The organism is Curtobacterium sp. AC272, from assembly GCF_979258155.1.
In genome coordinates this window covers 1,992,930-2,048,291 of the sequence record NZ_OZ409838.1, presented here as the reverse complement: position 1 = coordinate 2,048,291, position 55,362 = coordinate 1,992,930, and the positions used below count along the sequence as shown (strand labels likewise).

The 55,362-nt window shown below is 70.5% G+C and carries 49 protein-coding genes, 2 tRNA genes and 9 pseudogenes (2 of these 60 running past the window's edge); 39 read left to right on the top strand and 21 right to left on the bottom strand.

Annotation, left to right across the window (positions count from 1 at the left end; genetic code table 11):
* The 4 genes in view from ACZZ0J_RS10420 to rlmB are tightly spaced (at most 41 nt apart) and all read left to right on the top strand, a layout consistent with a single transcriptional unit that may run on beyond the window.
* Positions 1–208 carry the final stretch of a CarD family transcriptional regulator gene (locus ACZZ0J_RS10420; RefSeq protein ID WP_017888066.1) on the top strand. 275 nt of this gene lie to the left of the window's left edge, so only the last 208 of its 483 coding nucleotides appear in the window; its start codon lies off the left edge, out of view; the stop codon is at positions 206–208.
* A 41-nt stretch (positions 209–249) separates the two neighbouring features.
* Entirely contained in the window at positions 250–1,440 is a 1,191-nt protein-coding gene (gene ispD, locus ACZZ0J_RS10415; protein WP_463436713.1) for a 2-C-methyl-D-erythritol 4-phosphate cytidylyltransferase, read from the top strand.
* Positions 1,441–1,458: 18 nt separating this feature from the next.
* Positions 1,459–2,868: a cysteine--tRNA ligase gene (gene cysS, locus ACZZ0J_RS10410; protein ID WP_463436711.1), complete on the top strand. Its 1,410-nt coding sequence runs from the start codon at positions 1,459–1,461 to the stop codon at positions 2,866–2,868.
* Positions 2,869–2,896: 28 nt separating this feature from the next.
* A complete protein-coding gene (rlmB, locus tag ACZZ0J_RS10405) occupies positions 2,897–3,907 on the top strand; it encodes a 23S rRNA (guanosine(2251)-2'-O)-methyltransferase RlmB (RefSeq protein WP_194647526.1) in 1,011 nt (336 codons plus the stop codon).
* A 268-nt stretch (positions 3,908–4,175) separates the two neighbouring features.
* Here rlmB and ACZZ0J_RS10400 read toward each other — a convergent pair whose 3' ends face one another.
* The gene (locus ACZZ0J_RS10400; protein ID WP_123671506.1) at positions 4,176–5,486 is read right to left on the bottom strand and encodes a DUF4032 domain-containing protein; all 1,311 of its coding nucleotides are present in this window, start codon (positions 5,484–5,486) and stop codon (positions 4,176–4,178) included.
* An 88-nt stretch (positions 5,487–5,574) separates the two neighbouring features.
* Positions 5,575–6,674 (bottom strand): annotated as a pseudogene (locus ACZZ0J_RS10395) (ABC transporter ATP-binding protein).
* 264 nt (positions 6,675–6,938) lie between these two features.
* Between ACZZ0J_RS10395 and ACZZ0J_RS10390 the strand changes: the two are divergent.
* Positions 6,939–7,919: a DsbA family protein gene (locus ACZZ0J_RS10390; protein WP_463436708.1), complete on the top strand. Its 981-nt coding sequence runs from the start codon at positions 6,939–6,941 to the stop codon at positions 7,917–7,919.
* Here the strand turns inward: ACZZ0J_RS10390 and ypfJ are convergent.
* A complete protein-coding gene (gene ypfJ / locus ACZZ0J_RS10385; RefSeq protein WP_123936857.1) occupies positions 7,894–8,787 on the bottom strand; it encodes a KPN_02809 family neutral zinc metallopeptidase in 894 nt (297 codons plus the stop codon). The two genes, ACZZ0J_RS10390 and ypfJ, sit on opposite strands and share 26 nt — an antisense overlap.
* A 111-nt stretch (positions 8,788–8,898) precedes the next feature.
* Between ypfJ and ACZZ0J_RS10380 the strand changes: the two genes are divergently transcribed.
* Positions 8,899–10,041, top strand: a complete 1,143-nt coding sequence (locus tag ACZZ0J_RS10380; RefSeq protein WP_131921918.1) for a glycerol dehydrogenase — start codon at positions 8,899–8,901, stop codon at positions 10,039–10,041.
* A gap of 25 nt (positions 10,042–10,066) precedes the next feature.
* Here ACZZ0J_RS10380 and ACZZ0J_RS10375 read toward each other — a convergent pair whose 3' ends face one another.
* Both ACZZ0J_RS10375 and ACZZ0J_RS10370 read right to left on the bottom strand, forming a co-directional pair.
* On the bottom strand, positions 10,067–10,315 hold the full coding sequence (locus tag ACZZ0J_RS10375) for an NAD(P)H-hydrate epimerase (protein ID WP_463438174.1): 249 nt from the start codon (positions 10,313–10,315) through the stop codon (positions 10,067–10,069).
* A complete protein-coding gene (locus ACZZ0J_RS10370; protein WP_463436705.1) occupies positions 10,308–10,763 on the bottom strand; it encodes an NAD(P)H-hydrate epimerase in 456 nt (151 codons plus the stop codon). Before ACZZ0J_RS10370 ends, ACZZ0J_RS10375 begins: the two co-directional genes overlap by 8 nt.
* 34 nt (positions 10,764–10,797) lie before the next feature.
* On the opposite strand from ACZZ0J_RS10370, the gene ACZZ0J_RS10365 reads away from it, so the two are divergent.
* Both ACZZ0J_RS10365 and ACZZ0J_RS10360 read left to right on the top strand, forming a co-directional pair.
* Positions 10,798–11,577 carry an alpha/beta fold hydrolase gene (locus tag ACZZ0J_RS10365; protein ID WP_111085229.1) on the top strand — a complete coding sequence of 260 codons (780 nt, stop codon included), beginning with the start codon at positions 10,798–10,800 and terminating at the stop codon, positions 11,575–11,577.
* 81 nt (positions 11,578–11,658) lie between these two features.
* Positions 11,659–12,689 (top strand): annotated as a pseudogene (locus ACZZ0J_RS10360) (aldo/keto reductase).
* A 199-nt stretch (positions 12,690–12,888) separates the two neighbouring features.
* Here ACZZ0J_RS10360 and ACZZ0J_RS10355 read toward each other — a convergent pair.
* Positions 12,889–12,963: transfer RNA gene (locus tag ACZZ0J_RS10355), tRNA-Thr, on the bottom strand.
* Positions 12,964–13,000: 37 nt separating this feature from the next.
* Complete coding sequence (gene msrB / locus ACZZ0J_RS10350; RefSeq protein ID WP_123340893.1) at positions 13,001–13,408, bottom strand: peptide-methionine (R)-S-oxide reductase MsrB; 408 nt, start codon at positions 13,406–13,408, stop codon at positions 13,001–13,003.
* A 65-nt stretch (positions 13,409–13,473) separates the two neighbouring features.
* Between msrB and ACZZ0J_RS10345 the strand changes: the two genes are divergently transcribed.
* The 7 genes and pseudogenes from ACZZ0J_RS10345 to groL all read left to right on the top strand — a co-directional run bounded on the left by ACZZ0J_RS10345 (position 13,474) and on the right by groL (position 18,311).
* Entirely contained in the window at positions 13,474–13,947 is a 474-nt protein-coding gene (locus tag ACZZ0J_RS10345; RefSeq protein ID WP_194647532.1) for a GNAT family N-acetyltransferase, read from the top strand.
* Positions 13,947–14,369: pseudogene (locus ACZZ0J_RS10340) on the top strand (DUF2332 family protein); the annotation flags it as partial. The gene ACZZ0J_RS10345 and the pseudogene ACZZ0J_RS10340, both read left to right, overlap by 1 nt.
* Before the next feature lie 64 nt (positions 14,370–14,433).
* Positions 14,434–15,024: a DUF2332 family protein gene (locus ACZZ0J_RS10335; protein ID WP_463436701.1), complete on the top strand. Its 591-nt coding sequence runs from the start codon at positions 14,434–14,436 to the stop codon at positions 15,022–15,024.
* 97 nt (positions 15,025–15,121) lie between these two features.
* Entirely contained in the window at positions 15,122–15,448 is a 327-nt protein-coding gene (locus tag ACZZ0J_RS10330) for a DUF3263 domain-containing protein (protein ID WP_463436699.1), read from the top strand.
* Positions 15,445–16,044: a LytR C-terminal domain-containing protein gene (locus tag ACZZ0J_RS10325; protein WP_463436697.1), complete on the top strand. Its 600-nt coding sequence runs from the start codon at positions 15,445–15,447 to the stop codon at positions 16,042–16,044. The genes ACZZ0J_RS10330 and ACZZ0J_RS10325 overlap by 4 nt, the downstream gene beginning before the upstream one ends.
* A 181-nt stretch (positions 16,045–16,225) precedes the next feature.
* Positions 16,226–16,429, top strand: a complete 204-nt coding sequence (locus ACZZ0J_RS10320; protein WP_111085222.1) for a cold-shock protein — start codon at positions 16,226–16,228, stop codon at positions 16,427–16,429.
* A gap of 260 nt (positions 16,430–16,689) precedes the next feature.
* Positions 16,690–18,311, top strand: a pseudogene (gene groL, locus ACZZ0J_RS10315) (chaperonin GroEL).
* Between the two features lie 534 nt (positions 18,312–18,845).
* Here the strand turns inward: groL and ACZZ0J_RS10310 are convergent.
* The 5 genes from ACZZ0J_RS10310 to ACZZ0J_RS10290 all read right to left on the bottom strand — a co-directional run bounded on the left by ACZZ0J_RS10310 (position 18,846) and on the right by ACZZ0J_RS10290 (position 25,164).
* Positions 18,846–20,570: a sensor histidine kinase gene (locus ACZZ0J_RS10310; RefSeq protein ID WP_123671511.1), complete on the bottom strand. Its 1,725-nt coding sequence runs from the start codon at positions 20,568–20,570 to the stop codon at positions 18,846–18,848.
* Positions 20,571–20,633: 63 nt separating this feature from the next.
* On the bottom strand, positions 20,634–21,329 hold the full coding sequence (locus ACZZ0J_RS10305; protein WP_017888045.1) for a response regulator transcription factor: 696 nt from the start codon (positions 21,327–21,329) through the stop codon (positions 20,634–20,636).
* A 51-nt stretch (positions 21,330–21,380) separates the two neighbouring features.
* Positions 21,381–23,078 (bottom strand): DNA repair helicase XPB, encoded by a 1,698-nt coding sequence (locus tag ACZZ0J_RS10300; RefSeq protein ID WP_123293312.1) that lies wholly within the window; start codon positions 23,076–23,078, stop codon positions 21,381–21,383.
* A 48-nt stretch (positions 23,079–23,126) separates the two neighbouring features.
* Positions 23,127–24,890, bottom strand: a complete 1,764-nt coding sequence (locus ACZZ0J_RS10295; protein WP_463436679.1) for a helicase-associated domain-containing protein — start codon at positions 24,888–24,890, stop codon at positions 23,127–23,129.
* A 28-nt stretch (positions 24,891–24,918) separates the two neighbouring features.
* Complete coding sequence (locus ACZZ0J_RS10290) at positions 24,919–25,164, bottom strand: hypothetical protein (RefSeq protein ID WP_123340886.1); 246 nt, start codon at positions 25,162–25,164, stop codon at positions 24,919–24,921.
* A gap of 109 nt (positions 25,165–25,273) precedes the next feature.
* Between ACZZ0J_RS10290 and ACZZ0J_RS10285 the strand changes: the two genes are divergently transcribed.
* Together ACZZ0J_RS10285 and ACZZ0J_RS10280 are read left to right on the top strand one after the other, a co-directional pair.
* Positions 25,274–25,651 carry a cold-shock protein gene (locus ACZZ0J_RS10285; protein ID WP_111085215.1) on the top strand — a complete coding sequence of 126 codons (378 nt, stop codon included), beginning with the start codon at positions 25,274–25,276 and terminating at the stop codon, positions 25,649–25,651.
* Between the two features lie 4 nt (positions 25,652–25,655).
* A pseudogene (locus ACZZ0J_RS10280) lies at positions 25,656–26,048 on the top strand (DUF3027 domain-containing protein); the annotation flags it as partial.
* A 440-nt stretch (positions 26,049–26,488) separates the two neighbouring features.
* Here the strand turns inward: ACZZ0J_RS10280 and serC are convergent.
* A complete protein-coding gene (serC, locus tag ACZZ0J_RS10275; RefSeq protein WP_123340884.1) occupies positions 26,489–27,604 on the bottom strand; it encodes a phosphoserine transaminase in 1,116 nt (371 codons plus the stop codon).
* Between the two features lie 174 nt (positions 27,605–27,778).
* Here serC and ACZZ0J_RS10270 point away from each other — a divergent pair, with 174 nt between their 5' ends.
* The 8 genes and pseudogenes from ACZZ0J_RS10270 to argG all read left to right on the top strand — a co-directional run bounded on the left by ACZZ0J_RS10270 (position 27,779) and on the right by argG (position 34,643).
* A complete protein-coding gene (locus tag ACZZ0J_RS10270) occupies positions 27,779–28,474 on the top strand; it encodes a metal-dependent transcriptional regulator (protein WP_463436675.1) in 696 nt (231 codons plus the stop codon).
* A gap of 177 nt (positions 28,475–28,651) precedes the next feature.
* Positions 28,652–29,686, top strand: coding sequence for a C40 family peptidase (locus ACZZ0J_RS10265; protein WP_194647538.1), 1,035 nt, complete (start codon positions 28,652–28,654; stop codon positions 29,684–29,686).
* A gap of 364 nt (positions 29,687–30,050) precedes the next feature.
* Complete coding sequence (locus ACZZ0J_RS10260) at positions 30,051–30,545, top strand: HNH endonuclease (RefSeq protein ID WP_111085210.1); 495 nt, start codon at positions 30,051–30,053, stop codon at positions 30,543–30,545.
* A 146-nt stretch (positions 30,546–30,691) separates the two neighbouring features.
* Positions 30,692–31,045 carry a Cd(II)/Pb(II)-sensing metalloregulatory transcriptional regulator CmtR gene (gene cmtR / locus ACZZ0J_RS10255; RefSeq protein ID WP_463436672.1) on the top strand — a complete coding sequence of 118 codons (354 nt, stop codon included), beginning with the start codon at positions 30,692–30,694 and terminating at the stop codon, positions 31,043–31,045.
* Entirely contained in the window at positions 31,042–31,716 is a 675-nt protein-coding gene (locus tag ACZZ0J_RS10250; protein WP_463436670.1) for a cation diffusion facilitator family transporter, read from the top strand. The genes cmtR and ACZZ0J_RS10250 overlap by 4 nt, the downstream gene beginning before the upstream one ends.
* A gap of 61 nt (positions 31,717–31,777) precedes the next feature.
* Positions 31,778–32,881 (top strand): epoxide hydrolase family protein, encoded by a 1,104-nt coding sequence (locus ACZZ0J_RS10245; RefSeq protein WP_463436668.1) that lies wholly within the window; start codon positions 31,778–31,780, stop codon positions 32,879–32,881.
* Between the two features lie 13 nt (positions 32,882–32,894).
* Positions 32,895–32,969 (top strand) — tRNA-Arg (locus ACZZ0J_RS10240).
* Positions 32,970–33,199: 230 nt separating this feature from the next.
* Positions 33,200–34,643: pseudogene (argG, locus tag ACZZ0J_RS10235) on the top strand (argininosuccinate synthase).
* Between the two features lie 123 nt (positions 34,644–34,766).
* Here the strand turns inward: argG and ACZZ0J_RS10230 are convergent.
* A complete protein-coding gene (locus ACZZ0J_RS10230) occupies positions 34,767–35,498 on the bottom strand; it encodes an alpha/beta hydrolase (protein WP_463436666.1) in 732 nt (243 codons plus the stop codon).
* A gap of 213 nt (positions 35,499–35,711) precedes the next feature.
* Here ACZZ0J_RS10230 and ACZZ0J_RS10225 point away from each other — a divergent pair, with 213 nt between their 5' ends.
* Complete coding sequence (locus tag ACZZ0J_RS10225) at positions 35,712–35,879, top strand: hypothetical protein (RefSeq protein WP_159570266.1); 168 nt, start codon at positions 35,712–35,714, stop codon at positions 35,877–35,879.
* 41 nt (positions 35,880–35,920) lie between these two features.
* Positions 35,921–36,526, top strand: a complete 606-nt coding sequence (locus ACZZ0J_RS10220; RefSeq protein ID WP_463436663.1) for a copper resistance CopC family protein — start codon at positions 35,921–35,923, stop codon at positions 36,524–36,526.
* Positions 36,527–36,756: 230 nt separating this feature from the next.
* On the opposite strand, the gene ACZZ0J_RS10215 is transcribed toward ACZZ0J_RS10220, so the two are convergent.
* Both ACZZ0J_RS10215 and ACZZ0J_RS10210 read right to left on the bottom strand, forming a co-directional pair.
* Positions 36,757–38,196 (bottom strand): MATE family efflux transporter, encoded by a 1,440-nt coding sequence (locus ACZZ0J_RS10215; protein ID WP_463436661.1) that lies wholly within the window; start codon positions 38,194–38,196, stop codon positions 36,757–36,759.
* Between the two features lie 133 nt (positions 38,197–38,329).
* Positions 38,330–38,767 carry a MarR family winged helix-turn-helix transcriptional regulator gene (locus tag ACZZ0J_RS10210; RefSeq protein ID WP_123340836.1) on the bottom strand — a complete coding sequence of 146 codons (438 nt, stop codon included), beginning with the start codon at positions 38,765–38,767 and terminating at the stop codon, positions 38,330–38,332.
* Positions 38,768–39,184: 417 nt separating this feature from the next.
* Between ACZZ0J_RS10210 and ACZZ0J_RS10205 the strand changes: the two genes are divergently transcribed.
* The 3 genes and pseudogenes from ACZZ0J_RS10205 (at position 39,185) to ACZZ0J_RS10195 (ending at position 41,817) form a co-directional block, all read left to right on the top strand.
* On the top strand, positions 39,185–39,352 hold the full coding sequence (locus ACZZ0J_RS10205; RefSeq protein ID WP_165901387.1) for a hypothetical protein: 168 nt from the start codon (positions 39,185–39,187) through the stop codon (positions 39,350–39,352).
* Between the two features lie 40 nt (positions 39,353–39,392).
* Positions 39,393–40,219, top strand: a pseudogene (gene nadE, locus ACZZ0J_RS10200) (ammonia-dependent NAD(+) synthetase).
* Positions 40,220–40,359: 140 nt separating this feature from the next.
* Complete coding sequence (locus tag ACZZ0J_RS10195) at positions 40,360–41,817, top strand: SPFH domain-containing protein (protein ID WP_194647546.1); 1,458 nt, start codon at positions 40,360–40,362, stop codon at positions 41,815–41,817.
* 33 nt (positions 41,818–41,850) lie between these two features.
* On the opposite strand, the gene ACZZ0J_RS10190 is transcribed toward ACZZ0J_RS10195, so the two are convergent.
* Both ACZZ0J_RS10190 and ACZZ0J_RS10185 read right to left on the bottom strand, forming a co-directional pair.
* Positions 41,851–42,012: a hypothetical protein gene (locus tag ACZZ0J_RS10190; protein WP_463436656.1), complete on the bottom strand. Its 162-nt coding sequence runs from the start codon at positions 42,010–42,012 to the stop codon at positions 41,851–41,853.
* A 370-nt stretch (positions 42,013–42,382) separates the two neighbouring features.
* A complete protein-coding gene (locus tag ACZZ0J_RS10185; RefSeq protein ID WP_463436654.1) occupies positions 42,383–42,868 on the bottom strand; it encodes a hypothetical protein in 486 nt (161 codons plus the stop codon).
* Positions 42,869–43,529: 661 nt separating this feature from the next.
* On the opposite strand from ACZZ0J_RS10185, the gene ACZZ0J_RS10180 reads away from it, so the two are divergent.
* From ACZZ0J_RS10180 to ACZZ0J_RS10140, 9 genes and pseudogenes are all read left to right on the top strand, one after another.
* Complete coding sequence (locus ACZZ0J_RS10180) at positions 43,530–45,584, top strand: MDR family MFS transporter (protein ID WP_194647549.1); 2,055 nt, start codon at positions 43,530–43,532, stop codon at positions 45,582–45,584.
* Between the two features lie 61 nt (positions 45,585–45,645).
* Positions 45,646–46,230 (top strand): TetR/AcrR family transcriptional regulator, encoded by a 585-nt coding sequence (locus tag ACZZ0J_RS10175; protein ID WP_463436652.1) that lies wholly within the window; start codon positions 45,646–45,648, stop codon positions 46,228–46,230.
* 390 nt (positions 46,231–46,620) lie between these two features.
* Positions 46,621–47,959: pseudogene (locus ACZZ0J_RS10170) on the top strand (enolase C-terminal domain-like protein).
* A 47-nt stretch (positions 47,960–48,006) separates the two neighbouring features.
* Positions 48,007–49,245, top strand: coding sequence for an ABC transporter substrate-binding protein (locus ACZZ0J_RS10165; RefSeq protein ID WP_250900124.1), 1,239 nt, complete (start codon positions 48,007–48,009; stop codon positions 49,243–49,245).
* Positions 49,246–49,352: 107 nt separating this feature from the next.
* The gene (locus ACZZ0J_RS10160) at positions 49,353–50,330 is read left to right on the top strand and encodes a carbohydrate ABC transporter permease (RefSeq protein WP_071292242.1); all 978 of its coding nucleotides are present in this window, start codon (positions 49,353–49,355) and stop codon (positions 50,328–50,330) included.
* Positions 50,323–51,135, top strand: a complete 813-nt coding sequence (locus ACZZ0J_RS10155; protein WP_463436648.1) for a carbohydrate ABC transporter permease — start codon at positions 50,323–50,325, stop codon at positions 51,133–51,135. The genes ACZZ0J_RS10160 and ACZZ0J_RS10155 overlap by 8 nt, the downstream gene beginning before the upstream one ends.
* 135 nt (positions 51,136–51,270) lie before the next feature.
* Positions 51,271–52,595 (top strand): annotated as a pseudogene (locus ACZZ0J_RS10150) (alpha-L-fucosidase).
* Positions 52,595–52,921 carry an L-rhamnose mutarotase gene (locus ACZZ0J_RS10145; protein ID WP_111086326.1) on the top strand — a complete coding sequence of 109 codons (327 nt, stop codon included), beginning with the start codon at positions 52,595–52,597 and terminating at the stop codon, positions 52,919–52,921. Before ACZZ0J_RS10150 ends, ACZZ0J_RS10145 begins: the two are co-directional and overlap by 1 nt.
* On the top strand, positions 52,918–53,874 hold the full coding sequence (locus ACZZ0J_RS10140; RefSeq protein WP_463436645.1) for an aldo/keto reductase: 957 nt from the start codon (positions 52,918–52,920) through the stop codon (positions 53,872–53,874). Before ACZZ0J_RS10145 ends, ACZZ0J_RS10140 begins: the two co-directional genes overlap by 4 nt.
* A 112-nt stretch (positions 53,875–53,986) precedes the next feature.
* On the opposite strand, the gene ACZZ0J_RS10135 is transcribed toward ACZZ0J_RS10140, so the two are convergent.
* The 3 genes from ACZZ0J_RS10135 to ACZZ0J_RS10125 all read right to left on the bottom strand — a co-directional run.
* Positions 53,987–54,265 (bottom strand): GlsB/YeaQ/YmgE family stress response membrane protein, encoded by a 279-nt coding sequence (locus ACZZ0J_RS10135; protein ID WP_123312075.1) that lies wholly within the window; start codon positions 54,263–54,265, stop codon positions 53,987–53,989.
* 96 nt (positions 54,266–54,361) lie between these two features.
* Positions 54,362–55,039, bottom strand: coding sequence for a FadR/GntR family transcriptional regulator (locus ACZZ0J_RS10130; protein WP_111086323.1), 678 nt, complete (start codon positions 55,037–55,039; stop codon positions 54,362–54,364).
* A gap of 87 nt (positions 55,040–55,126) precedes the next feature.
* On the bottom strand, positions 55,127–55,362 hold the final stretch of the coding sequence (locus tag ACZZ0J_RS10125) for an SDR family NAD(P)-dependent oxidoreductase (protein WP_463436641.1). The gene runs 586 nt beyond the window's last position; the window shows 236 of its 822 coding nt (coding positions 587–822); its start codon lies beyond the right edge, outside the window — the gene reads right to left on this strand; it ends in the stop codon at positions 55,127–55,129.

Sequence of the window (55,362 nt, the reverse complement as noted above, 5' to 3'; positions counted from 1 at the left end):
CCTCGAGAAGCTCGCTTCCGGGGACGTCATCAAGGTCTCCGAGGTCGTCCGCGACCTCTGGCGACGCGATCAGGACCGCGGCCTGTCTGCGGGCGAGAAGCGGATGCTGGCCAAGGCGCGGCAGATCCTGATCTCCGAGCTGGCCCTGGCCGAGAAGACCGACGAGGACAAGGCATCGACCGTCCTCGACGAAGTCCTCGCGTCCTGAGCGCACTGCACACCACGACGACCGCACGGTTCCCCGAAGGGGTGGACCGGGCGGTCGTCGTCGTTGCAGCCGGGTCCGGAACCCGGCTCGGCATCGGCACCGCGAAGGCGTTCGTGCCCGTCGCGGGCCAGCTCATGCTCGCGCGGGCGCTCGAGCCGCTGTTCACGCTGTCGTCCCCGACGCTGGTCGTCGTGGTCGCGCCGTCGGCGCTGCTCGAGGACTGCCGTCAGGTGGTCGCCTCGGTCGCCGGCGCTGCGGTCGCGTACACGGCGGTCGTCGCCGGAGGCACGGATCGCCACGGCTCGGTCCAGGCCGGCCTTGGCGTGCTGCCGGACTCTGTCACCGCGGTGCTGGTGCACGACGCGGCGCGGTGCCTCACGCCGGCTGCGCAGTTCGACCGGGTGTTCGACGCGGTCGAGGGTTCGGTCGCGACCGGCACTGATGACGGCGTCGTCCCCGCGCTGCCCGTCACCGACACGGTCAAGCGGGTGTCCGGCGACGTGGTCGTCGAGACCGTCGACCGGTCCGCGCTCGTCGGGGTCCAGACGCCGCAGGGCTTCCCGCTCGACGCACTCCAACGGGCGTACGCGGTGTCGACGCAGTCCGAGACCGACGACGCGGGCGTGTTCCAGGCGGCCGGTGGAACGGTGCGCTTCGTCCCGGGCGACGCCGATGCCTTCAAGATCACGACGCCGTGGGACCTCGGACGAGCAGAGTCGATCGTCCGGTCACGCGCGACGGCCTCGGGTGTCCCGGATGCCTCGGCGGTCCGGCTCGGGCTCGGGGTCGACGTGCACGCGTTCGACGTCGAGTCGCCGTGCCGCGTCGGCCTGCTCGACTTCCCCGGCGAACCCGGCCTCTCGGGGCACAGTGACGGTGACGCCGTGGCACACGCGGTGTGCGACGCCCTGCTCTCTGCGGGTGGCCTCGGTGACATCGGTGGGACGTTCGGCACCGCCGACCCCGCCTACGCCGGTGCCGCGGGGGACGTCTTCATCCGCGGAGCCGTCGGGCTGCTCGCCGACGCCGGCCTCGTCCCCGTGTCGGTCACGGTGCAGGTCATCGGGAACCGGCCGCGCATCGAGGCCCGTCGCGCCGAGATGCAGGACGCCCTGTCCGCCGTCGTCGGCGCCCCCGTCGCGGTGTCCGGCACCACGACCGACGGCCTCGGCTTCACCGGCCGGGGCGAGGGGCTCGCCGCGATCGCCACGGCCGTCACCCGACCGGTCTGACGTCCTAGGCTTGGGATCGTGACCGTTCGCCTCTACGACTCCCGCGCCGCAGCCGTCGTCGACCTCGTCCCCCTGGTCGACGGACAGGTCAGCGTCTACGTCTGCGGTCCGACGGTGCAGTCGTCGCCGCACATCGGGCACCTGCGCTCGGCCCTGGTCTACGACATCTGGCGCCGCTGGCTGACGTACCGCGGTCTGCGCGTCACCCTCGTGCGGAACGTCACCGACATCGACGACAAGGTGCTCGACCTGGCCGCCGGCACCGACGAAGCGTGGTTCGCCCGCGCCTACCGCGTCGAGCTCGAGTTCACCGCCGCGTACAACGCCCTCGGCATCCTGCCCCCGACCTACGAGCCGCGGGCAACCGCGAGCGTGCCGCAGATGCACGACATCATCACGAAGCTCATCGACCTCGGTCACGCGTACGTCGCCGCCGACGAGTCGGGCGACGTCTACTTCGACACCGGCAGCTGGCCGTCCTACGGTGCCCTGACCCGGCAGCGCCGCGAGGACATGGTCGAAGCCGCCGACGCCGACCCCCGTGGCAAGCGCGACGCCCGCGACTTCGCGCTCTGGAAGGGTGCGAAGCCCGGCGAGCCGTCGACCGCGTCGTGGGACTCCCCGTGGGGTCCCGGTCGTCCGGGCTGGCACATCGAGTGCTCCGCCATGTCGCGGCGGTACCTCGGTCCGGCGTTCGACATCCACGGCGGCGGACTCGACCTGCGGTTCCCGCACCACGAGAACGAGCTCGCGCAGTCCACCGCCGCGGGCGACCCGTTCGCGTCGTACTGGTTGCACAACGGGCTCGTCACGGTCGAGGGCCAGAAGATGTCGAAGTCGCTCGGCAACTCGATCTTCGCCGCCGACTTCCTCGCCGCTGCCCGTCCGGCCGTGGTGCGGTACTTCCTCGGCGCTGCGCACTACCGCTCCTCGATCGACCACCACGACGGCTCGTTGGCCGAGGCCGAGGCCGCGTACGACCGCATCGACGGGTTCCTGCAGCGGGCCGAGGTGCGGCTCGAAGGCGTGCACCTCGCCGATGCCCCCACCGTGCCGGACGCCTTCGCCGCCGCGATGGACGACGACCTCGCGGTGCCCCAGGCGCTGGCCGTCCTGCACGAGACCGTGCGCACCGGCAATGCCGCCCTGGACGCCGACGATGCGGAAACGCTCGGGGTCGCGTACCATCAGGTGGCCGCCATGGTAGAGGTCCTCGGCATCGACCCGCGAGCCGCCCACTGGTCGGGGGGCGGTCAGGACACCTCGGCAGGCCCGCTCGCCGCTCTCGTCGAACGCCTCGTGCAGGAGCGCGCGGACGCCAGGGCAGCACGGGACTTCGCTGCGGCCGACCGCGTGCGCGACGACCTCGCCGCCGCGGGCATCACGATCGAGGACACGCCGTCCGGAACACGCTGGAGCATCGCCTGAACACGGCAGTGCCGAACAGGAGCTACGCATGAAGAACGTCTCGGGAAGCAAGAAGGGTCGGCCCGGCGCCGTCCGCACCGGTCGCAAGGGCAACAAGCAGGTCGGTTCCGGTGGTCAGGGTGCCCAGGCGCTCGAGGGTCGCAAGCCGACCCCGAAGGCCGAGGACCGGCCGTACCACCCCGCCGGCAAGCGCAAGGCAGCGAAGGACCGCTTCGAGGCAGCCAAGGGCCGTCACGGTTCCTCGAGCAGCCCGCAGGGCCGCACCGGTCGCCCGCCGGCCCGGAAGACCGATGACTCCGAGCTCGTGACCGGACGCAACTCCGTGCTCGAGGCGCTGCGCACGAAGACCCCGTCGACGACGCTCTACATCGCCTCGCGCATCGAGGTCGACGACCGCGTCAAGGAGATCCTGACGCTCGCGAACCACCGCAGCGTGCCGATCATCGAGCTCATGCGCCCCGAGCTCGACCGCATCACCGGCCACGACAGCGTGCACCAGGGCGTCGCGCTCAAGGTGCCGGCGTACGAGTACGCCGTGTCCGAGGACATCGTCGAGCAGGCCTTCTCGCGCGACCAGGTCCCGCTGCTCGTCGCGCTCGACGGCATCACCGATCCGCGCAACCTCGGTGCGATCATCCGATCGACCGCCGCGTTCGGCGGACACGGCGTCATCGTGCCGCAGCGTCGCTCGGTCGGCGTCACCGCGTCGGCGTGGAAGACCTCGGCCGGCGCCGCGGCCCGCACGCCCGTCGCGATGGCCCCGAACCTCACCCAGACGCTGAAGTCCCTCAAGTCGATGGGCCTGTTCGTCCTCGGTCTGGACGGCGACGGCGACGTGGAGCTCGACGGCCTCGCGCTCGCCGACCGCCCGATCGTGATCGTCGTCGGTTCCGAGGGCAAGGGCCTGTCGCGCCTGGTCACCGAGACCTGCGATGCGATCGTGTCGATCCCGATCTCGAGCGCGACCGAGTCCCTCAACGCCGGCATCGCCGCGAGCGTCACCCTGTGGGAGGTCGCCCGGCGCCGTCGCGCCGAGTAGCCGCACCGACGTCCGCCCGGCCGCTGCGGGCCGTCGACGGCACTGCCTGGAGGCCCGGTGCCGGTCCGCGAGACCGGCACCGGGCCTCCTGTGCGTCCGTGGGGTTCCGCGACGCGCCGCGTGCGTCGTGTCGAGGTTCCACGACTCGCCGCGTGCGTTGTTCCGAGGTTCCACAGACGGCCGTCTTGCGCGCCGAGGTTCCGGATTTCGGAACCTCGGCGGAACGGCCCGGGACGGGCGCGCGGGCGCGGGCGCGTGCGCGGGCGGGTCAGACGGTGGTGCGCCAGTCCTGGACGTCGGCGTCGTCGTCCGCGGGGTCCGCGTCGTCGACCACGGGGATCGGCAGCGTCATCGACGACGTCGGCGGGTTGATGAGCAGGCGCTCGTCGCGGCGGTGGCGCAGCACGTCGTTGATGTACGCCGTGGTGGCCTCGGGCAGCGAGACCGACCGCTCCTCTTCCTGTGACATGAACCAGCGGTGCTCGAGCAGTTCGTGGAAGACCTCGGCGGGCTCGAGGCGACCGCGCAGGTCACGGGGGATCGAGCGGACCACGGGTTCGAAGACCCGCGAGACCCACTCGTGCGCCACCATCTCCTCGTCGAGTTCGTCGCGGCCGTTGCGTGCCCGGTACGAGTCGAGGTCGTTGAGCAGGCGTCGGGCCTGGTTCTCGCCGGCGTCCAGGCCGGTCAGCCGCAGCAGCCGTCGCTGGTGGTGACCGGCGTCGACGACCTTCGGCTGGATCCGCACCTGCGAACCGCCCTCGGTCGTGTGGATCGAGAGCTCCTCGATGTCGAAGCCGAGCTCGTTGAGCCGCTCGACGCGGTCGTTGATGCGCCAGCGTTCCTTGATGTCGAACTGCTCGGTGCCCGTGAGCTCGGTCCAGAGCGTCCGGTACTGCGCCACGATCCGGTTGGAGACGTCGACGGGGTCGGCGTTCTCGTCGAGCCGGCCGCCCGCCTCGAGGTCGAGGAGCTCGCCGGCGATGTTCACGCGCGCGACCTCGAGGTCGTTCTCGCGCTGCCCGTTCGACAGACCACCGGGGTAGAGCTTGCCGGTCTCGGCATCGACCAGGTACGCGGCGAACGAGCCCGCGTCGCGACGGAAGAGCGTGTTCGAGAGCGACACGTCGCCCCAGTAGAAGCCGATGACGTGCAGCCGGACGAGCAGCAGCGCGAGGGCGTCGACGAGACGGGTCGCGGTCTCCGGGCGCAGGGTCTGCGAGTACAGCGCGCGGTACGGCAGCGAGAAGCGCAGGTGCCGCGTCACGAGCACGGGGTGCAGCTGCTCGCCGTCCGCGTCGACCCGACCCGTGATGACGGCGACGGGGTCGACGCACGGCACGTCCATGCGCTGCAGCGTGCGGAGCATCTCGTACTCGGAGCGCGCGATCTCCTCGCCGGTCTCCTTCACGGCGGCGACGTACCCGCTCAGGTGCACGAAGCGCACGAGGTGCCGCGAGATGCCCTTCGGCAGGGCCACGATGGTCTCGTCCGGCCAGTCCGCCAGCGGCAGGTCCCACGGCAGGTCGAGCAGGCCGGGGTCGACGGTGGCTGCGGTGATGGACATCGAGTCGGGCACGGTGGATCCTTCGGTGTCGTGGGGGACAGCCGAGAGCCCGCGACCCGCCCTTGTGAGGCGGCGCGGGCTCTCGGGGAGTGCGCTTCGGTTACGCGCTGACGACGGCCTTGTCGTCCAGGCGCTCGCCCGACTCGGTGTCGAAGGCGTGCACGTGGCCGACTTCGGCGTCACCACGATGGTGTCACCGATCGACGGGTGCGAACGGCCGTCCACGCGGGCGACGATGTCGACGCGCGTGCCCTTGACGTCGGCGTGACCGTAGAGGTAGCCGTCGGCGCCGAGTTCCTCGACCACGTCGACCGTGACCGGCAGGCCCTCGCCCGACTGCGCCACGACGACGTCCTCGGGGCGGATGCCCACGGTGATCTGGGCGGAACGCGCGTTGGAGAGCGTGTCGCGGTCGATCGCGTGGTTGAGCGTGCCGAACTTGATGCCGCCCTCGACGACGTCGGCCGGCAGCAGGTTCATCGCCGGCGAGCCGATGAAGCCCGCGACGAAGACGTTGTTCGGCTTCTCGTACAGGTCGCGCGGCGTGCCGACCTGCTGCAGGATGCCGTCCTTGAGCACCGCGATGCGGTCACCCATGGTCAGTGCCTCGGTCTGGTCGTGCGTGACGTAGACCGTGGTGACGCCGAGACGACGCTGGAGCGACGCGATCTGCGTACGGGTCTGGACGCGGAGCTTGGCGTCGAGGTTCGACAGCGGCTCGTCCATGAGGAACACCTGCGGCTGACGGACGATCGCACGGCCCATCGCGACGCGCTGACGCTGACCACCGGAGAGCGCCTTCGGCTTGCGGCCGAGGTAGTCCTCGAGGTCGAGGAGCTTGGCGGCCTCCTGCACGCGGGTGGCGCGCTCGTCCTTGCCGACACCGGCGATCTTGAGCGCGAAGCCCATGTTCTCGGCGACGGTCATGTGCGGGTACAGCGCGTAGTTCTGGAACACCATCGCGATGTCGCGGTCCTTCGGCGGGACGTCCGTGACGTCGCGGTCGCCGATGCGGATCTGACCGGAGTTGACCTCTTCGAGGCCGGCCAGCATGCGGAGCGAGGTGGACTTGCCGCAACCCGAGGGGCCGACGAGGACGAGGAACTCGCCGTCGGCGACGTCCAGGTCGAGGGAGTCGACCGCGGGACGGTTGCCTCCGGGGTAGAGACGGGTTGCCTTGTCATAGGTGACGGACGCCATGAGCGTTCGGTCCTTTCTTCACCGGCAGGTACGTGCCGGACGATCCGAGTGAAGCGGTCAGCCCGCGAGGGCCCCGGATGGTCGTCGTCGACCATCGAGGTTCATACAACACGAGTTCTCGCGGGTGCGCCAGTGTTTTCCACCTGGCCGGTCGGTTCCCAGAGCGTGGTTGGGTGGTTCCCAGAGCGGCCCACTACACTCGCCGGGTCCGTCCGCCGAGCGGGGGTAGGTCGTGCGGACGCCGATCAGGAGGACGACGCACCGATGACCAACCGCCCCGAGGGTGACGCCCGCGCCGCGCGGAACGAGCGCCGCGAAGCCGCCCGACAGCGAGCGCAGCGCCACAGGACACAGCAGAAGCGACGCCAGCGCGGAACCCGGCTCGGACTCCAGATCGGACTCGGTGTCGTCCTGCTCGCAGCGGCCGCCGTCGTCACGCTCGTCCTGGTCGACTCCGTGAAGCCGGCCGGCCCCGGGCCCTCGACCATGTCGCAGGGCGGCATCACCCTCGGCGAGGGGCTCAAGCCCGTGACCGCGTCGAGCAGTGCATCGCCGAGCGCCTCGACCACGGCCGGTGCGGGCACGGTGCGCATCACGCTGTACGTCGACTACCTCTGCCCGACCTGCGGCGAGTTCGAGCAGGCCAACGGCGACTACATCGAGAGCCTCGTCGACTCCGGGGCCGCCACCGTCGACATCCACCCCGTCGCGATCCTGTCGAACCGCTCGCAGGGCACGAAGTACTCGCTCCGCGCGGCGAACGCTGCGGCCTGCGTCGCCGAGCACTCGCCGGACCAGTTCTACGCGGTCAACAAGGCGCTCTTCGCCGAGCAGCCGGAAGAAGGCACACCCGGGCTCACCGACGCGCAGCTCACCAAGGTCGTCACCGGGGTCTCCGGCCTGCAGGACCGCCGGGCCGTCACGAGCTGCATCGCCGACCAGGACTACAGCAAGTGGGTCGACGAGCAGACCACCGCTGTGTCCGGCGGGGACATCCCCGGGTCGACACTGAGCGACTTCCCGGGCACGCCACTGGTGCTCGTCAACGGGCAGCGGTACGAGCTCACGTCGCCGATCACGAACGACGACTTCCGCACCTTCGTGGTCACCGCGGCCGGTGCCACCGAGGCGACGCCCACCCCGACCCCCACGCCGAGCGCGACGCCGTCCCGCACGCGGAGCGCCGACACCGACGCCCACGCCGACGAAGGGCTGATCGCTACAGCGACGACCCGGGGACGCTGAACGTGTCGCAGCTCGTCGCGCCCTGCTGGTAGCCGCGGACGAACCACTTCTGGCGCTGCTCACTCGAGCCGTGCGTGAACGAGTCCGGGTCGACCCGGCCGCTCGAGCGCTCCTGGATGCTGTCGTCACCCACGGCGCTCGCGGCGGACAGGGCGTCGGCGATCTCGGACCGGCTGATCGGCTCGAAGAAGGTCTCGCCGTTCGCGTCCTCGGTGTTCGCCGCGTCGCCGACCCAGGCGCCGGCGTAGCAGTCGGCCTGCAGCTCGACGCGGACACTGCCGGACGACGCCCCGGTGCCCGAACGGTCCGTGCTCGCGAAGGCACCCTGCAGCTGCTGGATGTGGTGGCCCCACTCGTGCGCGACGACGTACATCTGCGCGAGCGGCCCGCCCGACGACCCGTACTTCGACTGCAGGTCGTCGTAGAACGCGGTGTCGAGGTAGATCGCGCGGTCCGGCGGGCAGTAGAAGGGCCCGGTTGCAGCGGACGCCTGACCGCACGACGTGTCCGTCGAGCCGTCGAACAGGAAGAAGTCCGGCGCCGTGTACGAGATTCCGAGTTTCCGGGCCTCGGCCGTCCAGTAGCCGTCGAGCGACTCGGCTGCCCCTTCCATCCGGCACTCGACCTTCAGGTTGGCGTCTCGCCCGGTGCGGCACTCCGGCGCGGCGTCCACGGTCTCGCCCTGCTGCTGGATCTGCGTCGTGCCGCTGCCGCCGTCGACGAACCCGCTGAGGTCGAAGCCCGTGAACTGCGCGATCAGGAAGACGACGATCGCCGTGACGCCGACGGCACCGCCGCCGACCGCGGCCGTCCGACCCCGGCGCTTCACCCTGCCGCCCTTGAGCTGCGAATCGTCGTTGAACGTCATGCCCCCGAATGTACGGCCCACGGGACTCGCACGCCGCACGCATGCCCCGCGCGTACCGTCTGGGACGTCGGCGACCCCGACACGTGTCGTACAACCGGAAGGAACCACACCATGGCCACTCCCATCAGCACCGTGATGAGCCCCGCCCGCTACGTGCAGGGCAAGGACGCGATCACCCGCGTCGGCGAGTTCGTCGCCCCCATCGGCAAGCGCCCCCTGATCGTCGCCGACGACGTCGTGTGGGGCATCGTCGAGGCCGCGGTGACGACGAGCTTCCAGGCGGCCGACCTGCGGGTCGAGCGCGTCGGCTTCGGTCGCTTCGCCACTCCGAAGGCGGTCGACGACCTCGTCGAGCAGATCCGGTCGACCGACGCGGACGTCATCGTCGGGCTCGGCGGCGGTTCAGCGATCGACGCGGCCAAGGCCTCCGGACACCTGGCCGGCATCCGCTGGGCGAGCGTCCCGACAGCGGCGAGCACCGACGCCCCGACCTCGGCGCTCGCGGTGATCTACTCCGAGGAAGGGGAGTTCATCGAGTACCGGTTCTTCCCGCACAACCCCGACCTCGTCCTCATCGACACGAAGCTCGTCGCGAACGCTCCCGTCCAGTTCCTGGTCGCGGGCATCGGCGACGCCCTGGCCACCTGGGTCGAGGCCCGTGCCGCCAAGCGTGCGAACGCCGACACCATGGCCGGCGGGTTGCAGACCGAGACCGGTGTCGCGCTCGCCGAGCTGTCCTGGAAGCTGCTGCACGAGAACGCCCTGCAGGCCATCGAGGCCGTGAAGGCCAAGGTCGTGACGCCCGCCCTCGAGAAGGTCGTCGAGGCGAACACCCTGCTGTCGGGCCTCGGGTTCGAGTCCGGCGGACTGGCGGCAGCGCACGCGATCCACAACGGACTGACCGCCGCTCCGCAGGCGCACGGTCTGGCGCACGGGCAGAAGGTCAACATCGGCACGATCGCGCAGCTCGTGCTCGAGGGTGCACCGGCCGAGGAGATCGAGGACTTCGTCGTCTTCACCACCAAGGTCGGCCTGCCGAACACCCTGACCGAGATCGGCCTGACCGTCGACGACACGACGGAGCTCCGCGCCGTGGCCGAGGCCGCGACCGTCGAGGGCGAGACCATCCACAACATGCCGTTCCCGGTCACGCCGGAGCTCGTGGTGGACGCGCTCATCGCCGTCGAGGGCATCGCGCGGAGCATCCGCGCCGAGCACGGCCTGCCGGAGCCGGTCCTGTACCAGCACCACTGAGGGACGGCTGCGCTGCGGATCGGGGTCAGGTGCGGACCAGCGGCTCCATCGTCGCCAGGTCCGCACCGATCCCGACGTCCACCAGCTCGATCCGTCCCGCGAGGGTGGCGGCCGGCCCCGTCAGCAACCCGGCCTTCACCCCGCCGAACGTGACCGTGACGTCGGCGTGCAGGACGTGGTCGTCCGCGATCCCGCCGGTGTCGACGTCGATTCCGCTCGGCACGTCGACGGCGACGACGAACGGTGCGCGCTGGTCGCGGGCGAGTTCACGGATGGCGTCGACGACCTCGCGGGCGGGGAGCGGAGGGCCGCAGGCCCTGCACCCCGATTCCGAGGATCGCGTCGAGCACCAGGTCGGCGTCGAGTGCCGCGTCCGTCACCGCAGCCTCGGGTCCGGCAGGATCATCAAGGAGGCGCGCCCCGGCGTCCAGCGCCGCTGCCAGGCCAGCCTCGTGCACGCGTGAGCCGACGCGCAGGACCGCCACGTGCCTCCCGGCCGCCGCCAGCCGCGCGCCCGCGAACAGGGCGTCGCCACCGTTGTCGCCGCTGCCCACCAGCAGCAGGACGGACCCTGGTCCGTCGCCCGGCCGGACGGCCGGATCGTCGAGCAGGTCGCCGACGATGCGGGCCAGCCCGTCGGCCGCTCGTTGCATGAGGGGCTCACCCGCGTCGAGGTGCGGCCGCTCTGCCGCCCGGATCTGGTCACCGCCGTAGCCGTCCATGGCGACCACAGTGCCCCGCTACCCTGGAGGGGACATGTCACTCGTCCCCGAAGCGCCCCGTCCCCGCATCGTGATGTCGCCCGACGGCCTCCGGATCGCGACCTACGACTTCGGCGATCCCGACGCCCCTGCGGTCGTCGCGGTGCACGGGTTCGCCTCTGGTGCGGTGCTGAACTGGCACGCCTCCGGCTGGACCCGCGACCTCGTCCGCGCCGGGTACCGCGTGCTGGCGTTCGACCAGCGCGGGCACGGCGCGAGCGCGAAGCCGCGCGACCCCGGTGCCTACTCGATGGACCTGCTCGTCGCGGACGTCACGACCGTCATCGACACGTACCTGCTCGACGAGGTGGCGTTCCTCGGGTACTCGCTCGGCGCCCGCGTCGGCTGGCACACCGCCGAGCGGCTGCCGGACCGCATCACCCGCGCGGTGTTCGGCGGGATCCCCGACGCCGACCCGATGCGCCGCGTGCGGGTCGACCAGGCGAAGGCGTACCTGGCGGACGGCACACCGATCGAGGACCGCGTGACCAACGGCTACCTGACCATGGCGGGGAACGTCGAGGGGAACGACCTCGCGGCGCTCGTGGCGATGGTCGAGGGGATGCGGAACAGCATCGAGCCGACGCCCGACAACGCCCCCGCGCAGCCGATCCTGATGGCGGCCGGCAGCGAGGACGGCATCCGCGACAGTGCCGTGCGATTGGCGCAGGCGGCCCCGGACGCGTCGTTCTTCGAGATCCCGGGGCGCAACCACTTCAACGCGCCGACGTCGCGGGCGTTCCGCGAAGCCGCGCTGGCGTTCTTGCGTTCCTGACCGCGGCGCGTTGTCCGCCCCGCGCTGAGGGGTACTCGTGGGTCCTCGCTGTCGCCGGAGACCGCGCGTACCGTCCCCGCCATGGACTACAGACTCCTCGGCAACAGCGGGACATCGGTGTCGACGCTGACCCTCGGCACCATGACGTTCGGCAGCGAAGCCGACGAACCCACCTCCCACACCATCATCGACACGTTCGTCGCGGCCGGCGGCACCCTGATCGACACGGCCGACGTCTACTCGGGCAACGAGTCCGAGCGGATCATCGGCCGCTGGCTCGCGGCACACCCCACCGAGGCGCAGCAGGTCGTGCTCGCCACCAAGGGCCGCTTCCCGCAGGGCGACGGCCCGAACGACGTCGGCCTGTCGCGCCGGCACCTCCAGGTCGCCCTCGACGCCTCGCTCGAGCGCCTCGGCGTCGACCACATCGACCTGTACCAGATGCACGCCTGGGACGCCCTGACGCCGATCGAGGAGACGCTCCGGTTCCTCGACGACGCGGTGTCCGCCGGCAAGATCGGCTCGTACGGGTTCTCGAACTACCTCGGGTACCAGATCACGAAGGCCGTGTACGAGGCGAAGGCGCACGGGTGGGCGCCGCCGGTCACCCTGCAGCCGCAGTACAACCTGCTCGTCCGCGACATCGAGCACGAGATCGTGCCCGCCAGCCTCGACGCCGGGATCGGCCTGCTGCCCTGGTCACCCTGGCCGGCGGCTGGCTGTCCGGCAAGTACCAGCGCGACGAAGCCCCCACCGGCTCCACCCGCCTCGGCGAGAACCCGTCGCGCGGCATGGAGGCTTGGGAGGCGCGGAACGGTGACGAGCGCACCTGGGCCGTCCTCGACGCGGTGTCCGCGGTCGCCGAAGCGCACAGCGCCTCGCGGTCGCAGGTCGCCCTCGCCTGGCTGCTCGCCCGGCCGGCGGTGACGAGCGTGATCCTCGGCGCCCGGACCGTGTCCCAGCTCGAGGACAACCTCGGTGCAGCTGACCTCGTGCTGACCGACGCGGAGCTCACGCAGCTCACCGACGCCAGCGCCCCGCGCATCGACGACTACCCGTACGGCACCGCGGGCGTCGCCCAGCGAGAGCGCAAGATCACGGGCGGACGCTGAAGATCCGTGCACGTTCGTGCGGATTCGCGCTGATGTGGGGTCCGGGTGTGGACGCACGGTTCGGTGAGGTGTCATCCTCGTCGCACGACCGGCTGGTTACCGCGTCCAGCGCCCGGAACACTCCCTGATCCGTGTTCCACACGCGCCGATGCCCCGGGTGAGTGATCACCCGGGGCATCGTTCCGCCTGACGGCGGCTCTGGGGCCGGCAGCGGGACTTGAACCCGCAACCCCGTATTACAAGTACGGTGCGCTACCAATTGCGCCATGCCGGCTGACGCCGCTCATCTTACCGGTGAGGGCGTCGGGGTCTCACTCGGCCGGCTTCTCCGCGAAGTTCAGCGAGATCGAGTTCATGCAGTACCGGTCGCCGGTGGGGGTGCCGAAGCCGTCGGGGAACACGTGGCCCAGGTGCGAACCGCAGTTCGCGCAACGGACCTCGGTGCGCACCATGCCGAGCGACTTGTCGTCGATCAGCTGCACGGCGTCGGGGTTCACCGACTCGTAGAACGACGGCCAGCCGCAGCCGGAGTCGAACTTCGTGCCGCTCTTGAACAGCTCCGCGCCGCAGGCCGCACAGGTGTAGACACCGGCACGCTCCTCGTCGAGGAGCTCACCGGTCCACGGCCGTTCGGTCCCCGCCTGACGCAGGACGGCGTACTGGTCCGGGGAGAGGTCCTCGCGCCACTGGGCGTCGGACTTGTCGACGTTGTATGCCATTGTTTCCTCCTGCTTCCGGTCGGGTTCTTCCGGGCACTCCCGACCACTTCAGTAAACTCGCGACGATGTCCGAGCATTCCGTGCACCACGCCCGCTGGACCCGTCTGACGACGGACGAACTGTACGGCATCGTGGTGCTCCGGAACCGCGTCTTCGCACTCGAACAACGGGTGACGGCCGAGGACTTCGACGGCCGTGACCGCGAGCCCGAGACCGAGCACTGGTGGTTCGGTACGGACACCGGAGCGGTTGGGTACCTGCGCCTGATCCGACCGGCTGCCGACGAGGAACACCCGGCCGACGCACCGCCGCCGTCCTGGGTGATCGGCCGGGTCGCGACGCACCCCGACCACCGCGGGCAGGGCATCGCCGGTCGGCTCGTCGCCGCCGTGCTCGCGGCCCACGGGCACGAACCCGTCGTCCTGCACGCCCAGGAGTACGTCGCCGCGCTCTACGAACGCCACGGCTTCGTCCGGTTCGGGGCGCCCTACGACGAAGCCGGCATCCGGCACGTCGGCATGCACCGCCCGGGGCGCTGATGGACACCCTCGGCCGCTACGCCGCCTACGCCGACCGCATCGAGGCCGTGTCCCCGTCCTACGCCGCCTGGGCGCGGTCGCTCGACCCTGCGTTGGTCGCACTCCTCGACGAGGCCGCCGAGCAGCAGCGGCAGCCGGAACTCTTCTTCGCGGTCGCGCGGCGGCTGGGTGCGGACCCGTCGGACCCCGGTGCGCTGCGCGCGATCGGTCGGGAGGCCCGCCCCGCCCTGGTCGCAGCGCTCGCCTCCGCCACGGTGCAGGCCAACGACCCGCGGCGGCTCGGTCCCGTCGTCCCGCTGTTCGCGGCGCTCGCCGAGCGGGCCTCGCGGCCGCTCGGCCTCGTCGACGCCGGCGCGGCGGCGTCGCTGTGCGCGATCCCGGACCGGGTGACGCTCGACCACCGGACGTCGGAGTCCGGGTGCCGGCGGAACGCGCCCGGTGCTGTCGTCGCGCCCCGACTCCTCGGGGCGCGACGACCATGGCGGGGTGCGCGCCGAGCTCGTCCGGATGCACACGGCGGTCGGCGAGCCCGCGGTCCGTCTCGTCGCGGACGTCTCCGGGGTCCTTCCGGCTCCGGCGAGCAGGCCGATCCGGATCGGCGCGCGGATCGCCCTCGACCCGAACCCGATCGACCTCGCCGCACCCGGCGCGTTCGACCGGTTGGTGGAGGCCGTCCCGCCCGAGGCGACGGACCGGATCACCCTGATGCGCGAGGCGGCGCGCGCGACGCTCGCCGTGCCTCCCGTGCGGATCCGGGGCACGCTGCCGGGTGACCTCGACCGTGCACTGGACGCCCTGCCTGACGACGTGGAGCCGGTCGTGCTGACCACCGGCACCCTGGTCTACGTGCCGGGTGCCGAGCGCCAGCGGTTCGTGGACCGCGTCCGCGAACGCGGTGTGCACTGGATCGCGCTCGAACGCACCGGGATCCTGCGCGGTGTGGCGGCGACGCTGCCCGACGACGTCGACCCGGCGGATCCGGACGCCTTCGCCACGGCCTCGATGGACGGCACCGCGGTCGCCGTCTCGGACCCGTTCGGCACCCGCGTGCGCTGGTTCCGCGACCCGAACCTGTGACCGGTCTTCGCGACAGTCCAGCGCCGTGCCAGGGTCCGGATGCGCTCGGCCCCTACGATGTGCGAGACCCGTTCCCCGATACGTGATCGGAACCGCCGTGACCAGCCCCACCGACGAGCACCGCGCTGACCAGCACCGCGCTGACCAGCTCAGCGAGCTCGCGCAGCGTGTGCTGTCGTTCGAGCACGACCGGGCACGGCACGACCGCACGAAGGAAGCGGAGATCCGGGTCGAGTTCGAGATGTCGGCGGCGCGCTACTACCAGGTGCTGAACCGCGTCATCGACTCGCCCGCGGCACTCGCGTACGACCCGCAGCTCGTCACCCGGCTGCAGCGGCTCCGGCACGCGCGCACCAGCGCCCGGGCGACGCGCAGCTTCGTCGCGCCCGGTGCTGCTCCCGAAGGACGTGAAGAGGAACGATGAGCACCAGATTCCCCGTGACCGGTTCGACGACGTCGCCGACGGCCCCCGGGTCGGCGCACACCGCGGTGCCCAGCGCCGCGGCCGTGGCTGGATCGCGTTCGCCTGGGCGGCACTCGCCACCGGTGTGCTCGTCGGCATCGGCGTGCTCGCCCTCGCGCTGCTCAACGGCAGCTACTCGTTCAGCGGGTCGGACTCGCCCTCGGGATCGGCGTCGGCGACGTCGTCGGCGACCGCGAAGCCGTCCGCGTCGGCCTCCCCGTCCTCGTCGGCCGGAACCGGCGCTGGCGGCTCCGGCGCTGCCGCTGCGACACCGGCCCAGCAGGGCGACCACCGTCGTCGTCCTGAACGGCACGACCACCTCCGGCCTCGCTGCTCGGGCCAGCGCGGCGCTGACCGGTGCCGGATGGGGAGTCGCCTCGACCGGGGACGCCGGCACGACCGGGTCGACCTCGACGGTCGTGTACTACCAGCAGGCCGCACAGGCGGCGGTCGCGCAGGGCATCGCGAAGCAGCTCGGGGTCACCGCCGTGCAGCAGTCGGCGGCGTTCCCGAACGCCGACGTGAGCGTCGTGCTCGGAGCCGACTACACCGGCTGATCCGCATTCCGCGGGCGCTCTCCGCCCGCATTTGTGACGGTCGTGTTTCGGGCACGTTGATTTCTGACGGAATCGACGTGAAACAACGTCACACCTCTTGCCTGATCGGCGCGCTTCGAGCAGAGTCCCTTGCAGACGGCGAACACGTCGTTCGCACAGCAGTACCAGGGAGCAAGAGATCATGGCCAACGGAACCGTGAAGTGGTTCAACGCTGAAAAGGGCTTCGGCTTCATCACCGTCGATGGAGGAGGCCAGGACGTGTTCGTGCACTACTCGGCCATCGACATGTCGGGTTACAAGGTCCTCGAGGAGGGCCAAGCAGTGGTGTTCGACGTCGGCACCGGGTCGAAGGGCCCGCAGGCGGAGGCAGTCCGACCGGCCTGAACGCACGACACTCATCGCGAACGCGCCGTCCCGTCGAGGCGGCGCGTTCGTCGTGCGCGGCCCGCGCTGCACGACGTGCGTGGCGGGCGGTCCGCGGCGGTGGTCGGGGTGCGCTGTTGGCGGGGCGTGTCCTGGGAAGACGTGACGAGCCTCCCGATCGTGTTGCACTCGCACCGGGCGAGTGCCAGAATCGGCGTTGGCACTCGCTCACGTTGAGTGCCAGCACGACCCCACGACGTCCGGGAGGGACGAGAACTCACATGGCTAAGATCATTGCTTTCGACGAGGAGGCCCGCCGTGGCCTCGAGCGCGGCCTGAACCAGCTGGCCGACGCCGTGAAGGTGACGCTCGGCCCGCGCGGCCGCAACGTCGTCCTCGAGAAGAAGTGGGGCGCCCCACGATCACGAACGACGGTGTCTCCATCGCCAAGGAGATCGAGCTCGACGACCCGTACGAGAAGATCGGTGCGGAGCTCGTCAAGGAGGTCGCCAAGAAGACCGACGACGTCGCCGGTGACGGTACGACCACCGCGACCGTCCTCGCCCAGGCACTCGTCCGCGAGGGCCTCCGCAACGTCGCCGCAGGCGCCGACCCCGTGTCGCTCAAGCGCGGCATCGAGAAGGCCGTCTCCGCCGTCTCCGACCAGCTCCTCGCCAACGCGAAGGACATCGAGACCAAGGACCAGATCGCCGCGACCGCGTCGATCTCGGCTGCAGACCCGACCATCGGCGCGCTCATCGCCGAGGCCATCGACAAGGTCGGCAAGGAAGGCGTCGTCACCGTCGAGGAGTCGAACACCTTCGGCACCGAGCTCGAGCTGACCGAGGGCATGCGCTTCGACAAGGGCTACCTGTCGCAGTACTTCGTCACCGACCCCGAGCGTCAGGAAGCCGTCTTCGAGGACGCCTACATCCTGATCGTCAACTCGAAGATCTCGAACATCAAGGACCTCCTGCCGGTCGTCGACAAGGTGATCCAGGCGGGCAAGCAGCTCCTGATCATCGCCGAGGACGTCGACGGCGAGGCCCTGGCCACGCTCGTCGTGAACAAGATCCGCGGCATCTTCAAGTCCGTCGCCGTCAAGGCCCCGGGCTTCGGAGACCGCCGTAAGGCCATGCTGCAGGACATCGCGATCCTGACCGGTGGCCAGGTCATCTCCGAAGAGGTCGGCCTCAAGCTCGAGAACGCGACGCTCGACCTGCTCGGTCGTGCCCGCAAGGTCGTCATCACCAAGGACGAGACCACGATCGTCGAGGGTGCTGGCGACGCCGAGCAGATCGCCGGCCGTGTCCGTCAGATCCGCGCCGAGATCGACGCGACCGACTCCGACTACGACCGCGAGAAGCTCCAGGAGCGCCTCGCGAAGCTCGCCGGTGGCGTCGCCGTCATCAAGGCGGGTGCCGCGACCGAGGTCGAGCTCAAGGAGCGCAAGCACCGCATCGAGGACGCCGTCCGCAACGCGAAGGCTGCCGTCGAAGAGGGCATCGTCGCCGGTGGTGGCGTCGCCCTCATCCAGGCCGGCAAGGTCGCGCTCGACGCACTCACCCTCGAGGGTGACGAGGCGACCGGTGCGAACATCGTCCGCGTCGCGATCGACGCACCGCTCAAGCAGATCGCGCTGAACGCCGGTCTCGAGCCGGGTGTCGTGGCCGCCAAGGTCCGCGAGCTCGAAGCAGGTTGGGGCCTCAACGCCGCGACCGGCGAGTACGTCGACCTCATCGCCGCGGGCATCATCGACCCGGCCAAGGTCACGCGCTCGGCGCTGCAGAACGCTGCGTCGATCGCTGGTCTGTTCCTGACGACCGAGGTCGTCGTCGCCGACAAGCCCGAGCGCGCCGCGGCCGCTCCGGCCGGCGACCCGACGGGTGGCATGGACTTCTAAGCAGTCCTGTTCGAGGGCCCCGCACGCTGCGCGTGCGGGGCCCTTCCGCGCGGGGGGCGGGCGTCCTCCGAGGTTCCGAAATCTCGGCATCTCGGCGCCCCGTTCGTCGAGGTCTGGAACCCCGGCGGTCAACGTGCGGCATGTTGTGGAACCTCACCGATCCAGTCGGGTCGGACTGGAGGCCCATCCAGCGTCCTTCTCCGCAGTGACGTCCGAGCGTGGCCGAGGCCCGGCGTCTCGTGCGCGATGCTCCGGCCGGGGCGAGGGTATCGCGCGGCTCTGGTCGAGGAACGCCCTCGCGGATCGTTGGGACGCGGCTCCGTCCGGGGCGGCTACCCGGTCGACCTGCCCCGTCGAGGTTCCACGACTCGCCGTGTGCGGGACGCCGAGGTTCCGAACCCGGGCGCGATGTGGCGCGAGATGCCGAGATTTTGGAACCTCGGGCGAGACGAGCGGACGCGCGGACGGGCGCGCGGACGGGCGCGCGGACGGGCGCGACGGGCGGGACGGACGGACGCGCCGCGCGCGCCCGCGTCAGGCGGCGTAGTCGCGCGGCAGCAGCGGCAGCCAGACGCGGAAGGTCGCGCCGCCGCCCTCGGTGTCGAAGACCTCGACCGAGCCGTGGTGCGCCGCGACGATGCCCGACACGATGGCGAGCCCGAGGCCCGAGCCGCCGGTGTCCCGCGCGCGCGAGGTGTCGGCACGCCAGAACCGCTGGAAGATCTTGTCGCGCAGCTGCGCCGGGATCCCCTCACCGTGGTCGATGACGTCGATGTGGGCCATGCCGCGGTCGTCGTCCACCCCGACGCCGATCTCGATCGGGTCGTCGTGCTCGGTGAACCGCATGGCGTTGCCCATCAGGTTCGTGACGATCTGGCGGATCTTGTTCTCCTCCGCCAGGACGATCGGGGGACGCTGGGGCATGACGACCGTCGGCAGTGGCGTCGTCTCGTCGGTGGGGGCGGCACCGGCCTCGATGTCCATCGCCCGGGTCCGCCGAGCACGCAGCCGCGCGATCGTCTGCCGCGAGAACGCGATGGGACCCGTGGTGTTCGCCGACGTGGGCGATGCCGGGGGGACCTCGCCCGTGTCGGACAAGGAACCCGACGAGTCCGACGACCCCGACGAGAGCGAGGACGACGATGCGGGCGGGCGTACGGCCTGGGGCACGCTCTCGCCCGTCATGGCGTCCTCGACCAGGACCTGGATCTCGCGGTCCGGGTTGGAGGCCATGGTGTCGAGCGCCGAGTCGCGGGCGATCGCGACGAGGTCGACCGGGCCGAGCTCGAGCGGCTTGGACTCGTCGATGCGGGCGAGCTGGAGCAGGTCCTGCACGAGCAGGCCCATCCGCTTCGCCTCTTTCTCGATGCGTTCCATCGCCTGGGCGACGTCTTCTTCCTTGCGCAGGGCGCCCATCCGGTAGAGCTCGGCGTACCCGCGCAGGGACACCAGCGGGGTGCGGAGTTCGTGCGAGGCGTCGCCGACGAACCGGCGCATCTGGTCGATGGTGCGCTGACGGTCCTCGAACGCGGTGTCGATGCGCTCGAGCATGACGTTCAGGGAGCGGTTCAGGCGCCCGACCTCGGTGTTCGGGGTGTCGGCCTCGAGGCGCTGGTTGAAGTCCCCGGCGGCGAAGCGTGCAGCGGTGTCCTCGACGTCGCGCAACGGGTCGAACGTGGCGGTGACGAGCAGCCGCGTGAGCATGGCGCCGAGCAGGATCACCGAGATGCCGAAGCCCAGGAAGATGACGGTGAACCGGGCGATGGTCTGGTCGGTGTCGGCGCTCGACACCGCGACGAGCACGAAGCCGGTCTCGGTGGAACCGCTCGTCTGGTTCTGCAGTGACGCCGGGATGACCTGAGCACGCCACTCGTGGTTGTGCTGGCTGTCGTAGAGCGAGAAGCGCGCGCCGTTCTGCGCCGCTGCGGAGAAGTCCAGTTCGCGGATGTCCGGACGGCTCGATGCCTTCGTCTGGCAGATCTGGTCGCCGTCGGCGTCGTACGCGGCCACGTAGGCGCTCTGCGACAGCACGACCGACAGCTTGCAGTACTGCTCGCCGTCGCTGATGTTCTGACCCTCGAGCTGCTCCGTGGTGCCCTTGACGTTGTTGTCGAGCTGCGCCATCAGGTACGTCGACAGGACGGTCATCGTGCCGAGCCCGGCGACGAGCAGGCCGAGCGCGACCAGGAGCACCGTGATCCCGGTGATCTTGGTGCGCAGGGAGATCCCGTCCCACCAGCGGCTCATTCGCGTGTGCATGCTGCCCCAACGATAGACAGCGGCCGCCCGGTGAAACCGGACGGCCGCCGTGAAGAACGGACGCTACGAGGCCTTGGACGCCTTGAGCATGTACCCGAACCCGCGCTTGGTCTGGATGATCGGCTCGGCCGAGTACTGGTCGAGCTTGCGACGCAGGTACGAGATGTAGCTCTCGACGATGCCGGCGTCGCCGTTGAAGTCGTACTCCCAGACGTGGTCGAGGATCTGCGCCTTCGACAGCACGCGGTTCGGGTTGAGCATCAGGTAGCGGAGCAGCTTGAACTCGGTGGGGGAGAGCTCGATCTGCGCGTCGCCGATCGTGACCTCGTGCGTGTCCTGGTCCATGGTGAGCTCGCCGGCGCGGATGATCGCGTCTTCCTCGTCGTTCATGGTGCGACGGAGGATGGCCTTGATGCGGGCGACGATCTCGTCGAGCGAGAACGGCTTCGTGACGTAGTCGTCGCCGCCGACGGTGAGGCCGGTGATCTTGTCCTCGGTGTCGTCCTTCGCGGTGAGGAACAGGATCGGCGAGGTGTACCCGGACGACCGCAGACGCTTGGTGACGCCGAAGCCGTTCATGTCGGGGAGCATCACGTCGAGGATGATCAGGTCGGGTTCTTCCTCGAGCACGGCCGAGATCGCCTGTGCGCCGTTGCCGACGGCACGGACAGCGAACCCGGCGAAGCGCAACGAGGTCGTCAGGAGGTCGCGGATGTTCGGCTCGTCGTCGACGATCAGGATCTTGGGGCCATCGCTCATGGTCCTATCTTCTGACCGTTCCCTAGTGGTTTCCTGAGAGCGGTGCGTACGTCAGCCCACGGGCGCCTGGACCTGGTCGGCATCCAGGATCGTGTAGGAGTACCCCTGCTCCGCGAGGAAGCGCTGCCGGTTCTGTGCGAAGTCCTGGTCGACGGTGTCCCTGGCGACGAGCGTGTAGAACGACGCCGGCAGGCCGTCCTTGTTCGGGCGGAGCAGCCGACCGAGGCGCTGCGCTTCTTCTTGCCGTGACCCGAACGACCCGGAGACCTGGATCGCGACGGTGGCGTCGGGCAGGTCGATCGAGAAGTTCGCGACCTTCGACACCACGAGCACGTCCACCTCGCCGGCCCGGAACGCGTCGTACAGCCGCTCGCGCTCGTCGACGGGCGTCGCACCCGTGATCTCGGCGGCGTCGAGGGACGAGGCCAGTGCATCGAGCTGGTCGATGTACTGCCCGATCACCAGGATCTGCTCGCCGCGGTGCTTCTCGATGAGCTCGCGGACGACCGGGGTCTTCGCGGGCGAGGTGGCGGCGAGCCGGTACCGCTCGTCGTCGCTCGAGGCCGCGTACTCCAGGCGCTCCTGGTGCGGCAGGTCGATGCGCACCTCGTAGCACTCGGCCGGGGAGATGTAGCCCTGCGCCTCGATCTCCTTCCACGGAGCGTCGTAGCGCTTCGGGCCGATGAGCGAGAACACGTCCCCCTCGCGGCCGTCCTCGCGCACGAGCGTCGCGGTCAGGCCCAGGCGTCGGCGGGCCTGCAGGTCGGCGGTCAGCTTGAAGACCGGCGCCGGCAGCAGGTGGACCTCGTCGTAGACGATGAGACCCCAGTCGAGGGCGTCGAGCAACGACAGGTGCGTGTACTCGCCCTTCCGACGGGCGGTCAGGATCTGGTAGGTCGCGATCGTGACCGGGCGGATCTCCTTGACGCTGCCCGAGTACTCGCCGATGTCCTCGGCCTTCAGGGTCGTGCGCTTCAGGAGTTCGCTGCGCCACTGCCGTGCGGACACGGTGTTCGTCACGAGGATGAGCGTGGTCGCCTTGACGGTCGCCATCGCGCCGGCACCGACCAGGGTCTTGCCGGCGCCACAGGGCAGCACGACGACCCCGGACCCCTGCGCGAAGAACGTGTCGACGGCCTGCTCCTGGTACGGGCGCATGTGCCACTCAGCCGTGTCGAGGTCGATCGGGTGCGGCTGCCCGGGGGTGTAGCCCGCCAGGTCCTCGGCCGGCCATCCGAGCTTCACGAGCTCCTGCTTGATCTGCCCGCGTGCCCACGGCTGCAGCTCGACCTCGGAGGGCGTCCGCATGTCGCCGAGCAGTGGCTTGATCCGCTTCGACCGGATGACCTCGGCCAGCACGGACGGGTCCTCGGCGGTCAGGAGCAGGACGGGCAGTCGCTCGAGTTCCTCGGCCGGGGAGTTCGCGATGACCGGGGCGTCCTCGCGTTCCTCACGCCGGATGACGAGTCGGCCGTAGCGGGACACCGTGTCGCGGATGTCCACGGTGACGCTCTGCGGGACCGGGAACTTGGCGAAGCGCTCGAGGGTGGCGATCATCGCCTCGGCGTCGTGTCCGGCGGCCCGTGCGTTCCACAGGCCGAGGCGGGTGATGCGGTAGGTGTGCACGTGCTCTGGGGCGCGTTCGAGTTCGGCGAAGGCCGCGAGCTCGTGGCGTGCGTCCTCGGCGTCGGGGTGTGCGACCTCGAGGAGCACGGTGCGGTCGCTCTGCACGATCAGCGGTCCGTTCATGACCTGCCAGCCTAGCCGTCGTCACCTGCGTTCGGGTGACCGTGGCCGTCAGGCGTCGCTCTCGACCGCCACGACGAGCGACAGCGGCAACGTGCGCTCGACGTCGACGCTGGTGTCGCGCCCGCGGACGCGTCCGGCGGCGACGGAGGTCGGGACGATCGAGAACGGCTGTTCGGAGCCGTCCGGCATCCGCACCGTCAGCCGGATCGGCGTGCGACCGCGCACGGCCAGGTCGATCTGCCGCCCGAGCCACTCCTGCTCGGGTTCCGCATCGCCACGCTGGGTGGTCAGGCGGAGCCGTTCCACGAGTGCGTGCGCCGCCTGCTCCGGCGAGCGTCCGGTGGGGCTGCGCCGACCGGGAGGCCCGTGGTGCGTCTCGGGGCGGGCGCCGGTCGCGAGCACGGCCGGGTAGCGCTGGTCCTCGAGCGCGGTGTGCACGACGTGCGCCGGGTAGCGGGTGGTGAGCGTCGTCAGGTCGCTGCGCTCCCACGCCATCTGCCGGAGTTCGGCGTCGACACCGATCAGGTCGAGCTGGTCCGCGGTGCCGCGCACCACGGTGCCGACCCCGCCCTCGCCGCGGTCGACGACGATGCTGCCGTCGCGTCCGGCGACCTGGTCGACCAGGTAGGCGAGGGGCTGCGGGACGCCGGTCGACGACAGCCGGGTGAGCAGCGCCAGGACGTCGTCACGGGAGTGCCCGGCACGGAACGCCGTGCGCAGGGTGTCCTCGGAGATGCGGTAACGGGCGGCCAGACCGGGTGCCTCGAGCACGGCGACCGTGCGCAGGGCGGCGTCGTCGACCGGCGCGAGGGGGCCGGGGGCGATCACCGTCAGGTCGTGCTGCAGGTACACCTGGCCGACGGTGCCGGGCAGGTCGTCCGCCGCGGGCCTGGCGTCACCGTCCAGCAGTGCTCGGCCGGTGCTCGTGACGATGCCGTCGACCGCGAGTCCGAGCGACGCGGCGGTGCCGGCGGCGTCGAGCAGCACGGCGTCGAGCCAGCGGGAGCCCGCCGGGTACGCCCAACGGCCGAGGGCCACGAGGTCGCGCAGGTCGTCGTCGGCGAGTGCGAGGACCTCGTGCACCGCGGGGCCGAGCGTGTCCGCCCAGGCCGACACGAGCGTCGCCCACCGGTCCGGCCAGTCGGCGACGAGCCAGTCCTGTCCGGCGTCGGTGACCGTCCACCGGCCGGAGCCCGGGTTGGCGAACCCGACCCGGTCGAGCAGTGCGAGGCGGCCGGGCACGACGTCGGCGTCGGTGCCGATGCGCTCGGCCAGGGTCTTGGCGAGCGGCGTGCCGATGCCGCCCTTGACGAGTTCGCGGACGGTGCCGGCGTCCACCGCACGCAGCAGCTCGGCGAGCACGGTCATGCTCGAGAACGCCTGCTCCGCGCCCGTGGTGCGCGCGCGGTCCTGGCCGGCCACGTCGTCGGCGTGGGCGGCGCGGTCGGGGCGATCCGGGCCTCCCGTCGATCGCAGTGCCACGAGGTCGGGGTGGGCGGCCACGCGTGCGGCGACCGCGTCGTCGACGGCGCCGTCCTCGTCGGCCAGGCCGAGCGTGATCGCCGGACCGAGGCGGTCGGCGTCCCCGCCGTCGCGGAGCGCCAGGATCGTGGCGCGGGGCAGGTGCTCGACGGCGGCGTCGACGGCGTCGTCGGTGCGGAGCGCCTCGGCCAGGTCGAAGAAGTCGGTGATCCGTTGCGGACCGGTCTCGCCGAGGGCGGCCGGGGGCAGGCTCCGCGCAGCGACGAGTCGTTCGAGGGAGTCGTCCGGCAACGCCCGGAGTCGGGCGGCCAGGTCGGCGGTGGTCGTCATCGTCCGGTGCCAGCGTCCGGGGCGGACGTCAGCGAGCCGTCCGGTTGGCTCGTGCGCGGCGCGTCCAGGTGATGGCGAGGAGCGTGAAGACCAGGACCATGCCGATCGGGAAGCCGACGAGCGGGATCGCCATGATCACCGGCCACGGCATGGAGCCCTGCGCGCTCGGGACCGTCAACCACATGACGATCATCGCCGCCATGCAGAGGAACGCAGCGATGAAGATGCCACCGACCATGAACGCCAGAGCGCGTTCGGTACGATTGAACGTCACCGGGGGTTCTGCGGAATCCTGCGGGTTCCCGGTTGATCGGGTCGGATTGGCCATCGACCCAGGATATCCGACGCACCACGGCCGTACCACGACCTCGAGGAGTCCACCCATGCCGACCGGCAAGGTCAAGTTCTACGACGACGACAAGGGCTTCGGCTTCATCACCGGAGACGACGGCGACCAGGTGTTCCTGCACGCGTCCTCGCTGCCCGACGGCGTCGTGACCGTGAAGGCGGGATCCCGGCTCGAGTACGGCGTCGTGCAGGGGAAGAAGGGGTCGCAGGCGCTGTCCGTGCGGCTCCTCGACCCGCAGCCGTCGTTGTCCCGGATGACCCGTCGCTCCGCAGACGACATGGCCGTGATCGTCGAGGACCTGGTGAAGGAACTCGACCGGATCAGCGGAGACCTCCGCCACGGCCGCTACCCGAAGAACGGCGATCGACTCGCCGCCATCCTGCGGCACGTCGCAGACCAGTTGGAGGCGTGACGCCATGACAGACAGCGACGCAGTACCCGTTGACGCAGTACCCGTTGACTACACAGACCTGGCGCGGACCGCGCTGCTCGAGGTGACCCCCGAGTCGAGCATCGGCGCGCCCGTCGGCACCGTGGACGAGGGCGACGGCGTCGTCTCCGTCCTGTTCGCGAACCGCATGCCGGGCTACCCCGGCTGGCGCTGGACCGTCAGCGTCGCGAAGGTCGGCGACGAGGACCCCACCGTGCTCGAGGTCGAGCTGATGCCCGGCGACGGCTCGCTCGTCGCACCGGAGTGGGTGCCGTGGTCCGAGCGACTGGCCGAGTACCGGGCGGCGCAGGACCACGAATCGGACGAAGAGTCCGACGACGACGAGCACGACGACGACTTCGATGACGAGTCGGATGACGACTCGGATGAGGACGACGACGAGGACGCCGACTACGACGACTCGGACGACGACGAAGCCGACGACGAGTCGGATGACGACGAGGACGAGGACGACGACGACGCCGAGTTCGAAGCGGACGAGGACGACCTCGACGAACCGGACGACGACGACATCGACGGTGTGGACGTCGACGCGCTCGCCGACACCGCCGATGCGGACGACGAGGACGACGACGTCGACGACGCCCCGCAGCCCCTCGCCGTCGTCGCGCGCAGCGCGTGCAGCCCGTCGACCCGGACGCCGACCTCGACGGTGCCCAGCTCGATGCCGGTGAGGTCGACCCGGACTTCCACCGCTCCTGACACGCACCTGAAGAACGACGAAGCACCACGGGATCCCGTGGTGCTTCGTCGTTTCCGTGGTGTTCGTCGCCGGCGCTGGCCCGCGCGACGGACGGGTCAGCGCAGGGCGTCGACCGTGAAGTCGATCGCCTGCACGAGCTTCGCGACGTCGTCCGGGTCGATCGCGGTGAACGTCGCGACGCGCAGCTGGTTGCGCCCGAGCTTCCGGTACGGCTCGGTGTCGACGATGCCGTTCGCGCGCAGGGTCGCAGCGACGGCCTTGGCGTCGATCGAGTCGTCGAGGTCGATCGTGGCGACGACCTGCGAGCGGGCTGCGGGGTCGGTCACGAACGGCGTCGCGTAGTCGACCGACTCGGCCCAGTCGTACAGCGTCGACGACGAGGTCTTCGTGCGGGTGTCCGCCCAGGCCAGGCCGCCGGACTCGTTGATCCAGCGGACCTGGTCGTCGAGCAGCAGCAGCGTCGAGATCGCCGGGGTGTTCAGTGTCTGGTTCAGGCGCGAGTTGTCGACGGCGTTCTTGAGCGACAGGAACTCGGGGATGTACCGACCGCTCGCCGCGATGCGCTCGACGCGCTCGATCGCGGCGGGGGAGAACAGCGCGAGCCACAGGCCGCCGTCGGAGGCGAAGTTCTTCTGCGGGGCGAAGTAGTAGACGTCGGTGGCGTCCACGTCGAACGCGGCACCACCGGCGGCGCTCGTGGCGTCGACGACCGTCAGCGCTCCGGCGTCACCGGCGGCGCGGACGACCGGGGCCATGACGCCGGTCGAGGTCTCGTTGTGCGGGTAGGCGTAGACGTCGACGCCGTCGACGGGCTCGAGCGCGGCGAGCGATCCGCCGGGAGCCTCGACGACGTGCGGTGCCTCGAGCCAGGGGGCGCCGGCGGCCTTGGCGAACTTCGACCCGAACTCGCCGAAGGAGAGGTTCTCTGCGCGACGCTCGATGAGGCCGAACGCGGCGGCGTCCCAGAACGCGGTCGAGCCGCCGTTGCCGAGGACGACCTCGTAGCCCTCGGGGACCTGGAACAGGTCGGCGAGCCCGGAGCGGACGCTGCCGACCAGGTCCTTCACGGGCTTCTGGCGGTGGGACGTGCCGAGGATCGTGGCCCCGCGCGTCACGAGGGACTCGAGCTGCGCGCCGCGGATCTTGGACGGTCCGCAGCCGAAGCGGCCGTCGGTGGGGAGGAGTTCGGCGGGGATGACGATGTCTGCCATGCGCCGATCCTACCGAGCGCGATCCCAGTGCTGGTGCGCCTGTACCGGCCGGACGGGGAGGCCTGGACCACTGCGGCCACGGCCCTCTTCTTGCCCCGTGCAAGTGTCGGTCGGAGTTCGTCGGTCCGAACAAGTAGGGTGGTGGCCGCTGGGCCCAGACATGAGAGGCGGACCGTGACCGATCTCGTCGACACCACGGAGATGTACCTTCGCACCATCCTCGACTTGGAGGAGGAGGCGATCGTTCCGCTGCGCGCTCGCATCTCGGAGCGCCTCGGCCACTCGGGCCCGACGGTCTCGCAGACCATCGCCCGCATGGAGCGCGACGGCCTGGTCGTCGTCTCCGGCGACCGCCACCTCGAGCTCACCGACGAAGGGCGCTCCCGAGCCACCCACGTCATGCGGAAGCACCGTCTGGCGGAGCGCCTGCTGGCCGACGTCATCGGACTCGACTGGGCGTTCGTCCACGACGAGGCCTGTCGGTGGGAGCACGTCATGAGCGAGCAGGTCGAGGTCCGCCTGCTCGAGATGCTCGGCAACCCGACCGAGTCGCCCTACGGCAACCCGATCCCCGGCCTGGCCGAGATCGGCGGCCCTGCAGCCGCCGGGTTTCTCGACGGTGTGCAGAACATCGTCGCCGCGACCGAGGGCACCGACGCCGTCGCGACCGGTGTGATCCGTCGTCTGGGCGAGCCCGTGCAGTTCGAGCCCGAGCTCCTGCACCAGCTCCGCACGGCCGGCGTCATGCCCGGTCGTCTGGCGGGCGTGCAGCGCGCCGGGGCCTACGTCGCGGTCCGCGTCGAGGGCGAGGACTCGGGCATCGAGCTCCCCGTCGAGGTCGCGCAGCACGTCTACATCGAGCGGGACTGATTCTGCTGCCCTGACCAGGGCTTCTTTACCGTTTCGTTACAAACGGCCCGTTTCATCTCGACAAGGTAACGACGGCCCCGTACACTCGTCGAGTCCCCGCGCTGCGCCTGAGCCGGAGACCCGTGGCAGGACGTCTCGAACCCGTCTCCTGCCTCGATCGGAAACGATGACGAACGGATGGGGTTGCACGTCGCCGGACACCCACGGCAGCGTGATGACGAGACGCCGGAGACCACACCCTTGACGCAGACCGGTTCCGCCGCGGACGACCAGACGCCCGCCAACCCGACGAACACCGAGAACGCCACCGACGCACCGCTCACCCGGCGGTCCGTCCGCCAGGCGGACACGCGCCCGACCCGCAAGGTCGTCCCGGTCCGCTCCGCCCCGCTCCCCGGTGGTCGTCGTGCCGCACAGGCCGCAGCCACCGCGACCGCTGCCAAGGCGAGTTCGTCGTCGCGCAAGCGCAAGTTCCTCGCGCCCATCGTCCTGACCGTCGCGGCCGGCATGTTCGGCACCGTGGCCGTCGCCCCGGCCTTCGCCGCGCAACCCTCCACCAGCACCGACGCCGCGAACGCGCAGCGTCAGGTCCGCGCGACCGAGAGCCAGGAGTTCTCGGTGTCCGACGCCGTCGCCCTGGCCGGCACGAGCCGCGACGGCTACGGCGCCACCTCGACCGCGACGCTCGACGCACGCGCAGCGGCCAAGCAGGCTGCAGCCGACCAGGCCGAAGCGTCCGCGGAACAGGCCGAGCAGGCAGCATCGGCCACGCAGGCGGCGCGCGCCCAGACCGCCGAGCAGTACGCCTCGTACACCGGCCCGTCCGCCGCCGACTACGTGGCCAGCTCCAGCGCCGCGGACACCCCGTTCTCGCTGCCGGCCGTGGTCGCCACCGCCAAGCAGTACATCGGCACCCCGTACGTCTTCGGTGGCGCCGACCCGTCCGGCTTCGACTGCTCGGGCTACGTCATGTTCGTCTACGCCCAGTACGGCATCAACCTGGCGCACTCGGTGCCACTGCAGGACCAGGCCGGCACCACGATCCCCGAGTCCGAGGCGCAGCCCGGCGACGTCGTCATCTTCAACAACGAGGCGCACGACGGCTTCTACATGGGCAACGGCATGATCATGGACGCCCCGAAGCCCGGTGGCTCCGTGTCGATCCGTCCGATCTGGACCAGCGACTACCACATCGTCCGCTTCGGGATCTGAGACATCCGACCCGACCGCGGGGCATCGAACCCGTGAACATCGCCGAAACCGGCCCGCACACCCTCGTGCCGGGCCGGTTTCTGACGTAGCCTGGCGCTGCACCGGTCCGCAAGGCCCCGAGCAGGGAGACCCCATGTCGTTGTTCCGCACGACCCGCACCATGGGTCGGCGCGCGCGCATCGACATACGGTCGACCACCGCCTGCGTGCACGAGCACGCCCTGCATGACCAGAGCACTGCCCATCCGGGTGGTGCTCTTCGTGGTTCAGGGGACGTGTGCGCGAGCGACGGTCACCTGCGAAGGACCCCGGTCCGACGCACCCGCAGCGCCTGGAAGCCGTCCAGGCACGTCGGAAGGGAACCAATGCGCACTCTCGTCCTCAACGCCGGTTACGAGCCCCTCGCGGTGATCTCGTTCCGACGAGCCCTCGTGCTGGTCATGAACCAGAAGGCCTCCGTCGTCGCAGCCGACCTCGAACACCCGGTCACCGGGTCGACCTCGAGCTTCGATCGGCCGTCCGTCATCATCCTCACCCGGTACGTGCGCATCCCGCACTCGAGACTCGTGCCGGTGTCGCGCCGCGGAGTCCTGCGCCGTGACGCCAACCGGTGCGCGTACTGCGACCGGCACGCGACGACGATCGACCACGTGCAGCCGAAGTCGCGCGGTGGGCAGGACTCGTGGGAGAACCTCGTGGCCTGCTGCCTGGCGTGCAACAACGAGAAGGGTGACCGCACCCCGCAGGAGATGGGGTGGCGGCTGCGTTTCCGTCCGAAGATCCCGCACGGCTCGTCGTGGGTCGTGCGCGGTATCGAGCGTCCGCAGGCGGAGTGGGACGAGTACCTGGTCGCCGCGTAGCGGACGGGCGAGGCACGCTCAGCGGTGGCGCGAAGCGTCACGCGGGCCGCGCCGACCGAGCTTGCGAGGGAGGGTGGCGGCGCCGCCACGGGCCTCCCGTCCGCCGTTTGCTCGCGACACGTCAGCGAACACTGTATGGTCAGCGCATGCTGACCACTGCTCCTCGGCTCGACGTCATGCACCGGCTCGGCCGGGCGATGGCGGACCGGACGCGCTCCCGCATCCTGCTCGAGATGCTCGAAGCGCCGGTCCACCCGGGCCGGCTCGCGGCCGAGCTCGGGCTGACCCGCTCGAACGTGTCGAACCACCTCGCCTGCCTGCGCGGATGCGGCATCGTCGTCGCGGTACCCGAGGGGCGCTCCACCCGGTACGAGATCGCCGACCCGCACCTCGGGGCTGCGATCCGCTCGCTCCTCGAGGTCGTGCTCGCCATCGACGACGGCGAAGCCTGCACCGACGAGGACTGCGACGTCCCGCTCTGCTGCGGACCCGGCGCATGACCGGGGTGATGGCTCCGGTCGTGCCCGACCGCCGACGGGTGCTGCAGCGACGGATCCGGTGGATCGTCGCCGCGACGATCACGTACAACGTCATCGAGGCGGTCATCGCGATCGCCGCCGGTTCGGTGGCGTCGTCGACCGCCCTGATCGGCTTCGGACTCGACTCCGTCGTCGAGGTCCTGTCCGCCGGGGCGGTCGCGTGGCAGTTCGCCGGGCCGGACCCCGAGGCGCGGGAGCGCGTCGCGCTCAAGGTCATCGCGGTGTCGTTCTTCGCACTGGCGCTGTACGTCAGCGTCGACGCGGTGTTGACCCTGACCGGGGTGCGCGAGCCGGAGCACAGCACCGTCGGGATCGTGCTGGCGGCGGTCAGCCTGGCCGTGATGCCGTTCCTCAGCCTGCTCGAACGGCGCACCGGGAATGAACTCGGGTCGGCGTCGGCGATCGCGGACTCCAAGCAGACCCTGGTGTGCAGCTACCTGTCCGCCGCGGTGCTGGTCGGGCTGCTCCTGAACTCGCTGTTCGGGTGGTCGTGGGCTGATCCGGTGGCCGGCCTGGTGGTCGTCGTGTTCGCGGTGCGCGAGGGGCTCGAGGCCTGGCGGGGCGATGCCTGCAAGCAGCCGGTCGCCGCCCTGACCGGCGAGCGCGCGGCCGACGCCTGCGACTGCTGCTGACGCGGTCTCGGGTGCGGTGACCGCCGTCCACGTGTCGGTCCCGCTGAGTAGCGTCGCGGGCATGGGCGAGACACCGCAGATCGACGACGCGACCATCGAGGACCTCCGCGCGCGACTGCGGGCCACGCGCTGGACGGACGCCCCCGCCGGCACCGGATGGTCGCTCGGGGCGGACGTCGACGAGCTCCGGTCACTCATCGCGTACTGGGCCGACGGCTTCGACTTCGACGCACACCGGGCACAGCTCGCGGCACTGCCCAGCCGACGGGTGACGATCGACGGCACCGGGATCCACGTGCTCCACGCCCGGGCGGGCACGCCCGATGCGCTGCCGCTCCTGCTCGCCCACGGCTGGCCGGACTCCGGATGGCGGTACCGCAAGGTCCTGCCGATGCTCGTCGAGGCCGGCTTCGACGTGATCGTGCCGGACATGCCCGGGTACGGGTTCTCCGACGCCCCGCCGCAGCCGATCGACGCCCGAGCGGTCGCCGGCATGTGGGCCGAGCTGATGACCGAGCTCGGCTACGAACGCTTCGCGGTCGCAGGCGGAGACATCGGCACCCACGTCGCCCGTTACCTCGCGCTCGACCACGCCGACCGGGTCGTCGCCGTGCACCGCATCGACGGCGGGCTCGCCTGGCCCGGCATCGACCTGGACGCGTTGTCGCCGGAGGAACGCGGGTTCGTCGCGGCGACCGCCCGGTGGCGCGACGCCGAGGGTGCCTACGCGATGATGCACCGCACCAAGCCGCAGACCGCCGCGGTCGGCCTGAACGACTCACCCGCCGGGCTCGCCGCGTGGATCGTCGAGAAACTGCGGTCGTGGAGCGACTGCGACGGTGACCTGTGGTCCGTCTACACGCGGGACGAGGTGCTCGCGCTCCTGACCGAGTACTGGGCCACCGGCACGATCGGCTCGGCGATGCGGATGTACCACGCGAACGCCGCGATCCCGCCAGACCAGCTCGCCCGCCGGGTCGAGGTGCCCTCCGGTTTCTCGCTGTTCCCCGGCGACCTGGTGGAGCCGCCGCGGGCGTGGCTCGAGCGGACGACGAACCTGGTGTCGTACCGGATGATGCCGCGCGGCGGGCACTTCGCGCCGTTCGAGCAACCGGCGCTGTACGTCGACGAGCTCACGACCTTCCTGGAGCCGTTCCGCCGCTAGAGTGGACGGGCCAGCCTCTGTAGCTCAATGGAAGAGCAGTTCCGTCCTAAGGAAACGGTTGGGGGTTCGAGTCCCTCCAGGGGCACCAGCAGGTCGAAGGGGTTCGAGTCCCTGCAGCGCCTGCCAGGGGCACCAGCAGGTCGAAGGGGTTCGAGTCCCTGCAGCGCCTGCCAGGGGCACCAGCAGGTCGAAGGGGTTCGAGTCCCTGCCGCGCCTGCCAGGGGCACCAGCAGGTCGAAGGGGTTCGAGTCCCTGCAGCGCCTGCCAGGGGCACCAGCAGGTCGTTGTACCGCTTGGACTCCCCGTACGATTGACCCCGTGTCCAAGGTCCTGAGCAGTCTCCCCGTCGGCGAACGAGTCGGCATCGCGTTCTCCAGGGGGTCTCGACACCTCCTGCGCCGTTGCCTGGATGCGCGAGAAGGGGGCGATCCCCTGCACGTACACGGCCGACATCGGTCAGTACGACGAGCCGGACATCGACGCCGTCCCGAGCCGCGCCCACGAGTACGGTGCCGAGATCGCCCGCCTGGTCGACGCCAAGAGCGCCCTGGTGGAAGAGGGCCTCGTCGCCCTGCAGACCGGCGCGTTCCACATCCGTTCCGGCGGCAAGACCTACTTCAACACGACGCCCCTCGGTCGTGCGGTGACGGGCACGATGCTCGTCCGCGCGATGAAGGAGGACGGCGTCGACATCTGGGGCGACGGCTCCACCTACAAGGGCAACGACATCGAGCGGTTCTACCGCTACGGCCTGATGGCGAACCCGCGTCTGCGTGTCTACAAGCCGTGGCTCGACTCCGAGTTCGTCGAGGAGCTCGGCGGACGCAAGGAGATGAGCGAGTGGCTCGTCGCCCGCGGCTTCCCGTACCGCGACTCCACCGAGAAGGCGTACTCGACCGACGCCAACATCTGGGGTGCCACGCACGAGGCGAAGAGCCTCGAAGAGCTCTCGAGCGGCCTGGACATCGTCGAGCCGATCATGGGCGTCGCCGCTTGGCGTGACGACGTCGAGGTCGCCACCGAGGTCGTCAGCATCCGCTTCGAGGCCGGACGCCCCGTCGCGATCAACGGCGAGGAGTACACGGACGCCGTCGCACTCGTCTACGAGGCGAACGCGATCGGCGGTCGTCACGGCCTCGGCGCGTCCGACCAGATCGAGAACCGCATCATCGAGGCGAAGAGCCGCGGCATCTACGAGGCACCGGGCATGGCCCTGCTGCACATCGCCTACGAGCGGCTGCTCAACGCAATCCACAACGAGGACACGGTCGCGTCGTACCACAACGAGGGCCGCCGACTCGGGCGCTTGATGTACGAGGGCCGCTGGCTCGACCCGCAGTCGCTCATGCTCCGCGAGTCCCTGCAGCGATGGGTCGCCTCGGCCGTCACCGGCGAGGTCACGCTGCGCCTGCGTCGCGGCGACGACTACACGATCCTCGACACCACGGGTCCGGCGCTGTCGTACCACCCCGACAAGCTCTCGATGGAGCGGGTCGGCGACGCCGCGTTCGGTCCGGACGACCGCATCGGGCAGCTGACGATGCGCAATCTCGACATCGCGGACTCCCGCTCACGGCTCGAGCAGTACGCGGCCGCCGGTCTCATCGGTGGTGCGACGGCCGAGCTCGTCGGTGAGCTCGAGGCGGGCGAGTCCGAGGAGATCCTCGGTGGCGCCGTCATCGCCTCGGACGCCGAGGATGCACTCGGTCGTCGGACGGACCTCGCCTCCGAGGGCGCAGCCTTCGACTCCGGCACCGACTGACCAGCGCGGCGCCACGGGACCGGTACCACGCGTCCGGTCACGCGCCGTGGACGCGCAAAGAGCATGACGGGAGGCGCGGTGCCAGCTGGCACCGCGCCTCCTGTGCGTCGTCCTGCCGCCGGCTCAGGCCGCGGCGCCTCCGAGCAGCAGCTCCAGCTGCTCGACGACCAGGTCTGGTCGCGTGATGAACGGGTGGTGCCCGGTCGGCACGTCGACGCTCCGCGTCGCCCGCGCCGCGTGCGCGCGCTGCAGCCCGACGGTGGTGCTGCGGTCCTCGGTGCAGACGAGGGAGGTCGAGTCGACGTCCTGCCACCCTGCTGCCGTCGTCGGCGTCACGAACGCCCCTGCCGACTGGGCGGTCACCCGGTCCCAGGCGGCGCGCTGGGTACTCGTGTCTGCGTCCTGCAGGAAGCGGGCACCGAAGGACGCCGCGTCGTACCCGGCGACGGCGAGGACTCCTTCACCGGCCGGGCCGATCGACACGGGATCGGGCTCGTCGGCCATGATGCCGGCCTGCGGGGAGCCGACGTCGGGCAGGTACGAGGACACGTACAGCAGGTGAGCGACGGCGTCGTGCCGTCCGGCCTCGGCGATCACGGTGCCGCCGTAGGAGTGTCCGACGACGATCGCCCCGTCGCTGTCGTCGAGGGCGGCGCGCAGGGCGGCTGCGTCCTCGGCGAGCCCACCGTCGGGGTGGCCCGACGGCCCTTCGCCACAGGACGGCAGCGCGACCGCCCGACTGCGGATGCCGGTGCGGCCGCGGGTTCCGGTGCGACTGTGCAGCAGGTCGGCGGTGGGCTGCCACCACCAGGCACCGTCGCGGACCAGGGCGCCGTGGACGAACAGGATCTCCATGCCCCGACGCTACGGCGATCCGGGCGGCGGCGTGCGATCGGCCGAGAAGCGCACCGCGCTCGACGGCGTTGGACGCAACCCCTACCGTGGAGGAACTGGATCGGTCATCAGGGACCCGTCGTCACGATGCTCCTCACAGATGTGGGGTCTGGCACAGCGGGTCGATCCGGACGAATCCGAGATGCGCATCATCTCGACGAAGGGCTGGTCGTCATGACCGCCAGGATGCAGCACGATTGGCACCGCCACGGCCTCCGGTCGCCGGAGGACCTCGAAGCCCTCGTGGCCGAGCGCCTCGAAGGAACGGGCCACGCTTCCACCAGCACGGGCGACGCACGGCGCGAGCCGTCCTACGCCGACTTCCTCGGCGAGCAGATCTGATCCGTCCCGGTCCGCTGCTCTACGGCTTGTAGAGTCTGTGCATGCGGACAGGACGAACGACGGCAGCTTCCCTCGCGATCGTCGTCGGAGGGCTCCTGGCGCTCGTCGGGGTCCAGCCGGCTTCGGCGCACTCGGCCCTCACCGGCAGCACGCCCGCTGACGGCGCGGTCATCACCGAACCGCTCGACCGGGTCGACCTGACCTTCAGCGAGGCACCGCTCGCCGGTCTCGACGCCGGACTGCGGATCCAGGTCACCGACGCCGCCGGCACCGACGTGTCGACGGGCGACGTGACCGTCTCCGGCATGACGATGGGCAAGGCCGTCGACCTCGAGGACGGTGCGTACACGGTGCTCTGGCGGTACGTGTCGCCGGACGGGCACCCGATCGACGGCTCGTACGGGTTCGAGTACCGGGCCGCTGTCGCGACACCGTCCGCGACGACTCCGGCAACGACGGAGCCCACGTCGGGCCCCGTCACGCCCACTCCGACGTCGACCGCGACGGCCACCGGGGCCTCCGATGGCGCTCCCGACTCGGCGCCGGGCATCGCCCCGGGTGTCTGGGTCGCGCTCGGCGCTGGCACGGTCCTCGCCGCCGGGGCCGTCGTCGTGCTCCTCCTGCGCCGCACCCGACGCACTTCGTGAGCAGAAATGGTCGGGTGGCCGAGATCCACGCGACCATTGCTGCTCACCATCCGCCGCGCCCGCGACCCGGACACGCGCCGGACGGGAGGCCCGCCACCCGGCCGCCACGGGCCTCCCGTCCGACGCCGGCCGCGTTCACCCCCGCTTCGTGAGCAGAAGAGGTCGAGTCCTGGCACGGGACCCGACCTCTTCTGCTCACCATGCGAGCGCGCCGCGCACCGCGCACCCCGCTACGCGGCGGCGGGCGCTTCCTCGAGCGCGGCGTCCGCCCGCTCCTCGCTGCCGGCGGCGAGGCCGCGCGCGATCGTCCCGCGCGACGCCAGCCACAGCACCACCGCGGCGGCGAACACGATGACCTCGGTGACGGTCAGTGCCCAGATGATCCCGGCGAGTCCGAACCACAGGTTGCCGACGATGACGATCGGGATGAACAGCACGCCCTGCGCCAGCGACAGCACCATCGCGGGGAGCACCATGCCGGTCGCCTGGAACAGCGAGGTGAGCAACCCCGTGAACCCGTTCACGATGGCGGCGACGAGCTGCGCCGTCAGGATCGTCAGGCCGATCGCGAGGACCGAGTGGTCGCCGGAGAAGATCGTGAACACCTGCTCGCGGAAGGTGAAGACCGCGCCGGAGAACACGAGGACGATCGCGCCGACCGTGAAGGCGGCTCCGCGCAGGGCGGCCCGGAGGCGCGCGGCGTCGCCCTTGCCGAACGCGTAGGCGAGGAGCGGCAGCACGCCGATCGTCACGCCCATCACGAGGAACTCCGGCACCTGCGCGATGCGGACCGCGACGCCCATGGCGGCGAGCGGGTCGTCGCCGTAGGCGGCGGCGAGGTTGTTGAGCACGAGCGTCGTGACGATCAGGAAGGCGGACTGCAGCAGTTCGCCGACGCCGATGCCGAAGACGGGCTTCAGGATGTCGGCGCGGAGCGTGAACCACTTCGGCGCGAAGCTGACGTTCTCGCTGTTCCGCTGCAGCCAGGTCACCCAGTAGGCGATCGACACGACGTTCGCGAGTCCGACCGCCAGTGCTGCACCGCCGACCCCCCAGTGCAGCACGAGGATGAAGAGCACGTCGAACACCAGGTTCCCGATGGTCGACAGGACCAGGCCGATCATCGCCTGGCGTGCGGCACCCTCGAGGCGGACGATCTGCTCGAGGGCGAACGACGAGGCGAGCACCGGGACGAACGCGAGCATCACGGCGACGTACTCGCTCGTGGCGGGGACGGCTGCTGCGTCGGCACCGAGCACGGCGACGAGGGGGCGGAGGAACACGAGCCCGACGACGGCGAGGACGGCGCCGGTGACGACGGCCCCCCACAGCGCGAACGAGGCGACGTGCTTGATGTCCTGCGCCTTGGCGGGGTCGTGTTCCGAGGCGCCGAGCAAGCGGGACATCAGGGCACTGCCGCCGACGCCGAACACACCGCCGACGGCCATCACGATGCCGAGCAGCGGGGTACCGAAGGTGATCGCGGCGAGCAGCGACGTGTCGTGCTGCGAGCCGATGAAGCCGGCGTTGATGACGTTGTACAGGGCGCTGACGACCATCGCAGCGGCCATCGGCACACACAGGTGCACGAGGGCTCGGGCGATCAGGGCGGCGGAGAGGTACCAGCGGTTGGTGGCCGCGGCGGTGTTCTCGGGGGTGGTGGTGGTCATGACTGCCTCCTCGTGGGCAGGGCTGAGGGCGCGACGGGATGCCGTCGCGTGCGGGGGTGGGGCCGGGAGGCCCGTGGCGCGTCGAGCGCGCCGGTGACGTCGGTCCGTGGGCGGCGCTACCGCGTCGGCGGCGCTACCGCGTCGGCGGTGCGAGCTCCGCGGTCACCTTCTGCAGCAGGTGCCGCAGGGTGGCGCGTTCGTCCGTGTCGAGTGGTGCGAGCAGGGTGTCGTCGAGGGCGACCATCGCGTCGGTGAAGCCGGCGATGAGGTCGATGCCCGCCGGGGTGGCGTGCACCGTCTTGGTCCGACCGTTCGTGGCGTCGGGTCGTCGTTCGACGAGGCCGCGCCGCTCGAGGCCCTGCAGGAGGCTCGAGACGCTGGCCGCGCTGGTCCGGGTGATCTCGGCGATGTCGCGTTGGATCGCCCCGGGGTTCTGCTGCAGGTACCCGAGCACGAAGCTCTGCTCGCGGGTGAGGTCCCGATCACGGACCCACTCGTCAGCCGCCTTGCGTTGTGCCCATCCGATCCACCGCATCAGTTCGAGCGGGGTGGTGAGATCCGGTGCCTGCATGATCAGGACTCTAACTGTTCGATCTCTAACTGTCAACGAGGGTCTGACCCGTGGTCACCCGCGGTTCGGCCCCGGAACGGGGGTATGGCCTCGGGGTGTGCCGCTGGTACCTTGCACAGGAAGACGGCCTCACCAGCCGTCGTCCTCGGTCCGGTGCCGGACCGTTCGGGTCTCCCGTCGTACGGCGGGGGATGGATCAGCAGTGGCGGACCTCCGCCCGGGAAGGGACCCATGACTCGCACCGCGCTCCGAGCGCGACGCCGCCGGCGTCCATGAACTCCGACGCGCGCCGGCGGGTACCGGCGTGCGTCTCCACGGGGCCGCGGCGTTCGGGTCGCCTCGGGCCCTCCGGTGCGGTGGCGGTTCGGACCGCCACCGCACCGGACATCCCACCACCACGAGTCAGTGAGGACCACCGTGCACGATCACGACACCCACCCGCTCGACCGTCGAGTCGGCCCGCCGCACGTCGAGCGGTTCCGGCTGACGCAGAGCGCCGAGACGCTCGGCGTCGTCTGCACCTGCGCGATCGGCGTCGACCACGACAACACGATCCGGCCGGTGGACGCAGAACCCGTCCGCTGAACGCTGTGCACACCGGCGGGTGCAGCGGGATACTGGGGTGGTGCGTGAACTCCAAGCCGCCATCGCCGCGGACCTCAACGTCCAGCCGACCATCGAGCCGGAGCAGGAGATCGCCCGCCGTGTCGGGTTCCTCCGTGACTACCTGCTCACGACCGGCGCGAAGGGGTTCCTGCTCGCGATCAGCGGCGGCCAGGACTCCACGCTCGCCGGGCGCCTGACCCAGCTCGCCGTCGAGTCCCTCCGTGCCGAGGGGCACCCGCCGAGTTCACGACCGTCCGCATGCCGTACCGCGTGCAGGCCGACGAGGACGACGCCCAGCTCGCCCTGCAGTTCATCGCAGCCGACCCGGGCATCACCGTCAACATCGAGCACGGCGTCGACGGCGTCATGCAGGACACCGCTGCCTCGGGCGTCGAGCTGAGCGACTTCGTCAAGGGCAACGTCAAGGCCCGGATGCGCATGGTCGCCCAGTACGCCGTCGCCGGCCAGCGCGGGCTGCTCGTCGTCGGGACCGACCACGCGGCCGAGGCGGTCACCGGCTTCTTCACGAAGTACGGCGACGGCGGCGTCGACCTGACGCCGCTCACCGGCCTGTCGAAGAGCCAGGGGCGGCAGCTGCTCGAGCACCTCGGAGCGCCCGCCCGCCTGTACGAGAAGGCCCCCACCGCGGACCTGCTCGACGAGACGCCCGGCCAGACCGACGAAGCGAACCTCGGGCTGTCCTACGCCGAGATCGACGCCTACCTGCAGGGGCACGACGTGCCGCTCGAGGTCGCCGAGGCGATCGAGTCGCGGTACCGCGCAACCGAGCACAAGCGCCAGGTGCCGGCGACGCCGTTCGACGACTGGTGGCGTGCGGGCGCGTAGGCGCCGACGCGACCATCGACAGGAGGCGCGCTGCAGGTGATCCTGCACCGCGCCTCCTGTCCGTCCGCGCGGTCTCCTAGGATGGGAGCCGACGGAACAACAGATGCGGAATCCAGGCTCGCGCCTGGTCCGGAGGAGTCATGGAAGTTCTGTTCGCGCTCGGAGCCATCCCGCTGATCATCGTGGGGATCATCGTCCTCGCCGTGATCGCGCTGATCTACGCGAAGGTCGTGTACCGCAACGCCGGCGCCGACGAAGCGCTCATCATCACCGGCAAGCGCTCGCGCAAGGTCAAGAACGACGACGGCACCGAGACCGTCGAGTCCGGCATCAAGGTCGTGCTCGGAGCGGGTGTCCTCGTCCGACCCTTCTTCGAGAAGGTCGCGAAGCTCTCGCTCAGCTCGCGGGCGATCGACATCAACGTCAACGCGCAGGACTCCCGCGGCGTGACGATCGACGTCGAAGCGGTCGCGCTCGTCAAGGTCGGCGAGACCGACGCCTCGATCCGGGCGGCCGCGCAGCGGTTCCTCGGGCAGGAGAAGAAGATCGACGACTTCGCGCGCGAGGTCCTGTCGGGTTCGCTCCGTGCGTCGATCGGTGCGACCGACGTGTCCACGATCATCCGCAACCGCGACCAGCTCACCGTCGCGGTGCTCGACGTCGCGAAGGAGGCCCTGCACAGCCAGGGCCTCGACGTCGACTCCTTCGAGATCAAGGGCATCTCGGACCGCAACGAGTACATCAGCGACCTCGGTCGTGCCGAGCGCGCCCGCGTCCGGCTCGAGGCGGAGAACGCCGAGGCGCAGGCCGATCGCGAAGCGCGAGAAGCCCGTGCCACCGCCGACCAGGCCATCGCCGAGGCCGAGAACACCCTGGCGATCCGACGTGCCGCGCTGCAGCTCGACGCCGACCGGGCATCGGCCGAGGCCGCAGCCGCCGGTCCGCTCGCCCAGGCCCGTGCGGCGCAGGGCGTCGTCGAGCAGGAGCAGATCACCGCGCAGAAGCGTGCCGAGCTCCGCCGTGCCGAGCTCGAGTCGGAGGTCTCCGCCGTCGCCGAGGCGCAGGCGCGCAAGACCCGCGTCGAGGCCGAAGCAGCAGCCGGCGCCCAGGTGGAGACGGCTCGGGCCCAGGCCGAGGCCCGTCGGATCTCCGCCGAAGCGATCGCCGCCGAGGCGAAGGCCGAGTCCGAGGCGCGCAAGCTCGCCGCCGACGCCTCCCGTGCCGAGGGTGAGGCAGCGGCCGACGCGATCCGCGCCAAGGGTCAGGCCGAGGCAGACGCCACGAAGGCCCAGGCCGACGCACTCGCACAGCACTCCGAAGCAGTCTTGCGGGTCAAGGCCATCGAGACCCTGCCGAGCATCGCCCGCGAGCTCGCGGCGCCGATGGGCAACATCGACAAGCTGACCGTGGTGTCCTCCGACGGCGCCGGCGCCCTGTCGAAGAGCATCGTCAGCCAGTTCAGCGAGGTCGACGCCCTGCTCGGGACGACCGCCGGGTTCACCCTGAGCGACATCGTCAAGAGCTCGACGACGGGGCAGGCTGCCGCACGTGCCGTCGTACGCGAGCAGTCCACGGCTGTCGCGGAGCCGGTCGAGTAGTCCTCCGCGGTACCGGGGCGGGCGTGGCGGGGATCAGTCCTCGTCGCGCCCGTTCTCGTCCCGGCGCTCGCGCTGCTGGCCACCTGCGTCCTCGCGCTGGCCGCCGTTGCGCGGGTCCGCGTCGCGCGGGTCTGCGTCGCGCGGGTCCTCGGCGCCGACGGCGTCGCGCTGGTCGGCGAGCCGCTGCTGCCACACGACGCTGCGCGCCGCACCCTCGAGGATGTCGTCGACGCTCCGACCGGTCTGCGCTGCGAGTGCCCGCTGAGTCCGGCGGTGAGGGTCCCGCCGGCCGATGCCAGTCGTTCGACCACCTGTTCCTGGCGTGGGGTCAGGGGTTCGTCGACCATCTCGTCGATGGTGTCGCGGATGTTCTGCTCGCTCGCGTCCAGTGCCGCCTCGTCACCGGAGTGCAGCGCTGCTGCCTCTCCGACGACGACGAGACCGAGGCGCGCGGCGTCGTCTTCGGGACGCGGAGTGCGGTGCTCATCAGTCATGCGGGGGACCGTACGCTCCGTGGTGCCGCGCTTGCTGGACAGACGGGGTACCCGACGCCTGTCGTTCGTCGTCAGTGCGGTGTCGTGTCCCACCGGCGGAGCAGCCACTCCGCAGCGGCCAGACCCTCGAGCCGTTGGAAGTCACGGATGGTCGGCATGTTCGGCGGTGCCGGGGGCAGGGCGTGCTCGAAGAACAGACCGGCGAGACCGGCGAGCACGGCGTCGACCGTGGTGGCGGGCACACCGGTGAACACCGGGTGGGTGGCGAGGTGGTGCTCGACGTCGGTGTCCTCGCCGCGGACGAGTGTGTCGATCAGGTAGGTCAGCGGGTCGAGCCAGTGCGCACCGATGCTCGCCCACGGCCAGTCCACGACCCAGACGACCCCGGAGCGGTCGACGAGCAGGTTGTCGGCACGGCAGTCGGCGTGCACGAGGTGCTCGCCGTCGACGAGGGTCGCTGCCCGGGCGGCGGTGCGGGCGAACTCGGGGCCGGCGGCGAGCACGTGCGCCGGAACGACCTCGGCGACCCGGTCGGACAGGGTGGGGTCGCCGAGCATCCGGTCCCAGGCGCCGAACTCGTGGCGCAGGTCGTCGGCGATCCGGGGAGCGTGCCGAGGTCGCTCGTCGCCGACGGCAGGGTGTCCAGCGCATCGAGCACCGCCGCGGTGTCCCTGCCGTCGAGTGCTGCCCCGGGGTGCTTGCCCTCGATGTCGTCGAGGACCAGGACGACCCACTCGTCGCCGTCCACGATGGCATCGAAGGCGTCCAGCAGGGGCGGCGCCTGCACGGTCGACGGCAGCTGCGCCACCACGCGGGCTTCCCGGCGGTGCAGGGCGAAGGCATCGGCGTTCCGCGATCGCGAGACCGTCTTGACGAACGCCCGTCGCCCCGTCGCCGTGACCACACGGTCGGCACTCCCCGGCGACCACCCGGCGGTCTGGGACTCAGTGTCCGTCACCGCTCCGCCGAGGGTCTGTTCCACCCGGTCGCGCAGGACCGCCGGCACGTCCGTCCACGCAGTTCGCCCCATGCCCGACGACGCTACCTGAGAAGCCGTTCACGAACGTGCACGGATGGCAAGTTTGCGCTGGCGGCAAACGTGCTCGTGATGTAAAGTTGCAGCGTCTGCAAGTTTGACCCGCCGTTCGACGGCCCGCCACACACGCTCCGGCGTCCCTTGCCCGCACGACGACCACCACGCACCCCTGAAGGACCCCCATGTCTACTGCCACCGCACCCGTCGAGGTGTCGCGCGGACGACACGACTCCCCGGCCAGCACGCCGGGCAAGCCGATCATGTCGCACCGTCAGATCCTGCTCGTCATCTACGGCCTCATGGCCGGCATGTTCCTGTCGTCGCTCGACCAGACGATCGTCGGCACCGCGATCCGCACCATCGGCGACGACCTGCACGGTCTCGACCAGCAGGCCTGGGTCACCACCGCGTACCTGATCGCGTCGACCATCACGACGCCGATCTACGGCAAGCTCTCCGACGTCTTCGGCCGCCGTCCGCTCTACATCTTCGGCATCGCGGTCTTCATCCTCGGCTCGCTGCTCTCGACGATGTCGACCTCGATGATCATGCTCGCCGCGTTCCGTGCCTTCCAGGGCATCGGCGCCGGTGCGCTGATGTCGCTGCCGCTCGCGATCATGGGTGACATCCTCGCCCCGCGTGAGCGCGCCAAGTACCAGGGCTACTTCCTCGCGGTCTTCGGCATCTCGTCCGTCATCGGCCCGCTCATCGGCGGCCTGTTCGCCGGCGCGAGCACGATCCTCGGTGTCACCGGCTGGCGCTGGGTCTTCCTGATCAACGTGCCGATCGGCGTCGCGGCGCTCCTGATGGTCATCGCCTTCCTGCACCTGCCGAAGTTCGGTGACGCCAAGGCGAAGCCGCGCATCGACTGGTGGGGTGCCACCTCGGTCATCGCGACACTCGTCCCGCTCCTGCTCGTGGCCGAACAGGGCCGCACCTGGGGTTGGGGTTCGGCCGGTGCCATCGCCTGCTACGTGATCGGTGCGCTCGGGCTCGTCGCCTTCCTGGTGATCGAGACCCTGATGAAGGACGACGCGATCATCCCGCTCAAGCTCTTCCGCTCGGGCACGTTCTCGATGGCCACGATCCTCGGGTTCCTGGTCGGCTTCGCGATGTTCGGCGCCATGCTGACCATCCCGCTGTACCTGCAGATCGTCACGGGGCTGACCCCGACCGAGTCCGGCTTCGCGACCCTGCCGATGATCGGTGGTCTGATGATCGCCTCGATCGCCTCGGGACAGATCGTCGCCCGCACCGGTCGCTACCGGATCTTCCCGGTGATCGGCACGGCCCTGGTCTCGGTCGGCTACGTCGTCCTGACGTTCATGACGATCGACAAGCCGCTCTGGTTCCTGATGATCGGCATGTTCCTGATCGGCCTCGGCCTCGGCCAGCTCATGCAGAGCATCACCCTCGCCTCGCAGAACTCCGTCCAGCCGCGGGACATGGGTGTGGCGACGTCCTCCGCCACGTTCTTCCGCCAGATCGGTGGAACGCTCGGTACGGCGGTGCTGCTCAGCATCCTGTTCTCGATCATGCCGGCGAACATCCTGCACGCCACCGCGGACCAGAAGAACCTGTCCGGTGCGCTCGACGCCGCCCTGAACCCGACCGTCGCCACGGCGAAGGCGAACGCGGGCGTCATGGAGCAGATCTGGAACCCGATCGTCACCCCGGTGAAGTCGCAGGTGCAGTCCGGCCTCGACCAGGCCACGACGCAGGTGACCACGGCCACGGCCGGCGCCCCGGAGGCCGTGCAGCAGCAGGCCCTCACCGCCGCAGCCGACAAGGCGCACGCCAGCGTGCAGGACGGCAAGCTCGTGGTCGATTGGTCCGACGCTTCGCAGCGCTCGTACTGGGTCGGTGAGCTCGCCCCCGAACTGTCGAAGCAGATCGACAAGGGAGCCGGCGACGGCAGCAGCTCGAGCAGCGAGACGAGCGACACGTCCTACCTCAACGGTGCGACACCGGCGCTGACCAAGCCGTTCATGACCGGCTTCAACGCGTCGGCCGTGACCGTCTACTGGGTCGGCTTCGCCGTGATCCTGCTGGCGTTCATCCTCAGCTGGTTCTTCAAGGCGCCGCCGCTCCGCAAGAGCTCGGCCCTGCAGGAGCAGGCCGACCAGGCCGGCACCGCCGACGACCTCGAGGTGCAGGCGGTCAAGGCGGCCGACACGATGGGGTCGCCCACGGCCCCCGTCACCGGATCGATCCCCGTGCAGCGGGACCGCGCGTAGGACCGGCCACCGGGGCCTCTCGTCACCAGACGGGAGGCCCCGACCCGCACCAGGAGCAGCAGTGAGCACGATCGAATCGCACCCGGCAGGCGACAGTGGCCTGCGGGAACGCAAGAAGCAGCAGACCCGGCACGCGATCCACCAGGCCGCGCTGGCGCTGGTCTCCGACCGGGGCCTGGCCGGTGTCACGGTCGAGGAGATCTGCGCGGACGCCGGCGTCTCGCCCCGCACCTTCTTCAACTACTTCCCGTCGAAGGGCGACGCGGCACTCGGGCTCCCCGAGAGTTCGGTGCCCGAGGCGGCACGGCATGCGTTCCTCACCGCGGAGGGCCCGCTCGTGTCGGACCTCTGCGACCTCGTCGCCCGGACGGTGACACTGCCAGCGGACCGCCGGCGCATGAAGGAACTCGTGCAGGCGCGACCGGAGATGGTGCCCGCGATGCTGCAGTGGATGGCGCGTGCCCGGCTCGCCGTGTTCACCGTCGCCGCCGAGCGCACCGACGTGGACGCCGCACGGACCGCGGTGACGCTCGTCATGGCGGCGCTCATCGAGTCGGCACACCGCTTCGCCGACGGCTCGCGCGACGAGCTGGCGGACCGCCTCCGCGGCGTGGTGGCCGAGATGGGCCGACTCGCCGCCGCCTGAGACGCGACCACGGACGGGAGGTGGGCCCCACCGGCCGGTACCGACGCGACGCGCCAGCGGCGCGGCGGCCGTGTCCGGAGGGACGGTGCGGGTCCGACCCGCACCGCGCCTCCCGTCCCTGGTCCGGTCGCCCCGCCGAAGCGACAGATGCGCGCGCTCCACTGTCGACAGTGCCGCGAGCGCGACAGATCCCGCGAACAGCTGGCGGGGATCTGTCGCTTTCGCGGATCGGCCACGCCGCCGCAATCCACACCGACGCGACGCGCAGCCATCCGACGACTCGGCCCCGTTCGAGACCAGAACGTGACGAAGAGTTCTCTTGACGTGCGAGACATCCGATGTTTTGATTGCCTCGTTCGGTCGACGGAGACCGGACGGCAGGAGACACGAATGAGCCGCATCACCGGTCTGCACGTGCGCGACATCCGCTTCCCGACCTCTCGGGAGCACGACGGATCCGACGCCATGAACCCCGCTCCCGACTACTCCGCCGCGTACGTCGAGATCACGACCGACGCCCTGGACGGACACGTCGGTACGGGCTTCGTGTTCACGATCGGCCGCGGCAACGAGGTGCAGGAAGCCGCGATCGCCGCCCTGCGTGGGCATCGTCGTCGGTGCCGACGCCGAAGCGGTCCTCGCCGACATGGGCGGCACCTGGCGTGCGATGGTCCACGACTCGCAGCTGCGCTGGCTCGGCCCGGAGAAGGGCGTGATGCACATGGCGATCGGCGCCGTGGTGAACGCGCTCTGGGACCTCCGGGCGAAGCGCGCGGGGCAGCCGCTGTGGGCGCTGCTGGCCGACCTGAGCCCCGAGGAGCTCGTCGACCTGGTGGACTTCCGGTACCTCACCGACGCGATCACCCCGGCCGAGGCGCTCGAGCTGTTCCGCGCCGCCGAACCGCACCGTGCGACCCGGCGGGCCCGGCTCGAAGCGCAGGGCTACCAGGCGTACACGACCACCCCGGGCTGGCTCGGCTACGACGACGAGAAGCTGGCGCGCCTCTGCCGCGAAGCCGTCGACGAGGGGTTCATCCAGATCAAGCTCAAGGTCGGCGGCGACATCGACGAGGACGTCCGCCGGATGGGCATCGCCCGCACCACGGTCGGCCCGGACATCCGGATCGCGGTCGATGCCAACCAGCGCTGGGACGTGGACGAGGCCGTGACCTGGATCGAGCGGCTGCGCCCGTTCGACCTCGCCTGGGTCGAGGAACCGACGAGCCCCGACGACGTCCTCGGGCACGCCGAGATCGCCCGGCGCATCGCCCCGATCCCGGTCGCGACCGGCGAGCACATGGCCAACCGGGTGATCGCGAAGCAGCTCATCCAGGCCGGCGCGATGAGCGTGCTGCAGATCGATGCCACCCGGGTCGCGGGGGTCAACGAGAACCTCGCGATCCTGCTGCTCGCCGCGAAGCACGGCGTCCGGGTGTGCCCGCACGCCGGCGGGGTCGGCCTCTGCGAGGCGGTGCAGCACCTGTCGATGTTCGACGCCGTGGCGCTGACGGGCGACCTCGACACCCGCTGCATCGAGTTCGTCGACCACCTGCACGAGCACTTCGTGACCCCGGTGGACGTCCACGACGGCCGCTACTGGCCGCCGACCGCTCCGGGAGCCGGCACCGAGATGCTCGCCGACTCCCTCGACGCCTACGCGTTCCCGGACGGCCCGGCCTGGGCCGTGGTCGACACCGAGACGGTCCCCGACGCGGTCCGCGTCGCCTGATCCCACCACCCCACACACCCCATCACCACGACGAAGTGGAGACTCCGATGCAACGACGACGCATCATCACCGGGCTCGCGGCAGCAGCTGCCGCGGCCCTCGTGCTCACCGGCTGTTCCTCCGGCAGCAGTGCCGGCGGAAGCCAGTCGAAGGACGCCCTGACCTGGTCCATGTGGATCGCCGGGAAGGAGGACAAGGCCGCCTGGCAGAAGGTCGCCGACACCGTGAAGACCGAGGACGACATCACCCTGACGATCCAGGGCGCGCCGTTCGAGAACTACTTCACGAAGCTCAGCACGCAGTTGAGTGCGGGCGGCGCCCAGTGCGTCGTGAGCATGCAGTCGCTCCGCACCGCGAACTACACGTCGTCGCTGCTGCCACTCGACGACCTCGCGAAGAAGGACGGCACCGACCTGTCCGCGTTCGACAGCACCGCGCTCGACGGCATGAAGGTCGACGGGAAGCTCTACGGCCTGCCCTACGACACCGGCCCCATCATGATGTTCTACAACAAGGACGTCTTCACGAAGGCCGGGGTGGCCGAGCCGAAGCCGGGGTGGACCGTCGACGACTTCGAGGCGGCGGGTGCCGCGCTCAAGGCGAAGGGCATCACGATGTTCGGTTCGACGGTCGGCGACCTCAACCTCGAGTCGATGGTCTACGGCTACAACGGTGGCCGGGTGATCACGTCCGACGGTGAGCTCGACGCGTCGAACGCGAAGTTCGCGGACGGCCTCGACTGGCTCTCGACACTGGTGAAGAAGGGCTACGCGACGCAGGCGTCGTCGGACTCGTCGACGCCGGGCAACGACTTCGCCGCCGGCAAGGTCGCGATGTACACGGACGGTCCGTGGTCGCTCATCAGCCAGAAGGCCAAGGTGAAGTTCGACCTCGGGGTCACGACGCTCCCCGCGGGGACGTCCGGTCCGTCGACCTTCGCCGCCGGCTCCGGCTTCGGTGTCTCGAAGCAGTGCAAGTACCCGGAGCAGGCGTTCAAGGCCGTCCAGACGATGACCAGCGAGAAGGTCCTGACGTCGCTCGCCGAAGCGGGACGAGCCTTCCCCGGCCGCACCGCTGCCCAGTCGGCGTGGTACTCGAGCGCCGGCATCGACGGTGCCGAGGCCGCGCTCAAGGCGGGACTCGCGAAGTCCTCGCCGCTCCTCGGGAACAAGCAGAGCGACCAGCTGTCACAGCTGTTCACGCAGTACGCGCTGCAGGCGGTGAACGGGCAGACCTCCGGCAAGGAGTCGATGTCCTCCATCGCCGGCCAGCTCGGCACGCAGTGACCAGCTGAACCAGTGATCGGACGGGAGGCCCGTTGCGGCCCCGCCACGGGCCTCCCGTCCGATCCATCCCCTGTTCAGGACCGCGCGAACGACGAGGAGGTCGTCGTATGACCACCATCCAGGACCCACCGGCCGAAGCGGCCGTCCCCGCGGTCGCGACCGCGGTCGCGGTCGGAGCCGCGACCCCGCGGCGGAAGGACGGCGAGGACACGAGCGCGCTCGGGCGCCGCTCCTGGTGGGGTGCCGCGTTCGCGGCACCGCACTCGATCGGACTCGTCGTCTTCACGGCGTTCCCCATCATCGCCTCACTCGTCGTCAGCTTCATGAACTGGCCCATGCTCGGCGAGCGCAGCTGGGCCGGCATCGAGAACTACGCCCGGCTCTTCGCCGACCCGGTCTTCCGCACCGTCGCCCTCAACACGGCGCTGTTCGTGGTGCTCTACGTGCCCCTCAACCTCGTCGTGTCGCTCGGGCTCGCCGCTTGGCTGACACCGCGGATCGCCGGCCGGCACGTCTTCCGCGTCCTGTTCTTCATCCCGACCATCACGCCGATCGTCGCGAACGTCGTGGTCTGGCGGATGCTGTACCAGCCCGGTGGGGCGATCGACGCGTCACTGCAGTCCACCGTGGGCGTGCACGCGCCGAACTTCCTCGCCGATGAGCACTGGGCGATGCTCGCCATCGTCGCGATGAGCGTCTGGCAGGGCTTCGGCTACAACATGCTGATCTTCTCGGCGGCGCTCGACGCCGTGCCGGAGAACCAGATCGAGGCCTCGCAGCTCGACGGCGCGAACGCCTGGCAGACCTTCTGGGCCATCAAGTTCCCGCTCATCTCGCCGTCGGTGTTCTTCGCGACGATGATGACGCTGATCACCTCGTTCCAGGTGTTCGTGCAGCCGTTCGTCCTGACCAAGGGCGGGCCGGGCACCGCGACGGAGACCCTCGTGCAGTACATCTACAACACCGGCTTCCAGAACCAGCAGCTCGGTCTGGCCTCGGCCGGCGCCTGGGTGCTGTTCGTCATCATCCTCGGGATCACGGCCGTCCAGTTCCTCGGGCAGAAGCGGTGGGTGCACTATGAGTGAAGCGGTCCGCGGGCACGTCGGTGCCACCACGTCGAACCGGACGGTCAACCCCCGAGCCGTCGCCAGGACGAAGTCCGCGCCACGACCGGGGCGGGTCCGGCACGCGATCGGGTACGCCCTGCTCTGCCTCGTCACGCTCCTGTTCGTCTCGCCGCTCATCTACATGGTCGCGACGAGCCTGAAGCCCGCCGACCAGGTGTTCACCACCCCGCCGACCCTCTGGGGCCGCTCGCTCGAGTGGGACAACTACGTGCAGGCGTTCACCTACCTGCCGTTCGCCCGCTTCATCCTCAACGGCGTGTTCGTCGCGGCGGTCGGGACGGCGATCAACGTCGCCGTGGCCGTGCTCTCCGGGTACGCGTTCTCCCGGCTGCGCTGGCGCGGCCGGAACACGGTGTTCCTGCTGTTCCTCGTGACGTTGATGATCCCGCAGGACGTCCTCGTCATCCCGATGTACGTGATGATGCAGGGCTTCGGCTGGGTCGACACGTTCCAGGCACTCATCATCCCGTGGGCGTTCACAGCCCTCGGCGCGTTCCTGGTCCGGCAGTTCTTCCTGACCGTGCCGCAGGAACTCGACGACGCCGCCCGGGTCGACGGGGCCGGCGCGGTCCGGACCTTCTTCTCGGTGATGATGCCGCTCGCCCGACCGACCATGGCCGTCCTCGCGGTGTTCTCGTTCATCTCGTACTGGAACTCGTTCCTCTGGCCCTCGTCATCGTCAACGACGTCGAGGCCCGTGGCACCATCCCGCTCGGCCTGCAGCAGTTCTTCGGCCAGCAGGGCTCCGAGTGGAACCTCGTGATGGCGGCGTCGGTGATCTCGATGCTGCCCACCGTGATCTTGCTCGTCCTGCTGCAGAAGCACCTCGTCAAGGGCATCGTCACCAGCGGCCTCGGCGGCCGGTGACACCCTCCCCTCTGAAAGGAACACTGGCCTCATGACCATCACCGCACCTGCAGAGCCGCAGACCGCGACCGACGCGAGCGGCCTGCCCGCCTGGTTCACCCACGACCGGTTCGGCATGTTCATCCACTGGGGGCTGTACGCCCTGCCGGCACGGCACGAGTGGGTGAAGAACCGCGAACGGATCACCGACGCCGACTACCAGAAGTACTTCGACCACTTCGACCCCGACCTGTTCGACGCCGCCGACTGGGCCCGCCGTGCTCGCGAAGCCGGCATGAAGTACGTCGTGCTCACCACGAAGCACCACGAGGGCTTCTGCCTCTGGGACAGCAAGCTCACCGACTACAAGTCCACGAACACCCCGTTCGGCCGCGACATCGTGCGCGAGTTCGTCGACGCCGTCCGGGCCGAGGGGCTGCGGGTCGGCTTCTACCACTCGCTCATCGACTGGCACCACCCGGACTTCACCGTCGACGGTGTGCACCCCGGCGCGACGACTCACCCGAGGAGATCGAGGCGTTCAACCAGGGCCGCGACATGTCGCGCTACCGGGAGTACCTGCACGGGCAGGTCGAGGAGCTGCTCACCGACTACGGGCAGGTCGACTACCTGTTCTACGACTTCTCGTACCGGGACAACGACCACGAGGACATCTGGGGCGGCAAGGGTCGCGACGACTGGGGGTCCTCGGAACTGCTCGAACTGACCAGGCGGCTCCAGCCCGGCATCATCGTCAACGACCGGCTCGACCTGCCGGGTGACATCGTCACCCCGGAGCAGTACCAGCCGGACAAGCCGATGGAGGTCGACGGCGCCCAGGTGCCGTGGGAGGCCTGCCAGACGCTCAACGGGTCGTGGGGCTACGACCGCGACAACGTGAACCTCAAGCCCGTCGACCTGCTCGTCCGCATGCTCGTCGACGGCGTCTCGAACAACGGGAACATGCTGCTCAACATCGGCCCCACCGGCCGCGGCGAGTTCGACGGGGTGTCGCGTCAGACCCTCGACGGCATCGGGACGTGGATGCACCAGCACGCCCGCTCCGTCTACGGTGCCGGACCGTCGTCGTTCGTCGCGCCGCGCAACACCGTGTACACGCAGAACGGCAACCGCCTGTACCTGCACCTGTTCGCGTGGCCGTTCGAGCACGTGCACCTGCCCGACCTGGCCGGTCGTGTCGCCTACGCCCAGCTGCTCAACGACGCGTCGGAGCTGCACTTCCGCGAGATCCCGCCCGGGACCCGTGCGCAGAACACCGGGCTCGGCGGGCAGCCGGCGGGGACGCTGACGCTCACGCTGCCGATCGTGCGACCGGACGTCGCCGTGCCGGTGGTCGAACTGTTCCTGCGCGACTGATGCAGCGCATCCTGTCGAGGACCCGACTGCGGGCGGGGAACGAGGCCGCGTACGACGCCGTGCACGCGTCGATCCCGCCCGCGCTCGCGGCCCGGCTGCGTGATGCCGGGGTGCACGACTGGACGGTGTGGCGGGACGGGCAGGACCTGGTCCACCTCATCGAGGTCGAGGACTACCGCGCGATGCGCCGGGCGCTCGCCGACGACCCGGTCAACGCGGAGTGGCAGGAGACCATCAACCCGCTGCTCGAGGCCGACGACGACTACTCGGGGAACGACGACGGCGTGCCACGGGTCTGGTCCCTGGCGGACCAGGTGGACGCATGACGGACCTCGACCTCGACCGCGGCCCGTTCTGGTTCGGCGGCGCCGGCATCGGCAACCTGCTGCGGACGGTGTCCGACGACGAGGCCCGTGCCACCGTCGACGCGGCGTGGGACGCCGGCGTGCGCGGGTTCGACACCGCGCCGCACTACGGCCTCGGGCTGTCGGAGCGACGACTCGGGGCGGCGCTCGCCGACCGTCCGCGCGATTCGTTCCTGGTGTCGACGAAGGTCGGGCGGGTGCTCGTCCCCGGGCGTGGCGACGGGGACGACCTGGCCTCCGGCGGGTTCGCGGTGCCGAACGACACCGTGCGGCAGTGGGACCCGTCGCCGTCGGGCGTGCGGCGGTCACTGGACGAGTCGCTCGGACGGCTCGGACTCGACCACGTCGACGTCGCGTACCTGCACGACCCCGACGTGTACTCGCTCGAGGACGGCCTGACGCAGGCGTTGCCGACGCTCGCCGAGCTGCGGGACGAGGGCGTGGTCCGTGCCGTCGGCGTCGGGTCGAACTCGGTCGAGGCCCTCGACGCCGCGGTGTCCACCGGGCTGTGCGACGTGGTCATGCTCGCGGGGCGGTACACGCTCCTGGAGCAGCCGGCTGCGGAGCTCGTCGCACGGTGCGCCTCGCGCGGTGTCGCGGTCGTCGCGGTCGGGGTCTACAACTCGGGACTGCTCGGGCAGGACCGGCCGGACGCCACCGCGACGTACGACTACGCCACGGCCCCGGCAGCACTCGTCGCGCGGGCGAACGCGATCGCCGACGTCTGCGAGCGGCACGGCGTCACGCTGCCCGAGGCGGCGCTGGCGTTCCCGCGTCGTGCTGCTGCGGTCGCCGCGATCGCCCTCGGCGTGCAGTCCGCCGAGCAGGTGCGCTCGAATGTCGCCCGGGCCGCGGCCGTGGTGCCGGAGGCCCTGTGGGACGACCTCCGCGCAGCGGGCCTGCTGCGCGACTGACGTCCCTGCCGAAACGGCTGCACCTGCCCAAACGACACCAGGTTCCGGACACCGCACCAGGCGTTTCCGCGGTGCTGTGTCCGGAACCTGGTTCCGGCGGGGGTGCTGGTGCTTAGCGGGTCTTGGCGCTGCGACCCGAGAAGCGGATGTAGATGATCAGCACGATGATGGCGCCGATGATCGAACCGATGATGCCGGCCGGCTGGAAGAAGCCGTCCATCGGGTCGTGCTGGAAGATCAGGAACCCGAGGAACCCGCCCACGAACGAGCCGATGATGCCCAGCAGGATGGTCATGGGGATCGAGATGTTCTGCTTGCCGGGGACGACGAGCCGGGCGATGGCGCCGGCGATGAGTCCGACGATGATCAAGCTGATGATGAGACCGAGCACGGTTTCCTCCTCGTGGGTGCGGTTGCCGCGGCATGGTTGCCGGAGTCAGGGCCGACGACCGACACAACACCCATCCACCTGCACGCGTTCTCGGTTTCAGTCGAGGGAGCGCCGCAACCAGCGCTCGACGCCCTCGACGTGCGACACCACGAGCGCCTGCACGAGCTGCGGATCCCGGCGTCGGATGGCGTCCACGATGGCGGCGTGCTCGTCGAGGGTGCGCTGCACCGAGCCGTTCTGCGTCAGCCCGCGCCAGACCCGCACCCGCACGGTCTTGCTCGACAGGGCGTCGAGCAGCCCGGACAGGTACTGGTTGCCGCCGATGCCCGCGATCGTCGAGTGGAACAGCAGGTCGTGGGCGACGAGGTCCTCGACGCCGGTGTCCTCGCCGACGGACTGCATGAGCGTGGCGAGCTCGTCGATCTGCTGCTCCGAGGCCCGCGCGGTCGCCAGGACGGCGGACGCGGGCTCGAGGATGCGGCGGACCTCGAGCAGGTCGACGAGTGACCGGTCGTGGTGCATGTCGACGACGAACGACACCGCCTCGAGCAGCACGCCGGGTTCCAGCGACGTCACGTAGGTGCCGTCGCCGCGTCGGACGTCGAGCACGCGGATGAGTTCGAGGGCCTTCACCGCTTCGCGCAGGCTGTTCCGGGACAGGCCGAGCGACTCGCTCAGTTCCTTCTCGGGCGGGAGGCGCTGCCCGGGTTGGAGCTCACCGCTCACGATCATCTGCTGGATGCGTGCGATCGCATCGTCGGTCAGCGACGCCACGTCACCACCTCCTGATCCCGGCCAGCTCGCGGACGCGAGCCGACAGGTCGACGATAGCCGGGCCTCCCGGTCGTCACGGCCCGACCATCAGGCGGGCCGCAGCCGGAGGGCCTGCATCCCGCCGTCGACGGCCAGGTCGACGCCCGTCGTGGACCGGGCGAGCGGGCTCGTCAGGTAGGCGACCGCCTCGGCGACCTCCTCCGCCTGCACGAGCCGACCGTGCGGCTGCCGGGCCTCGAGGGCAGCGCGCTCGGCGGCCGGGTCGCCCGCGGTGGACAGCAACCGCGCGACCCACGGAGTGTCGGCCGTACCGGGGTTGACGG

What these genes read in the sequence shown, in the direction of transcription:
- rlmB (WP_194647526.1), top strand. Translation starts at nt 2,897, where the DNA reads ATGAAGAACGTCTCGGGAAGCAAGAAGGGTCGGCCCGGCGCCGTCCGC.
- ACZZ0J_RS10390 (WP_463436708.1), top strand. Translation starts at nt 6,939, where the DNA reads ATGACCAACCGCCCCGAGGGTGACGCCCGCGCCGCGCGGAACGAGCGC.
- ypfJ (WP_123936857.1), bottom strand. Translation starts at nt 8,787, where the DNA reads ATGACGTTCAACGACGATTCGCAGCTCAAGGGCGGCAGGGTGAAGCGC.
- ACZZ0J_RS10380 (WP_131921918.1), top strand. Translation starts at nt 8,899, where the DNA reads ATGGCCACTCCCATCAGCACCGTGATGAGCCCCGCCCGCTACGTGCAG.
- ACZZ0J_RS10370 (WP_463436705.1), bottom strand. Translation starts at nt 10,763, where the DNA reads ATGGACGGCTACGGCGGTGACCAGATCCGGGCGGCAGAGCGGCCGCAC.
- ACZZ0J_RS10365 (WP_111085229.1), top strand. Translation starts at nt 10,798, where the DNA reads ATGTCACTCGTCCCCGAAGCGCCCCGTCCCCGCATCGTGATGTCGCCC.
- msrB (WP_123340893.1), bottom strand. Translation starts at nt 13,408, where the DNA reads ATGGCATACAACGTCGACAAGTCCGACGCCCAGTGGCGCGAGGACCTC.
- ACZZ0J_RS10345 (WP_194647532.1), top strand. Translation starts at nt 13,474, where the DNA reads ATGTCCGAGCATTCCGTGCACCACGCCCGCTGGACCCGTCTGACGACG.
- ACZZ0J_RS10325 (WP_463436697.1), top strand. Translation starts at nt 15,445, where the DNA reads ATGAGCACCAGATTCCCCGTGACCGGTTCGACGACGTCGCCGACGGCC.
- ACZZ0J_RS10320 (WP_111085222.1), top strand. Translation starts at nt 16,226, where the DNA reads ATGGCCAACGGAACCGTGAAGTGGTTCAACGCTGAAAAGGGCTTCGGC.
- ACZZ0J_RS10310 (WP_123671511.1), bottom strand. Translation starts at nt 20,570, where the DNA reads ATGCACACGCGAATGAGCCGCTGGTGGGACGGGATCTCCCTGCGCACC.
- ACZZ0J_RS10305 (WP_017888045.1), bottom strand. Translation starts at nt 21,329, where the DNA reads ATGAGCGATGGCCCCAAGATCCTGATCGTCGACGACGAGCCGAACATC.
- ACZZ0J_RS10300 (WP_123293312.1), bottom strand. Translation starts at nt 23,078, where the DNA reads ATGAACGGACCGCTGATCGTGCAGAGCGACCGCACCGTGCTCCTCGAG.
- ACZZ0J_RS10295 (WP_463436679.1), bottom strand. Translation starts at nt 24,890, where the DNA reads ATGACGACCACCGCCGACCTGGCCGCCCGACTCCGGGCGTTGCCGGAC.
- ACZZ0J_RS10285 (WP_111085215.1), top strand. Translation starts at nt 25,274, where the DNA reads ATGCCGACCGGCAAGGTCAAGTTCTACGACGACGACAAGGGCTTCGGC.
- serC (WP_123340884.1), bottom strand. Translation starts at nt 27,604, where the DNA reads ATGGCAGACATCGTCATCCCCGCCGAACTCCTCCCCACCGACGGCCGC.
- ACZZ0J_RS10265 (WP_194647538.1), top strand. Translation starts at nt 28,652, where the DNA reads ATGGGGTTGCACGTCGCCGGACACCCACGGCAGCGTGATGACGAGACG.
- ACZZ0J_RS10260 (WP_111085210.1), top strand. Translation starts at nt 30,051, where the DNA reads ATGCGCACTCTCGTCCTCAACGCCGGTTACGAGCCCCTCGCGGTGATC.
- cmtR (WP_463436672.1), top strand. Translation starts at nt 30,692, where the DNA reads ATGCTGACCACTGCTCCTCGGCTCGACGTCATGCACCGGCTCGGCCGG.
- ACZZ0J_RS10250 (WP_463436670.1), top strand. Translation starts at nt 31,042, where the DNA reads ATGACCGGGGTGATGGCTCCGGTCGTGCCCGACCGCCGACGGGTGCTG.
- ACZZ0J_RS10245 (WP_463436668.1), top strand. Translation starts at nt 31,778, where the DNA reads ATGGGCGAGACACCGCAGATCGACGACGCGACCATCGAGGACCTCCGC.
- ACZZ0J_RS10230 (WP_463436666.1), bottom strand. Translation starts at nt 35,498, where the DNA reads ATGGAGATCCTGTTCGTCCACGGCGCCCTGGTCCGCGACGGTGCCTGG.
- ACZZ0J_RS10225 (WP_159570266.1), top strand. Translation starts at nt 35,712, where the DNA reads ATGACCGCCAGGATGCAGCACGATTGGCACCGCCACGGCCTCCGGTCG.
- ACZZ0J_RS10220 (WP_463436663.1), top strand. Translation starts at nt 35,921, where the DNA reads ATGCGGACAGGACGAACGACGGCAGCTTCCCTCGCGATCGTCGTCGGA.
- ACZZ0J_RS10215 (WP_463436661.1), bottom strand. Translation starts at nt 38,196, where the DNA reads ATGACCACCACCACCCCCGAGAACACCGCCGCGGCCACCAACCGCTGG.
- ACZZ0J_RS10210 (WP_123340836.1), bottom strand. Translation starts at nt 38,767, where the DNA reads ATGCAGGCACCGGATCTCACCACCCCGCTCGAACTGATGCGGTGGATC.
- ACZZ0J_RS10195 (WP_194647546.1), top strand. Translation starts at nt 40,360, where the DNA reads ATGGAAGTTCTGTTCGCGCTCGGAGCCATCCCGCTGATCATCGTGGGG.
- ACZZ0J_RS10185 (WP_463436654.1), bottom strand. Translation starts at nt 42,868, where the DNA reads ATGCTCGGCGACCCCACCCTGTCCGACCGGGTCGCCGAGGTCGTTCCG.
- ACZZ0J_RS10180 (WP_194647549.1), top strand. Translation starts at nt 43,530, where the DNA reads ATGTCTACTGCCACCGCACCCGTCGAGGTGTCGCGCGGACGACACGAC.
- ACZZ0J_RS10165 (WP_250900124.1), top strand. Translation starts at nt 48,007, where the DNA reads ATGCAACGACGACGCATCATCACCGGGCTCGCGGCAGCAGCTGCCGCG.
- ACZZ0J_RS10160 (WP_071292242.1), top strand. Translation starts at nt 49,353, where the DNA reads ATGACCACCATCCAGGACCCACCGGCCGAAGCGGCCGTCCCCGCGGTC.
- ACZZ0J_RS10155 (WP_463436648.1), top strand. Translation starts at nt 50,323, where the DNA reads ATGAGTGAAGCGGTCCGCGGGCACGTCGGTGCCACCACGTCGAACCGG.
- ACZZ0J_RS10145 (WP_111086326.1), top strand. Translation starts at nt 52,595, where the DNA reads ATGCAGCGCATCCTGTCGAGGACCCGACTGCGGGCGGGGAACGAGGCC.
- ACZZ0J_RS10140 (WP_463436645.1), top strand. Translation starts at nt 52,918, where the DNA reads ATGACGGACCTCGACCTCGACCGCGGCCCGTTCTGGTTCGGCGGCGCC.